The 57671-nt window shown below is 45.0% G+C and carries 55 protein-coding genes and 1 pseudogene (2 of these 56 running past the window's edge); 17 read left to right on the top strand and 39 right to left on the bottom strand.

Features of this window, described 5'->3' with window-relative positions; translation table 11 throughout:
* The 4 genes from TCA2_RS04290 to TCA2_RS04305 all read right to left on the bottom strand — a co-directional run.
* Nucleotides 1-37: the 5' end (the start) of a hypothetical protein gene (locus TCA2_RS04290; RefSeq protein WP_047910347.1), read on the bottom strand. The gene continues 149 nt to the left of window position 1, outside the view; the window shows 37 of its 186 coding nt (coding positions 1-37); its start codon is at nt 35-37; its stop codon lies off the left edge, out of view.
* Nucleotides 38-221: 184 nt separating this feature from the next.
* Nucleotides 222-722, bottom strand: coding sequence for a CYTH domain-containing protein (locus TCA2_RS04295; RefSeq protein ID WP_047910348.1), 501 nt, complete (start codon nt 720-722; stop codon nt 222-224).
* Nucleotides 723-803: 81 nt separating this feature from the next.
* A complete protein-coding gene (locus TCA2_RS04300; RefSeq protein ID WP_047910349.1) occupies nt 804-1469 on the bottom strand; it encodes an HD domain-containing protein in 666 nt (221 codons plus the stop codon).
* A gap of 47 nt (nt 1470-1516) precedes the next feature.
* On the bottom strand, nt 1517-3130 hold the full coding sequence (locus tag TCA2_RS04305; protein WP_047910350.1) for a DUF4153 domain-containing protein: 1614 nt from the start codon (nt 3128-3130) through the stop codon (nt 1517-1519).
* A gap of 116 nt (nt 3131-3246) precedes the next feature.
* Between TCA2_RS04305 and TCA2_RS04310 the strand changes: the two genes are divergently transcribed.
* Entirely contained in the window at nt 3247-4965 is a 1719-nt protein-coding gene (locus TCA2_RS04310; RefSeq protein ID WP_047910351.1) for an ABC transporter substrate-binding protein, read from the top strand.
* Nucleotides 4966-5028: 63 nt separating this feature from the next.
* Here TCA2_RS04310 and TCA2_RS27815 read toward each other — a convergent pair whose 3' ends face one another.
* The gene (locus TCA2_RS27815; protein WP_274358760.1) at nt 5029-5163 is read right to left on the bottom strand and encodes a hypothetical protein; all 135 of its coding nucleotides are present in this window, start codon (nt 5161-5163) and stop codon (nt 5029-5031) included.
* A gap of 176 nt (nt 5164-5339) precedes the next feature.
* Nucleotides 5340-6248: a DMT family transporter gene (locus TCA2_RS04320; protein ID WP_047910353.1), complete on the bottom strand. Its 909-nt coding sequence runs from the start codon at nt 6246-6248 to the stop codon at nt 5340-5342.
* 148 nt (nt 6249-6396) lie between these two features.
* Here TCA2_RS04320 and TCA2_RS04325 point away from each other — a divergent pair, with 148 nt between their 5' ends.
* Nucleotides 6397-7290, top strand: coding sequence for a helix-turn-helix domain-containing protein (locus tag TCA2_RS04325; protein ID WP_047910354.1), 894 nt, complete (start codon nt 6397-6399; stop codon nt 7288-7290).
* A gap of 254 nt (nt 7291-7544) precedes the next feature.
* Here the strand turns inward: TCA2_RS04325 and TCA2_RS04330 are convergent, their stop codons facing one another.
* Complete coding sequence (locus TCA2_RS04330) at nt 7545-8393, bottom strand: helix-turn-helix domain-containing protein (protein WP_047910355.1); 849 nt, start codon at nt 8391-8393, stop codon at nt 7545-7547.
* A gap of 127 nt (nt 8394-8520) precedes the next feature.
* Between TCA2_RS04330 and TCA2_RS04335 the strand changes: the two genes are divergently transcribed.
* From TCA2_RS04335 to TCA2_RS04345, 3 genes are all read left to right on the top strand, one after another.
* The gene (locus tag TCA2_RS04335; RefSeq protein WP_047910356.1) at nt 8521-9519 is read left to right on the top strand and encodes a Gfo/Idh/MocA family protein; all 999 of its coding nucleotides are present in this window, start codon (nt 8521-8523) and stop codon (nt 9517-9519) included.
* 49 nt (nt 9520-9568) lie between these two features.
* The gene (locus TCA2_RS04340) at nt 9569-10513 is read left to right on the top strand and encodes an aldo/keto reductase (RefSeq protein WP_047910357.1); all 945 of its coding nucleotides are present in this window, start codon (nt 9569-9571) and stop codon (nt 10511-10513) included.
* 128 nt (nt 10514-10641) lie between these two features.
* A complete protein-coding gene (locus TCA2_RS04345; protein WP_047910358.1) occupies nt 10642-11205 on the top strand; it encodes a sugar O-acetyltransferase in 564 nt (187 codons plus the stop codon).
* A 28-nt stretch (nt 11206-11233) separates the two neighbouring features.
* Here the strand turns inward: TCA2_RS04345 and TCA2_RS04350 are convergent, their stop codons facing one another.
* The gene (locus tag TCA2_RS04350) at nt 11234-11752 is read right to left on the bottom strand and encodes a hypothetical protein (RefSeq protein WP_052511732.1); all 519 of its coding nucleotides are present in this window, start codon (nt 11750-11752) and stop codon (nt 11234-11236) included.
* 20 nt (nt 11753-11772) lie between these two features.
* Nucleotides 11773-12900: a glycosyltransferase family 2 protein gene (locus tag TCA2_RS04355; protein ID WP_052511734.1), complete on the bottom strand. Its 1128-nt coding sequence runs from the start codon at nt 12898-12900 to the stop codon at nt 11773-11775.
* 171 nt (nt 12901-13071) lie between these two features.
* Between TCA2_RS04355 and TCA2_RS04360 the strand changes: the two genes are divergently transcribed.
* Nucleotides 13072-14592, top strand: coding sequence for an NAD(P)/FAD-dependent oxidoreductase (locus tag TCA2_RS04360; protein WP_047910359.1), 1521 nt, complete (start codon nt 13072-13074; stop codon nt 14590-14592).
* A gap of 141 nt (nt 14593-14733) precedes the next feature.
* On the opposite strand, the gene TCA2_RS04365 is transcribed toward TCA2_RS04360, so the two are convergent.
* The 6 genes from TCA2_RS04365 to TCA2_RS04390 all read right to left on the bottom strand — a co-directional run bounded on the left by TCA2_RS04365 (nt 14734) and on the right by TCA2_RS04390 (nt 22378).
* On the bottom strand, nt 14734-16242 hold the full coding sequence (locus TCA2_RS04365; RefSeq protein ID WP_047910709.1) for a glycoside hydrolase family 43 protein: 1509 nt from the start codon (nt 16240-16242) through the stop codon (nt 14734-14736).
* A 114-nt stretch (nt 16243-16356) separates the two neighbouring features.
* The gene (locus TCA2_RS04370) at nt 16357-17256 is read right to left on the bottom strand and encodes a S9 family peptidase (protein WP_047910360.1); all 900 of its coding nucleotides are present in this window, start codon (nt 17254-17256) and stop codon (nt 16357-16359) included.
* The gene (locus tag TCA2_RS04375; protein WP_047910361.1) at nt 17253-18611 is read right to left on the bottom strand and encodes a glycoside hydrolase family 28 protein; all 1359 of its coding nucleotides are present in this window, start codon (nt 18609-18611) and stop codon (nt 17253-17255) included. Before TCA2_RS04375 ends, TCA2_RS04370 begins: the two co-directional genes overlap by 4 nt.
* Nucleotides 18608-19774: a glycoside hydrolase family 105 protein gene (locus tag TCA2_RS04380; protein ID WP_047910362.1), complete on the bottom strand. Its 1167-nt coding sequence runs from the start codon at nt 19772-19774 to the stop codon at nt 18608-18610. Before TCA2_RS04380 ends, TCA2_RS04375 begins: the two co-directional genes overlap by 4 nt.
* A gap of 148 nt (nt 19775-19922) precedes the next feature.
* Nucleotides 19923-21437, bottom strand: coding sequence for an extracellular solute-binding protein (locus TCA2_RS04385; protein ID WP_047910363.1), 1515 nt, complete (start codon nt 21435-21437; stop codon nt 19923-19925).
* Nucleotides 21438-21472: 35 nt separating this feature from the next.
* Nucleotides 21473-22378 (bottom strand): sugar ABC transporter permease, encoded by a 906-nt coding sequence (locus tag TCA2_RS04390; protein ID WP_081872274.1) that lies wholly within the window; start codon nt 22376-22378, stop codon nt 21473-21475.
* A gap of 374 nt (nt 22379-22752) precedes the next feature.
* Here TCA2_RS04390 and TCA2_RS04395 point away from each other — a divergent pair, with 374 nt between their 5' ends.
* Nucleotides 22753-23649 carry a carbohydrate ABC transporter permease gene (locus TCA2_RS04395; protein WP_047910364.1) on the top strand — a complete coding sequence of 299 codons (897 nt, stop codon included), beginning with the start codon at nt 22753-22755 and terminating at the stop codon, nt 23647-23649.
* A gap of 101 nt (nt 23650-23750) precedes the next feature.
* On the opposite strand, the gene TCA2_RS04400 is transcribed toward TCA2_RS04395, so the two are convergent.
* Complete coding sequence (locus TCA2_RS04400) at nt 23751-25994, bottom strand: AraC family transcriptional regulator (RefSeq protein WP_047910365.1); 2244 nt, start codon at nt 25992-25994, stop codon at nt 23751-23753.
* A gap of 213 nt (nt 25995-26207) precedes the next feature.
* On the opposite strand from TCA2_RS04400, the gene TCA2_RS04405 reads away from it, so the two are divergent.
* Together TCA2_RS04405 and TCA2_RS04410 are read left to right on the top strand one after the other, a co-directional pair.
* Nucleotides 26208-26951 carry a cupin domain-containing protein gene (locus TCA2_RS04405; protein ID WP_081872227.1) on the top strand — a complete coding sequence of 248 codons (744 nt, stop codon included), beginning with the start codon at nt 26208-26210 and terminating at the stop codon, nt 26949-26951.
* Nucleotides 26952-27146: 195 nt separating this feature from the next.
* Nucleotides 27147-27884, top strand: a complete 738-nt coding sequence (locus tag TCA2_RS04410; protein WP_047910366.1) for a bifunctional 2-polyprenyl-6-hydroxyphenol methylase/3-demethylubiquinol 3-O-methyltransferase UbiG — start codon at nt 27147-27149, stop codon at nt 27882-27884.
* Between the two features lie 59 nt (nt 27885-27943).
* On the opposite strand, the gene TCA2_RS04415 is transcribed toward TCA2_RS04410, so the two are convergent.
* From TCA2_RS04415 to TCA2_RS04450, 8 genes are all read right to left on the bottom strand, one after another.
* Nucleotides 27944-28453, bottom strand: a complete 510-nt coding sequence (locus tag TCA2_RS04415; RefSeq protein ID WP_047910367.1) for a PTS glucose transporter subunit IIA — start codon at nt 28451-28453, stop codon at nt 27944-27946.
* Nucleotides 28454-28661: 208 nt separating this feature from the next.
* On the bottom strand, nt 28662-29726 hold the full coding sequence (locus TCA2_RS04420; RefSeq protein ID WP_238546284.1) for a copper amine oxidase N-terminal domain-containing protein: 1065 nt from the start codon (nt 29724-29726) through the stop codon (nt 28662-28664).
* A gap of 406 nt (nt 29727-30132) precedes the next feature.
* A complete protein-coding gene (locus TCA2_RS04425; protein ID WP_047910369.1) occupies nt 30133-30363 on the bottom strand; it encodes a helix-turn-helix transcriptional regulator in 231 nt (76 codons plus the stop codon).
* A gap of 11 nt (nt 30364-30374) precedes the next feature.
* Nucleotides 30375-30851, bottom strand: a complete 477-nt coding sequence (locus TCA2_RS04430; protein WP_047910370.1) for a DUF2975 domain-containing protein — start codon at nt 30849-30851, stop codon at nt 30375-30377.
* A gap of 396 nt (nt 30852-31247) precedes the next feature.
* Nucleotides 31248-31790, bottom strand: a complete 543-nt coding sequence (locus TCA2_RS04435; protein WP_047910371.1) for a hypothetical protein — start codon at nt 31788-31790, stop codon at nt 31248-31250.
* A gap of 77 nt (nt 31791-31867) precedes the next feature.
* Nucleotides 31868-32464 (bottom strand): hypothetical protein, encoded by a 597-nt coding sequence (locus tag TCA2_RS04440; protein ID WP_047910372.1) that lies wholly within the window; start codon nt 32462-32464, stop codon nt 31868-31870.
* Nucleotides 32464-33297, bottom strand: a complete 834-nt coding sequence (locus tag TCA2_RS04445) for a hypothetical protein (protein WP_047910373.1) — start codon at nt 33295-33297, stop codon at nt 32464-32466. The genes TCA2_RS04440 and TCA2_RS04445 overlap by 1 nt, the downstream gene beginning before the upstream one ends.
* A gap of 213 nt (nt 33298-33510) precedes the next feature.
* On the bottom strand, nt 33511-34983 hold the full coding sequence (locus TCA2_RS04450; protein ID WP_047910374.1) for an MDR family MFS transporter: 1473 nt from the start codon (nt 34981-34983) through the stop codon (nt 33511-33513).
* A gap of 400 nt (nt 34984-35383) precedes the next feature.
* Here TCA2_RS04450 and TCA2_RS04455 point away from each other — a divergent pair, with 400 nt between their 5' ends.
* Both TCA2_RS04455 and nrdG read left to right on the top strand, forming a co-directional pair.
* Nucleotides 35384-37294, top strand: a complete 1911-nt coding sequence (locus TCA2_RS04455) for an anaerobic ribonucleoside triphosphate reductase (protein ID WP_370510319.1) — start codon at nt 35384-35386, stop codon at nt 37292-37294.
* Nucleotides 37291-37803 carry an anaerobic ribonucleoside-triphosphate reductase activating protein gene (nrdG, locus tag TCA2_RS04460; protein WP_047910375.1) on the top strand — a complete coding sequence of 171 codons (513 nt, stop codon included), beginning with the start codon at nt 37291-37293 and terminating at the stop codon, nt 37801-37803. The genes TCA2_RS04455 and nrdG overlap by 4 nt, the downstream gene beginning before the upstream one ends.
* Here the strand turns inward: nrdG and TCA2_RS04465 are convergent.
* Together TCA2_RS04465 and TCA2_RS04470 are read right to left on the bottom strand one after the other, a co-directional pair.
* Nucleotides 37800-38435, bottom strand: coding sequence for a DUF1796 family putative cysteine peptidase (locus TCA2_RS04465; protein WP_047910376.1), 636 nt, complete (start codon nt 38433-38435; stop codon nt 37800-37802). The genes nrdG and TCA2_RS04465 overlap by 4 nt on opposite strands.
* 184 nt (nt 38436-38619) lie before the next feature.
* A complete protein-coding gene (locus tag TCA2_RS04470) occupies nt 38620-39378 on the bottom strand; it encodes an SDR family oxidoreductase (protein ID WP_047910377.1) in 759 nt (252 codons plus the stop codon).
* A gap of 320 nt (nt 39379-39698) precedes the next feature.
* On the opposite strand from TCA2_RS04470, the gene TCA2_RS04475 reads away from it, so the two are divergent.
* Both TCA2_RS04475 and TCA2_RS27095 read left to right on the top strand, forming a co-directional pair.
* The gene (locus TCA2_RS04475; protein WP_238546285.1) at nt 39699-40160 is read left to right on the top strand and encodes a TetR-like C-terminal domain-containing protein; all 462 of its coding nucleotides are present in this window, start codon (nt 39699-39701) and stop codon (nt 40158-40160) included.
* A gap of 145 nt (nt 40161-40305) precedes the next feature.
* Entirely contained in the window at nt 40306-40476 is a 171-nt protein-coding gene (locus tag TCA2_RS27095) for a hypothetical protein (protein WP_193745988.1), read from the top strand.
* A gap of 131 nt (nt 40477-40607) precedes the next feature.
* On the opposite strand, the gene TCA2_RS04480 is transcribed toward TCA2_RS27095, so the two are convergent.
* Nucleotides 40608-43313, bottom strand: a complete 2706-nt coding sequence (locus tag TCA2_RS04480) for an alpha-L-rhamnosidase (RefSeq protein ID WP_047910378.1) — start codon at nt 43311-43313, stop codon at nt 40608-40610.
* A 165-nt stretch (nt 43314-43478) separates the two neighbouring features.
* Here TCA2_RS04480 and TCA2_RS04485 point away from each other — a divergent pair, with 165 nt between their 5' ends.
* Nucleotides 43479-44336 carry an AraC family transcriptional regulator gene (locus tag TCA2_RS04485; protein WP_047910379.1) on the top strand — a complete coding sequence of 286 codons (858 nt, stop codon included), beginning with the start codon at nt 43479-43481 and terminating at the stop codon, nt 44334-44336.
* Between the two features lie 131 nt (nt 44337-44467).
* Here the strand turns inward: TCA2_RS04485 and TCA2_RS04490 are convergent, their stop codons facing one another.
* From TCA2_RS04490 to TCA2_RS04510, 5 genes and pseudogenes are all read right to left on the bottom strand, one after another.
* Nucleotides 44468-45217, bottom strand: a complete 750-nt coding sequence (locus tag TCA2_RS04490; RefSeq protein WP_047910380.1) for a glycerophosphodiester phosphodiesterase — start codon at nt 45215-45217, stop codon at nt 44468-44470.
* Nucleotides 45218-45359: 142 nt separating this feature from the next.
* Nucleotides 45360-46211 carry an amidohydrolase gene (locus TCA2_RS04495; protein WP_047910381.1) on the bottom strand — a complete coding sequence of 284 codons (852 nt, stop codon included), beginning with the start codon at nt 46209-46211 and terminating at the stop codon, nt 45360-45362.
* Nucleotides 46212-46328: 117 nt separating this feature from the next.
* Nucleotides 46329-46514, bottom strand: a pseudogene (locus TCA2_RS04500) (rhamnulose-1-phosphate aldolase); the annotation flags it as partial.
* A gap of 185 nt (nt 46515-46699) precedes the next feature.
* Complete coding sequence (locus TCA2_RS04505) at nt 46700-47671, bottom strand: glycoside hydrolase family 43 protein (RefSeq protein ID WP_047910383.1); 972 nt, start codon at nt 47669-47671, stop codon at nt 46700-46702.
* A 69-nt stretch (nt 47672-47740) separates the two neighbouring features.
* Nucleotides 47741-50032 (bottom strand): beta-L-arabinofuranosidase domain-containing protein, encoded by a 2292-nt coding sequence (locus tag TCA2_RS04510; protein ID WP_047910384.1) that lies wholly within the window; start codon nt 50030-50032, stop codon nt 47741-47743.
* Nucleotides 50033-50293: 261 nt separating this feature from the next.
* Here TCA2_RS04510 and TCA2_RS04515 point away from each other — a divergent pair, with 261 nt between their 5' ends.
* The gene (locus tag TCA2_RS04515; RefSeq protein ID WP_047910385.1) at nt 50294-51142 is read left to right on the top strand and encodes an AraC family transcriptional regulator; all 849 of its coding nucleotides are present in this window, start codon (nt 50294-50296) and stop codon (nt 51140-51142) included.
* Here the strand turns inward: TCA2_RS04515 and TCA2_RS04520 are convergent.
* Nucleotides 51133-51669 (bottom strand): DinB family protein, encoded by a 537-nt coding sequence (locus TCA2_RS04520; RefSeq protein ID WP_047910386.1) that lies wholly within the window; start codon nt 51667-51669, stop codon nt 51133-51135. The genes TCA2_RS04515 and TCA2_RS04520 overlap by 10 nt on opposite strands.
* Nucleotides 51670-51699: 30 nt before the next feature.
* Here TCA2_RS04520 and TCA2_RS04525 point away from each other — a divergent pair, with 30 nt between their 5' ends.
* Both TCA2_RS04525 and TCA2_RS04530 read left to right on the top strand, forming a co-directional pair.
* Nucleotides 51700-52128, top strand: coding sequence for a hypothetical protein (locus TCA2_RS04525; RefSeq protein WP_047910387.1), 429 nt, complete (start codon nt 51700-51702; stop codon nt 52126-52128).
* A gap of 18 nt (nt 52129-52146) precedes the next feature.
* Nucleotides 52147-52326 carry a hypothetical protein gene (locus TCA2_RS04530; RefSeq protein WP_047910388.1) on the top strand — a complete coding sequence of 60 codons (180 nt, stop codon included), beginning with the start codon at nt 52147-52149 and terminating at the stop codon, nt 52324-52326.
* A gap of 474 nt (nt 52327-52800) precedes the next feature.
* On the opposite strand, the gene rbsB is transcribed toward TCA2_RS04530, so the two are convergent.
* The 6 genes in view from rbsB to TCA2_RS04565 are tightly spaced (at most 29 nt apart) and all read right to left on the bottom strand, a layout consistent with a single transcriptional unit that may run on beyond the window.
* Nucleotides 52801-53718, bottom strand: coding sequence for a ribose ABC transporter substrate-binding protein RbsB (gene rbsB, locus TCA2_RS04540; protein ID WP_047910713.1), 918 nt, complete (start codon nt 53716-53718; stop codon nt 52801-52803).
* Between the two features lie 16 nt (nt 53719-53734).
* Entirely contained in the window at nt 53735-54703 is a 969-nt protein-coding gene (gene rbsC / locus TCA2_RS04545; protein ID WP_047910390.1) for a ribose ABC transporter permease, read from the bottom strand.
* Between the two features lies 1 nt (nt 54704).
* Nucleotides 54705-56189, bottom strand: coding sequence for a sugar ABC transporter ATP-binding protein (locus TCA2_RS04550; RefSeq protein ID WP_047910391.1), 1485 nt, complete (start codon nt 56187-56189; stop codon nt 54705-54707).
* A gap of 29 nt (nt 56190-56218) precedes the next feature.
* On the bottom strand, nt 56219-56614 hold the full coding sequence (rbsD, locus tag TCA2_RS04555; RefSeq protein WP_047910392.1) for a D-ribose pyranase: 396 nt from the start codon (nt 56612-56614) through the stop codon (nt 56219-56221).
* Nucleotides 56614-57501 carry a ribokinase gene (gene rbsK, locus TCA2_RS04560; RefSeq protein ID WP_047910393.1) on the bottom strand — a complete coding sequence of 296 codons (888 nt, stop codon included), beginning with the start codon at nt 57499-57501 and terminating at the stop codon, nt 56614-56616. The genes rbsD and rbsK overlap by 1 nt, the downstream gene beginning before the upstream one ends.
* Nucleotides 57498-57671: the 3' end of a LacI family DNA-binding transcriptional regulator gene (locus TCA2_RS04565; RefSeq protein ID WP_047910394.1), read on the bottom strand. Its footprint extends 816 nt past the window's final position; the window shows 174 of its 990 coding nt (coding positions 817-990); the start codon falls outside the window, past its right edge — the gene reads right to left on this strand; the stop codon is at nt 57498-57500. The genes rbsK and TCA2_RS04565 overlap by 4 nt, the downstream gene beginning before the upstream one ends.

Raw genomic sequence — 57671 nt, forward strand, 5'->3', positions numbered from 1 at the left:
ACAAGCGCGTTATTTGATCGGGCATTAACTCTCTCATGACTCTCATCTCCTTCTTATCTCTTGACTACAATGTAACATGAATCCTAATATCGATTTGTGATTGTTTTCACATATTGACCAATCTCTTCATTTACTTTATATTTTTCTTCCATTATGCAAAAGAAGCCGGCTCGAGCCAGCTTCCACTACATCTATACCAATATCCACATACTCTTACTCTATTACTCGCCCCGGTTCTGCAGATCACTCCATACTTTCTTATTACTGTACTCCTTGCTCGTACTAATATCCCGGCCGAACCATTCGGGTGCGATGAAGTTCTCTGCTTCCTCCAGACTCAGGAATTCCACCTCCAGCACCGCCAGCTGGATCTGGTCATATTCATCGATCTCGATTACTCTGTTATTCCACGCAGCGGTAGTTCGCTTCTTCGTCAGCGGAATGGTCCCGTGAGCCTCCATAATCTGATTGTACAGCCCTTCCGAGATATGGTATTCGACTTCCTCTCGTGCCAAGCCCCACCCCTTCTTGAAGGTATGGGTATATTCTACTTCGTTTGTGCTCAGATCTGTTATCTTCCGGGCTCTCAGCTCCTGATCCCCGTCCAGCGCAAGATACGTCTGTTCTATAAACTGCTCTTTCATCATGACAATATCTCCAGCTTGTATTAAAGCTATTGGATAGGCTGTAAGCATGAATTTGCGTTCGATCTCTACTCCCATTGTGATGTAGCTCCTCTGTCTTTTAATCTATTTGCAACTATTATACACTACCTATATCAATTTCATATGTCCTTTAACTGCTTACACCACTTCACCTTCCCATTCGTTAAAAAATTGCTCCAAGTACTGCTCCATGAAGGCATGCCTTTGTTCTGCCAGCTTTCGTCCGTACTCGGTGTTCATTAGATCCTTTAATTTCAGAAGCTTCTCATAAAAATGATTAATTGCCGTGCTCTCTTCATTGCGATATTGATCTGTCGACATAGCTTCTCTTGGCTTAATGGATGGATCATAGATCAAATGACCTTTGGCCCCTGCATAGACAAACGCCCTGGCAATGGATATCGCACCAACCGCATCCAGCCTGTCCGCATCCTGAACCACTTGACCTTCAATCGTGCGCATTGGCGGGTTATGACCGCCGTTGTAGGACATGGTAGAGATAATCTCCAGAATATGCTTCCGATCTTTAACGGTTACCGAGTGAAATTGAAGCCAGTTCTCAACCTTGGCCATCCCTGCCTCTTTGGAAGGATTCAGCTTCTCATCAGCGATATCATGAAGATAGGCAGCAAGCATACAGACGAACATGTCCGCCTGCTCTGCGGCAGCTATTTTTTCAGCTGACCTTACGACCCGGTGAATATGCCACCAGTCATGGCCTGTTTTCTCCTGCCCCAATTCATGCTTCACATATACCTCAGCCGACTGCAATATGTTTTGTTCGATTTCTGACAAATTCTTCATCCGTTAATATCCCCGCGATCTATATGTTGTAAGAGAAAGATATGGCTCTACTCCTGCTCAAAATATGCCTTCAGTGCTTGATGCGCGCGATATTCTGCTACGTTGAAGGAAGGCCAAGCTTGTTCTCTCTCATTCAGTCTATTATAGTCTGCCTTAAGATCATTTTGAATCTCGGGATACTCCCTGCTGAACTCAATGAGCACAGGCACAGCATCCATAGACAATGAGCTAAGGAAATAAGGATCCATCTTTTGGTGGATGTGATACCGCTCGATATTTTTCTCGGCAATATAGTTGTCCATCCCCGCATAATTGATCGCAACATACGCTGCAAGCCCGAAGACGATATAACACTTGGCCAGAGGAATTCGTTCAAAATGGATCCTCAGACCGGCAATAACCATAAGTATGGCGAGAAGCAGCATGAAAGCATGCACAAGAAATCGGAGATAAGTAAAGCCATAGGCTTCTTCATATAATGCCAGTCTGGAAAAGGCTGAATACAAAATGATGATCGAACAGATTACGAGAATGTAGAGCAGCACTTTTTGAATAATTTGAAGTACGCCTGAGCCATTATCGTCCGTATACAGGAGTACCCCCATCAGAATTCCGAAATTAAGCAGCGCGACAAGCATCAGCTCGGCAAAGCCCCTTCTTGCATAGTCGGCATAAGTCATGCCATCGGGCAGTGCTCCTTCAAAGGCTCCAAACAAATAAGTGAACTGCAGAATAACGAACACCAGGTAGACGACATTCACCATCGTCAGAACGGTGGAGGCAATAATCGGATCCAGTCGCAGACGAAGAGAATCAGGCCCGCTCTCTGATATTCTATCCTTAGTACCCGCTGTTTCTGCTAATGATCTCCACTCAGGTTCCCCCTTCAATAGATCTCCTTCTTGAGGAGTGGCGATGTCTGCCTCTCTCCAATGCGTCGTCTCCGGATCTGTCTTCCTCACGGACACTGGATGAATAAATCCATATACGTATCCGAAGAAGAACAACGTGAACATCAAGATCCACATGAATCGAAAAAATCCTTCACTATAGGTAATCTCATCTAACCACCTCGGAATACCGAACATCACTCTCTCGAACATACCGTCAGCAGAAGACAGCAAGGAGATCACAATAATGACAAGCGGTGCGGAGATGGCAACTCCGAATACGATTTTACGGCTGATGGCTCTTGAACCTTCATTAACCCGCTTAGAGTATGTAGAAGTGATACTGGTAAAGGCGGTAGGGATATGTCTAAGGGTCCTTGGAATTAAATGCGACAGTATATCTTTAATAATTCCAGTCTTCCACCAGACCTGAGGGTTGTAGCCCAGCAGCAATGTCACATGGTAAGCAACCAGGACGGGGAGGATCAGGATATTGAGCACATAAAATATCGGATTATCAAAGAGTAAGTAAGTTAACGACAGCATGAAAATAACTGCAAACAAAAAAATAGCAAAGGGTGATAGTCCGTGCAGTCGATCCCCGGCAAATCCCAGCACATAGCCATAGAACAGTAGGATAAATACAGGAATGGATACTCCAGGTGCATGTTCGAAGAACAAATTCTGGTGGATGATCGCAAGAATCACAGCACCTAGGAGTGTGAATAAGCTGCGCGCGGGTGATTTTATGACAGGTAAATTTAACTTCATTTGAGCGTCCCCCAAAACTTTAGGTTTATAATCCTAATTTTAGGTGATAAAATATGAAAATAAATAGAAAATATACTTATGTAAATTTCGTATTTTAGTAAGGGGCTGAATGACGAATGAAGCTTCATTCCCAATTTTTACGACTGCATGGTTACTATGGAAGCGAAGCAAGCGTACAAATTACTCTCGATGAGATGGCAGAAACGCTGGAATGCACACACCGCAATGCCCTTAATATTATTCGTAAAATGGAAGCCGAAGGCTGGATTGAGTGGCATTCACAACGGGGACGAGGTAAGCGCTCTGAGCTTAAATTTCGGGTTGATCCAGAAGAGATTGCCGCCATCTCCATGATCAAGGCGATTGACCGCCATGAGATTAAGAAAGTCATGGATGACATTAAAGAATATACCGATTCGGCTAAATTGCCCGGCCGTCTGCAAGGATGGCTTATGCGTTATTTTGGACATCACACCCAGGTGAATGAGGATAAAGAGCAGATCGATATCCTTCGCCTGCCACTACGTCAGCAAATTCACACGATGGATCCGCTGGCTATGAATCTGCTGGCAGAGTCTTTTGTCACAAGTCACATCTACGACGGACTTCTGACTCGGAACGAGACGGGAGAAGTTATTCCTCATCTTGCTCATGACTACGATGTCAGTGAGGATCGAATGACGTGGATATTTTATTTGCGCAAGGATGTTTACTTTCATCATGGAAAAACGCTCACTGCTGACGACATCGTATACACCTTTGAACGATTAAGACAGCATCGAGAGCCTTTACTTTATAATTTTGTCGTACAGTCCATCGCATCCGTTACAGCGCTCGGCAGCACCTGTGTTAGGTTTACGCTGAACGCTCCGAACGAGCACTTTTTGCCGTTCTTATGTACAAGCAGGGCAGTGATCGTTCCTTCCGGACTGGATGAAGCAGCAGAACACGATGAGATCCGATTCAGTGGAACGGGTCCCTTTAAGATAACGGAGTTTAACTCCAGCATGTGTATCCTTGAGGCGTTCTCGGCTTATTTTATCTCGCGTCCTCACCTGGATGTTGTGGAGATTATTCAGATTCCTTGGTCACTGCCCGAACAGAATGCGGAAGCCCAGGACGGAGCGGACCCGCTCTTCCATGTGCTGCTTGGCAACAGCAATATTAAGCAGAACCAGAGCCAGTATAGTTCACATACCTTGGTACGCAAGCTGCTGACCTGCAATACGAGAAAAGAAGGACCGCTGAAAGATCCCAAAGTACGCAAACATGTGTTTCAGTGTATTAAGTATGAAGAGCAGACCTTATCCGGAATCCACCCAAAAGCTCTGCTGCCAGATAGCGTAGACGGAACCTACCTTGTACTCATTACGATTCCGCAATATCGGCCGGACGCGATGAATATTAAGGAGCGCCTAGAGCGATTTGGTTACAAAGTAAGAGTAAAGGTGTTTATGCCCGAGGATTTTAAAGGTCCTATTCGGATGGAGTCTGATCTCATTCTGTTCTCTCTCCTAATGGACTGGGACGAGTCTCTCCGACGTCATGACTTGTACTTAACTTTATCCTCCCATGTAGAGTGTTCTGTTGAAGAGAACCTATTAAATGGCCTAAACCAGATATTGTTGGTACGGAGCGCAGATGAGAGATTACGTATGCTGCAGCAGATCGAAGAACAACTGATCGAACAGGATCATCTGTACGTCATGTACGACCGTCCCTTTCAGACCTCCTTCCTGCCCTCCGTCCGAGGCATCAGGCCCGGATCACAAGGATGGGTTGATTTGCGGTATCTCTGGTTCCCGCCTGACGTGGGACAGATTGAGTCGATTTAGATAAAAATAGCAGCAGTTCAAGTGATAGGTGGAACTCCCCCCTGCTTGAAATGCTGCCTTTTTTTATCTTCGTTTTATCGCTTTTACGATTAGATCAATCATGATACCGATCACAAGCCATCCGACGATATTAATCAAGTAAAGTGCTAACATGCCATTGAATTGACGTCCAATGGAGGTGTAACTCTCAATAAACATCAGATGAGGACTCGTGAAATATAGTAATAAGTTCTTGTCATCCTCACCTATAGCATTATATAAGCACACGAATAGACTGAATAATGGTAACCAAAATCCAAACTTTTTAAGCATTAAATCGACTCCACTCCTACGACAGGCTCTTCATGTTAGTTAGATCATCATTATACATCAAATCAGTTCGTACGCTGAACACTGTACTTCAACGATTTTGACCAGAAATACAAGCCCATACCCATTAGAGTCAGCATGCCGCCTATGAGCTGAAACACAGATATCATTTCCCCTAAGAAGAAATAAGCAAGAATAATGGCGAGCACCGGCTCCCCGATGATTCCTACTGAAACGGTAGTTGCCCCAATAGAATTCAACAATATATTAAAAATGTATTGGCCAAAAATAGTCGGAATAATGGCAAGGAGCAAAAAATAGATCCAGTCCGATAGGTGATATTGAACCAGTGAATAATTTTGAAACAAATTATAGATGAGCATCACTGTACCACCGATAAAAAAGACAATGATGCTGTAAACATTGGCATCGATTTTGTTGCTTACTTTTTGGCCCATGAGTAAATAAGCCGACACGAACAGGGTACCGATGAAGGACAAGCCATCTCCAAATAGAGCTTCTCTTGATATGCTGATGTCTCCCCATGCGATGAAGATGGAGCCAAAAAGAGCAATGATCATACACACAACCGTTAGCAGGCTAACACGTTCCTTGAACAAAAAATAGGAACCGAGCATTACAAATAACGGCTGCAATGACAAGATCACCATAGAGCTTGCAACAGAGGTGTAGACAAGCGATTCCATCCAAAACAAAAAGTATAACCCTAAAAATACACCAGCAAGAAGAACGATACAGCCTTCTCTTTTACTCAGTTGAATGGAAACGAGCTGCTTCCTCGGAACGAACGCGAGCATGATGATAACGGAGATGAAGAGTCTGTACATCCCAGCCACCGAAGTCGGTGTATCCGAGAACTTGATCATGATGGAAGATATCGAAACGGATAAAATACTGATAAACAACAGAACAAATGGATGTGAAATCATGGATGGTTTATTATGTTTTAACATGGCTCCTCCCAGTAATCATGATTACAAATTGATTATCTGTGCACAGATAAGCCGAAGCTGGATATAATAATATCATCACCATTTGCTATTTTGTGTAAATATATCATTGAATTATATAGAAATATCGTCAATTAAAGGAGCCTTACGATTGAAAAAACCATTGCACGAAACCATCCAATATCCTGACGAGAGATTTCCTTACATTATGTACACCCACTCCGTCCGTGAGTCGATTCCGCGAGGACGGGGATTTAATGATCTGCATTGGCATGAGGACTTACAGTTCACTTTAGTAACCAGAGGGAAATTAACGATTCAAATTAATGGAATTAATTATGATTTAGAAGAGGGACAGGCTATTTTTATTAATAAAGGGGTTCTTCATATTGTTACGCACTTAACTTCAGACGGCCAGTATGTCAGTTTTAATTTTCCTGAGAAGCTGCTCGCTTTTTACTCTAATAGTGCGATGGAGAAAACCCATGTTCTTCCCTTCACGAATTCTTCCCTGCTGTCCGTTGAGATCCCGGGGAATGAAGCGTGGCATAATGAAATCCTGCAAATCCTCTGGAAGCTGAAGAAGAAATTTGATTCACCAAAAAAGTGGGGATGGCAATATGAAATTTCCATAGATACGGTTCAGTTATGGCTCATCTTCATCTCTCATATTTCACTATCTTCAGAAGAGTCTTCTAAACATAACAAACTACAGCAGGAACGAATGCAATTGATGCTTAGCTATATTCACCAACACTACACGAGCACGATAACGTTGAAGGAAATTGCAGACGAAGCGCATTTGAGTATATCGGAGTGTACCCGCAGCTTTAAGAAAAGCATACATAGGACTCCATATACCTATCTAGTTGAGTACCGCATTAAGAGAAGCTGTGAGCTGCTAGAATCTACCCAATATACGATTACAGAGATTGCCCAGAAGGTTGGGTTCAATCAAGTGAATCACTTTATTCAGTCGTTTAAAAAACATCATCAGATGACCCCAAAAGAATATCGAAACAACAAAAACGCACTACGATATTGAAAAAAGCCGCAAAAACTGTACTGAACCTCCAGCTGTTAGAAGGTTGTCCAGCAACAGGGGTCCAGTTTAAGTCAGCGGCTCTAATGTAATTACTATTCAGTCCCTATCTCCGAATGATAATGTACACTCGGTTCGCGATCCACAGGATTAAACAAGCAGCTACGTAAAAAAACAATCCATTTAGAACATAAGAAAAAGGCATAATGCTGCTCGGATGCTCTCTTGGATCAAGCAGCCCAAGCTTGTTCTGCTATTCAATTTGTCCTGCCAAATAATCTCCGATACTCCGTGGGCGTCACTCCCTCATGCTCCAGGAACTTCCGGTTGAAGTAGCTGCTGCTAGGGTACCCCGCTTCTGAGGCGATGTCTCCTATCGTACGCTCTTCCTGTACCAGTAGCGCCTGCTTCGCATATTGGAGTCTGCACTGGGTTACGAAATCCATCGGTGTCATATTGATGGCCTTACGGAACAATTTGCAAAAATAATGAACGCTAACTCCCGCTTTATTTGCCCACAGTTCTAGCTCGAACGGCTTTACCGCCTCCTGTTGAAGCTCAGGCAGCAGATCTAGAATACGCTGAATGGATCCACCGGATCTGCTGCCATTGCCTGTACGCGGGACAGCCTGATGGACAAACTCCGTCACGACGGCAAAAGTAAGCGTAGACAGCATTGTCGGATTTAACATCTTGTTATTTTCTGCTTCAGTCAATAGCTCGAGATGAGCTTTTTCCCACTCGGCCCCATTCCGCAGGCTCCATATTCGATGATGCTGAAATCCCTGATCCAGCATATATTCTGTCATATTGCTTCCATAGAAGTGGACCCACCGAATGTCCCATGGCTCTTGCTCATTGCTGAAATATCGTTGCTCCTGCAGCGGGAAGTACAAGAAGGCATCACCCGCCCCGAGCTCCTGCAGCATGCCATCGATTTCGATGTAGCCCTTACCGGAAGCAATATAGTGAATATTAAAATTGTTTAATGCTCCCTTCTGTCTTGTCACCGTATGTTTAGGCATATCGCTGTACATTCCTACCGATTCGGGATAACAAAAAAACCGAGGATTTTGAGTTGTGACCAAGTGACTTTGCCGCTGCATCGCCTACTCCTCCAATGTAGAACAATATTGTGTTATTCGAACACAAAATCGTATTATTTTAATTTCATTCCAAATTCAATACAATGACAATATCATCATAATATTTAGTCAGGAGGATATAAAGCATATGAGTAAAAAACTTCGATGGGGTATACTCAGTACTGCCAATATAGGAAGAAAATCCGTCATTCCCGGACTGCAATACTCCCAGTTTAATGAAGTTACTGCGATCGCCAGCCGGGATCAAGCAAAAGCAGAAGAAGCCGCCAAGGAACTGAACATCAAACATGCTTATGGCAGTTATGAAGATCTGCTTGCCTCAGACGACATCGATGCTGTCTATATCCCATTGCCGAACCATCTGCATATGGAATGGACGATCAAAGCGGCCGAAGCAGGTAAGCACGTGCTGTGTGAGAAACCCATCGCGTTAACGGCTGAGGAAGCTGAGCGAATGGTAATCGCTTGTGAGCAAGCAGGCGTTCACTTGGCTGAAGCATTCATGTATCGCCATCATCCCAGATATCAAATGATCAAAGATGTAATCGCTTCCGGTGAGATCGGCACCGTACGTGGTCTTCATGCGAACTTTACATTCAACAGCGGAGACAGTACAAACAACATCCGCTTTAACAAGGAGATGGGCGGCGGGTCTATATATGATGTCGGCTGCTATCCAATCAGTGCTGCCCGCTTCTTGACCGGACTGGAGCCGGAGGCCGTAACAGCACAATCGTTCTTCTCGCCGAAGCACGGCGATGTAGACATGATGACTTCCGGATTCCTCGAATTTCCGAACGATGTCTCGCTGATCTTCGATTGTGGTATGTGGGCGTCCTTCCGGAATCGGCTTGAAGTGCTCGGTACGGAAGGAACCATTGAAGTCCCTTCTGCCTTCGTTTGCAGTCATGACAGCGAAGCAGGATTTATCGTGAATGGCAAGCTGGGCAAACGTGAGATCGAGGTGCCGGTCATTAATCAATACTCTGCTATGGTGGATCATTTTGCCGATGTCGTCTTTGAACGCAGTACACCCGCATTTACACCGTCGGATGCCGTCCGCAATATGAGAGTCGTTGAGTCTGCTCTTGTCTCGGCTACGAAGCGGGAAAGAATCACCCTCTAATTAGTCAAGAAGAACAATTCTGCACATTACTCTTAAGGAGGAAATGGATATGGAATATATTTCGATTCAAGGATCAAAGAAGCCTATTTCTCGTTTGATTAAAGGTTCCGATTATTTCATGCATGAAAATTATGATCAGGTCGTGACCAATATCGAAGCATTCTTGGCCATCGGCGGCAACACGATCGATACTGCACATATCTATACCGGAGGTCAGAGTGAAGAGGTTATCGGACGCTACCTGCAGGAGTCAGGCAATCGGGACAAGATTGCCATCTTCACAAAGGGGGCTCATCACGACAGACAAGGTCCGCGGGTGAACAAACAGGCTATTGATCACGATCTGGCTGTCAGCCTGGAGCGTCTGCAGACCGATCACATCGAGCTGTACGGCCTTCATCGGGATGATCCGTCAATTCCAGTCGAGCATATCATCGATGCACTGAATGAGCATATTGCTGCCGGCCGGATTGGAGCCGCAGGTGCATCCAATTGGAGCTGGCAGCGTCTTACCGAAGCGAATGCATATGCCGCAAGCAATGGACTTGCTGGCTTTACATTCAGCAGTCCGAATTTAAGTCTTGCCAAGGCAAATGAACCCTTCTGGCCGGGATGTGTATCCGTCGATCAAGAAACGAGCAAGTGGCATGAAGAAACCCAGCTCCCTCTGTTATCCTGGTCGTCGCAGGCCCGTGGATTTTTCACTGGCAAATTTACACCTGATAACAAGGATGATGCTGATCTTGTGCGTGTGTTCTATAATGATCAGAACTGGGAGCGACTCAGTCGAGCGAAGCAGCTTGCAGAAGATAAAGGCGTTACCGTTATTCAGATCGCACTCGCATATGTACTGAATCAGAACTACCCAACCTGTGCCTTGATCGGCGCCCGTAATCCAGCGGAGCTGGCTTCCTGCGATCAAGGGGCCAACGTTCAGCTGACACAACAGGAAGTAGAATGGCTGGACTTGACCAGTGAAGGTGTACAGTACTAACCATCCATAGGGATTACACACATCACCGCAGTTATAAGAAAAAAAGTTCACGGACTTCCTCCTTGCACGAGATCTTATATTTAGCGATAATCTTATAGTGAATGAATACGCCAGGAGGAAAACTCAACATGAGGACAGAAAAAGAAAAAATGCTTGCAGGGGTGTTATACTTGGCAGGAGATGCCGAGCTTACGAAGGACCGTGAGCACGCTAGAAGGCTGACCCGGCTCTATAATCAGTCTATTGAAAGCGACCGCGAACACCGGAGTGAGCTGCTTCGCAAATTGTTTGGAAGTGTTGGAGACAATATTTGTGTGGAATCTACCTTCCGCTGCGATTATGGTTACAACATTCATGTCGGAGACGGCTTCTACGCCAACTTTGACTGTGTAATCCTTGATGTGTGCGAGGTTAGAATCGGAAACAACTGTCTGCTCGCGCCAGGTGTACATATATACACGGCAACGCATCCACTCGACCCGCTGTCCCGCTGTGAACGGTATGAGGAATTCGGCAAACCAGTTACCATTGGAGACAACGTCTGGATTGGCGGACGCGCCATTATTAATCCTGGTGTAACTATTGGGAACAATGTCGTCGTTGCCAGTGGAGCCGTTGTTACCAAGGATATACCGGACAATGTCGTCGTTGGGGGCAACCCTGCCCGCATCATTAAATCCATTGAAGTATAAGCATCTTAATGATATCAGACCCAGGCGATCATCTTGTGCCTGGGTCTATTTGTACAACAGAATCGCTGGCGATTGGTGCAGCTCTTCGATCTAGAAGACGGAGGATCCGAGCCCGATTATACCGGAGGGCAAATATGCAAGGCAGATTGGCTGCGAGCGCATACAGGACCATCATCATCCCAACCATGGGAGGATTCCAGAGGAAGAACAAAGGCGCAGGCAGCATAGAAATGAGGTGGCACCACTCCCCACGATGAGCCTCAAGCTGGTACCGCTCCAAGTAGGCTTCACTCCTCTCTTCGATCCTTTTTTTACGAAAGCCTTGCTTCGACCAGCCTCCACCATCAGGAAGACGCTTCTTCCAAGCTTTGATCTTTAGCCCGTTCGTGTAGAATAACAGTTCCTTTTTAGAAGCCGGGTATCCAGTGACTGCAAACCAGCGATCCGGCAGCCGGGCGTGAACTGCAGTCACAAGCAGGTGAAGCAGAAGCCACGCCCCAGCATTTATTCCTATATTCCATATAACACTCAACATCTGCGAATCCATGGACATCCCTCTTCTGTTCTTTATCCTTGTTGATTCTCCTCTGGATCAAGGGCAAGCTCCCTTCCCTTCCAGCGAACCTGCCTGTTAACAAAGGTGTGCAGCATCGATACAGAGAATACACTGATAAAAGCAAGCAGCGGGATAGGGTAAAGTATGGCCGATATAGCTCCAAACTTCCCTACTTTGCGAAGGAGTCCTGCCATAAGAGCTGAATACAGTCCATAAACAGCGACAGACATCAATCCGTAGTCCCAGAATAGGAGAGTCAGAGCTGCCGTGAATGCGCCTATCAGAAATAGAACGACAGTAAAAAGCTTGGTAAATCGGGTTGCGGCTGCACCCGAAGCCATACTCTTAATCCAGCCTTGAAACAGCTCTCTAACGCCTCCCGGATACATCCGAAAATGAAGCGCTCCTCTGCCAATATAATTAACAACCGAATATCCTGCGGCTTCAAATCGAAGAGCCAGTGCATGATGATCCAATATCTCGCCCTTTACCTGCTCATGTCCGCCGACGCTATCATAAGCTTCTCTACTAGTCACTACACATGGACCGTAAGCACCTGTTCCCTTCTTGCCACTTCCGGCAGACACCGCAACTACGATATTAAATAGGCCGGACAGCTTCTCGTAAGCGGTCCAGGTGTCATGAAACGGCTGAACAGACATCAAGCCAGATTGATAGGCATGTACCAGCTGACTAAGCCCTCCCTTCTTCAGATATGTATCCGCATCGAGGAAGATCAGTATTTCTCCATTCGCAGCCGCAGCCCCTCGGAAGCAGGCATGACATTTTCCCATCCATCCCCTCGGAAGCGGACCTGCTTTAATAATCTTTGCCCCCCGCTTGTATGCGATCTCTGTAGTTCGATCTGACGATTCATCATCCACGACAATAATCTCATCCTGTGAATTCATCTGTTCTCGCAAGGACTTCAGCAGTCTGCCAATATTATTCTCTTCATTCCGTGCAGGAATGATCACACTTATGGTCAATTTCTTCGCTTCTTGTGCGGGATTACCAAGGGGCTCTTCTCGATTGTTCTTGCGCCTTGATTGCCTTACGCTAGTTCCCGGCAGCAGTTTAAGCTCTGACCATAATAAGATGCCGGAAATCAGGCCAGCCAGGATCCATATGAGTGACATCACATATATACCTCCTCTGTATATGAGCAGGAAATGGAGCGTCACCTGCTGTTTATTTCTTCGCACTTCCGGTAAGTATGGTAATTAAGCATTTTTACTTCAATTATGATCCGTATATCACCCTCTTTATACGGTGCGACGAGATCAGAGAAGGAGAAGAGGAGAATAAATATGCGCAAAAAAGTGATTGTCATCGGCGGTGGACTGGGCGGCCTGTCAGCGGCAATGAGACTCGCAGCCGATGGTCATGAAGTTACCGTTCTTGAAAAAAATGAACGTGCAGGAGGTAAGCTGAACGTTCGATCGGGTGAAGGGTATTCCTTCGATACAGGTCCGTCTATATTGACGATGCCATGGGTATTAGAGCAGCTGTTTGAGAGCACTGGACGCAAGCTGGCAGATTATATGAAGCTGGTACGGATTGAGCCGCAGTGGCGAACTTTTTTTGAAGACGGTGTAACCATTGACGTAACTAGTGACTTGCCTGAGATGCTGTCCACCATTAAGGATATTTCTTCAGAGGATGCCGCAGATTTCTTAAAATATCTTCAGTACTGTCAGAAGCAGTACGATATGAATCGACGCAGCATTTATGCCAGAAGTCTCTCGGGTCTTGATGAGCTTCGCGGGATGCATTCAATCAAAGAGCTGCTGGCAATGGACCCGCTCCGTACCATGGCGCAAAGCACCGACAAATATCTGAAGGATAAGCATTTAAGACAGCTGTTTAATTTCTTCATTATGTATATCGGCTCCTCCCCTTACCATGCTCCTGCTGTTCTGTCTCAGCTCATCTATGTGCAGCTCGGACTCGGGATCTATTATGTAGATGGAGGGATGTACAATATCGCAGAGGGAATGCTGAAGGTTCTTGATGAGCAAGGTGTAACTATACGCACCCACGCCAAGGTGACGAAGATTAATACGAAGGATAAGATCGCAACCGGCGTGACGCTGCAAGACGGAACCGTGCTGGATGCCGACCTTGTCGTCTCTAATTTGGAGGCCATTCCAACCTATCATTCATTATTGAAGGATCAGAACGGAGCTCTGAACTCAGCTAAAAAACTGAATAAATTCGCGCCAACCGTATCCGGGCTGGTTCTACTATTAGGGGTCAACAAGAAGTACGAGCAGCTGCTCCATCATAACTTCTTCTTCTCTCAGGATCCGGCGAAGGAATTTGACGACATCTTTAACAAGGGTATTCCTTCCGATGATCCTACCGTGTATATCGGGGTTTCTAGTAAATCAGATGCCACTCAAGCTCCGGAGGGAAAAGAAAATTTGTTCGTCCTCACCCACGTTCCGCCGCTTAAGCCGGGTAAGAGCTTCGAATCCAATGCAGAAGCGTATCGGGAGCTTGTCCTGAATAAGCTTGAACGAATGGGACTTACGGATATACGCCAGCACATCGAATTCGAGTATACTTTTATCCCCGACGATCTTCAGCGGTTATATGGCGCTAATGGCGGCTCCATTTATGGTGTGGTGACAGACCGAAAGATGAACGGTGGATTCAAGGTACCTAGCCGCAGTGACTTGATTGAGAATCTGTATTTTGTCGGCGGTTCTACGCATCCGGGCGGAGGTGTCCCTATGGTTACTTTATCAGGCCAGCTGACTGCTGATCTTATCAAGGAACAATACTCAAGAGCCGCCAAGTCAGGAAAAGCCAAAAAAGCAAACTAAGGCTTTTATATGAGGAATAAGATCTGATTCTGTGTCAGCTCTTGTGTATGCATCACAAAATAAGGCATGAGCCTCTTCTGTGGATGGAAGATGACTTATGCCTTATTTCCTTTTGTCCACTGTAATGTAGTTGCACTTTAACTATTTCCTGCCTGTATAACGAAAATAAGAAAAGTCCGCATAGCTGCCCATGAACTGATTCATATCATGAGCTGCAATTCCAACAAAGTTCCCCGTGAACCCTCCGGATAAAAATCCGACATGATGGGCCTCACCGAGCTCATTCCATTCGCCTTCCTCTGTCCGGTAATAGAATTGTCCATTTACGCCGGATATATCGACAGCGAGCTGTAAAGGCTTACCCTCTTCCAGCTTCACAATGACGGGCTCCAGTGTAAATTCTTCTTTTTCACAGCGCATCAGACGAAGCACTTTACCCTGTTCTTTCTCTCGAGTTACATAAGCAAACCAATAATTGTCTTCGTTTAAATACAGCATGAGTCCTGCCATTTGCAGATACATCGCTGGCTCGTAGTCCAGCTCTGTTTCAGCTCGGAAATGCGTATCCGCCTGTCGAACTGCCAAGATATGATGCTCGAACAGACTTTGGGCCGATTCTCCTGCATGAATTCTCAAATATCCGGGCCTCTCTGATAAATTGCACCATTGATCGTCTGCCACGATACGCAGTGTATTCCACTCAGGCCTCAACCCAGCTCCCGTAAAATCATCATAGAAGTCTGTGCTGCGCTTCCCTCTAACCACCGCACCCTTGGGAAGAGGAACCTCTGTCTGAGGTGAATGTCCGCCAGAAGTTAATCGGAGCCAGCCTTCCGAATCCCAGTAGACCTGCTGCAATGCGGTTTCCCTGCCAAGTATAGGGTACTTTCCTTCAACCGGCCGAGTGCATAAATGAGCCATGTACCACTCACCCTCAGGCGTTTCGACCAAGCTCCCATGCCCGGCGCACTGAAGCTCAAGCTCCGGGTTATCACTTGAAGTCAGCATCGGATATTGAGGATCCACTTCGTAAGGACCGAGCAGCTCCGTAGACCGGGCTACAGTAACCGCATGTCCGCTGCCCGTTCCACCTTCCGCTGTAATTAAGTAGTAATATCCGTTTCGTTTATAGATATGAGGAGCTTCTGTCTTCTTGAGCGGCGTACAATCAAAGAGCTTAATGGGTTCTCCAATCAATCTCTGCTGCTCCGGGTCATATTCTTGTATGACAATTCCGCTGGACTTATTCCCCTCCGTAATTCGATAATCCCACAAGCAGTTTAACAGCCATTTTCGCCCGTCGTCATCATGATACAGGGATGGATCAAAGCCGCTGCTGTTCAAATAGATGGGCTCTGACCATGGCCCTGTAATTGACTGGGATGTAATGAGGTAATTATGGGTATCTTTAAAAGGTCGTTTCGTGCTCTTCACATCGGTATACATTAAGTAATACAGACCCTCATGGTAGCTGATCTGTGGAGCCCAAATACTGCAGTTCTTGGGATTCCCCTTCAGGTTCACTTGATCTGTTAACACATCCGTGCAAAACTCCCAATCCGCCAAATTATCCGATTGATAGATTCGAACACCTGGCAGCCATTCGAAGGAAGAAACCGCAATATAATACATATCGTTCACACGGATCATACAAGGGTCAGGATTAAATCCAGGAAGTATCGGATTCTGAATGGTCTTGATATTCGTCTCTTTCGTATTGTTCGTAATCAAGCTAACGCCTCCCTTTACAAGATGAATAGTAGATTACAAATACTTGACTAAGAAATCCTTCCAGGCATAACGCATCTCTGCTGTTTCCATATGTCCCGATCCGGTCTCTATATGCTGCCAGTGCTCAGGATATCCTGCCTTCTCATATGCAGATTCAAGGCCATCAGCGAGCAGAATGACTCCTTCATAAGGACATAACCGATCATCCCGCCCGTTTAGGCTCAGTCTGGGGCGCGGGACAATCCTTTCCTGAATGGATAGGGTTGTGAAATGCTTCAGCAGTCCGGGTACATATGAATAGAACCCGTGATGATCAAGGCCTCTCTTCATAATCAAGGTGTGGGCATCGACCTGACCACAAATATCAACGACCACCTTGATTCGATCATCCAGTGCCGCAAGCCACCACGCCATAAGCGCCCCCATAGACATGCCGATCGTACCGATGCGGCTGGAATCTACATCCTCTCGCGTACAAATATAGTCAAGCAAGCATTGATTATCACGAAGCATTCTGCCCCATAATACTTCTCCCCGCCACAGCATTTCTTTGACAAGCTCGCTTTCTGTTCGGCCCGAGCGCTCGTTGAATCCACGCATATCCATACAACAAGCCGCATATCCCATGGAGGTCAGTGTCTTAGCAAAGGATGGCTGCTGCAGATAATGGCTGCTCGTTACAAATTCCTTGCGTCCTCCCGCATAATTGCCCCCATGGGAATGGTTGAATACAACGACAGGGTATGGACCTTTCTGTTCTAGCGGCAGAGCCATTGATATGGATACCTGCTCCATTCCATACAGTTCTAGCATAATCGTCTGAAGAAGATACCCCTCCTTCTCCTCCTCAGCCAGCAGTCGCGAGCTTGTTACGCCTCCTTCAGGCAGGTCTCCTAATAGGTGCCACAGTGGATCCGCGGATGATGGCTTCATACCGGATTCTCCTGAGAAGGCTTTACCGTAACTTCGTGAATAAGCTCTTCTGCACGGTCTGTGTTTCTCGACTCACAGCCCTCAAATTTAACGGTGTCACCATTCTCCACATAAAAGGCAGGACCCTGATGATTCTCGATCGTCACATTCCGGAACCTTACATCCCTTACATTCCCAAGGAAGAATCCGCGATTGCTCATCTCTTCAATTCCTGCCATCATGGCAGGAACTGCAGGTGTCGCATCCTCAGCCATGGAAATATCAACCTGATCAAATGTAATTTCAGAGACATACTGCTCTGCCAGACCATATATAAAGCCTGCTGCTGCATGAACGTTACGGGCCGTAATCCCTGAGAAATGAATCCGTCGAAATCGTGGAGTTTCAATCGTTACAGGATACGGATTTTTGTCCCACACATATTTATCTGTACCGCGAGGACCACAGAAGTAATACAGATTTAATATAAATGGACAGATGACATCCTCCATCACGATATTGCTTACGCGAATATCTTCAACCGTGCCGCCCCGTCCCCGTCTTGACTTAAGACGAATGCCCCGGTCCGTATGCTTGAACACGCAGTTTGATATCACTACATTACGTACATCGCCGCTCATCTCGCTGCCAATAACGACAGCTCCATGCCCGTGCACCATTGTACAGTTCGTTATTGTGATGTTCTCGCACGAAACTCGGTGAGCTGTATCCTCCGTACCTGCTTTGATCGCGATACAGTCATCTCCTACATCGATATGACAATTGCTGATTCTAACGTTCGAACAGGATTCGGGATTAATGCCGTCCGTATTCGGTGAATCGGCGGGGTTCAGAATTGAGAGATTATCGATAGTGACGTCATGGCATAGAATCGGATTCACTGTCCAGCTCGGCGAGTTAAACAGCTGTACATCCTTGATCGTCACTCGGCGGCAGCTGTCGAAGCTGATCAGCTTCGGTCTAGGATACGTAAGCTCCTCCGGATGATTCCTCTGCTTATCCCACCACAATGCACCATTGCCTTCAATCCGGCCAGTCCCTGAGATCATTACGTTCTCCAGCTGTTCACCATAGATACAGGAAGCGTGAACCTCCCGTCTTACTCCTTCCCAGCGAGAGGTGACTACAGGATAATCCTCTGGCTTGTCACTGAAGGACAATGTAGCTCCCGGACTTAAATATAGGTGGATGTTGCTCCTCAGTATAACTGCTCCTGTAGTATAAGTACCCGCAGGGATCACTACTGTTCCTCCCCCTGCTGCTTCAGCAGCAGTGATAGCCGCTGTAATGGCTTTGGTGGACAGCTGACCGCTGTTTTTATGTGCACCGTAGTCATCAATGTTATAGATGGTCATTGCTGAGCTCCTTCCGTTACAGGCAGGCTTAGCTCACCTGTCTGGATCAGTTCCTCGTATTCAGCACAAGCCAAAAGGAAAGCACCGAGCCCCTTCTGATCATTCGTAATAATCGGTTCGCTGATGTAATACGCATAGGTGCCATCACGACGATCTGCCCCTCCAAGTCCAGCCACTTGACAAGTCTTGTTGAGGTTAAGCCACCCTTCTTTGGTTTCTAATATAAATTCAGCAATAAGTCCCTGGAATGCCCGCTGTAATGGATTGTTCCATTCAGAACCGAGAAGTCCCAGCCGAATTCCCTTCGCCATCGCATAGGTGAACATGCTGGAAGCCGAGGCTTCCAAATAGTTACCTTTGCGTCCAGCCTCATTCACAACCTGATACCATACTCCGGACTCCGCATCCTGAAAGTCTGCAACTGCCGTCAGCGTATCCTTGAATATTCGTTCGAGCTCGTTATAGTCCGCATGCTCCTTAGGCAGGAGTTCAAGAACGTCAGTGATGGCCATGAGGAACCAGCCCAGTGATCTGCCCCAGAAATTCGGTGACAGTCCGGTACTCTTGTCGCACCACGGCTGTACACGTTTCTCATCCCAAGCGTGGAATAATAACCCGGTTCTGTCGTCTCTCGTATGCTTCTCACATAGAATGAACTGCTTCGTTACATCACCAAGATCCCCCTCGGACTCGAACGTAAGCAAATACTCCAGGTAGAACGGAGAGCCCATATATAAGCCATCCAGCCAGATCTGATAAGGATATATTTCTTTATGCCAAAAAGCCCCCTCGGAAGTCCGGGGATGCGTCAGGAGCTGCTTCCGTAAAGTAGAGGCGGCCAGTTTATATTTGTCTTCACCCGTTTCCTTATACAGGACATATAGAAGCTTGCCATTATTCAAGTGATCAATGTTATGCTCGTCCTGCCTATAGCCTCGAATCGATCCATCCTCCTGAATGAAGTGATCCATATTGCTCTTGATATAATCGAAGTATTGCTGATCGCCTGTGATGCGCCATAAACGCTCAAATCCTTTGAGGATAACCCCGTAATCATAGGACCACTTCTCGTTATACCCTTTAGCTTCATACAGCCTTGGTGTCCGCTCCATAATGGAATGTGCCATTCTTTGTGCCCAGCTGGTCTGGTTTGTCTGATTCATCTCCCTGTCATCCTCCTTCTAAATAGATAAGCCGCTCCGCTTTCAATAAGTCCTGCTAAAAGAACGGAGCGGCAATACATTTTAACGACTATGAATCTAGTTGAAATACATCCGCAGTGATCAAGAAGAATATGTCATAAGGATCGGGTTATTGACCATGCACAGCCTGGTAAGCAGCTTCGTATTCTGTGATAATTTGATCACCACCTGCTTTTCTCCAGCTGCTCACCGCTTCATTAAATTGATCGAGGTTGATTTTGCCCAGAATATATTTGTAGGTTGCATCAACGATCGTTTTTTGCAGCTCAGATCCTTGAGATGAGAAGGTAGCGGATTCGAGCGAATACAGAGGGTTCAGCACGGCAAACGTTGAATTCTCCTCGATCAAACGATCAGATTCCTTCTTTAGTGGATCGTTGTCATGAATCTCGTAACCGGTTTCGTTAGGTCTGGAGGATGCAAATGGCTGAACCTCTTGCTGCCACAATTCTGTGTTCGTAATTGTTACTGCTTTTTCCTCATTTACCGTGTAATGTGTTCCTTCAATACCGTAGGTCATCAGTGTGTAGACTTCCTCGGACATGAGATCGTCCATGAATTGCAGAAGGCGTTTGAGCTCAGCTTCGTCCTTGACTTCCGATTTAGGGAATGCCAGCAATCCGCCAACCCCATTGGAGATCGACCAGATTGCGCGATCCGCTTCATTGCCCGTCGATGTAATGTCGTTGACAAGCGTAAGCTCCATATCGTCCTGAACCCCCTTGGCCATGTTAAGCAGGTTCTTGCTGTCGAATAGAGCACCTACATAAATACCGGCTTTACCTTGAGCAAAATTCTGCTGCTGATCTGTCTTCGCTGTAACAGCAAAGTCCTGGTTAATGTATCCGTTCTCATAAAGCTCTTTCATATAATCCATCGTTTTAACATAGCCTTCTGTCTCAAATTCAGGCGTTACCTTGCCATCCTCTCCTACACTCCATACACTTGGTGTGCCAAAATAGGAGCTTAAGGTCTTGAATGCGCCATAGATCAGGTCACTGCGGTCCATGAAACCTGTCGTATCCTTCGCACCATTTCCGTCAGGATCCTGCTCTGTGAAGGCTTTGGCAACCTCCATTAATTCGTCTGTCGTCTTCGGCACTTCAAGTCCTAATTTGTCCAGCCAGTCCTTCCGAATGACGACACCATTTCTCGCCACTTGCTTCTGCATCGGAATTCCGTAGAGCTTGCCCTCAATGGATGCGGAATTACGCATGTCTTCTGAAATCGTCGCTAGGTTCGGAAATTCATCGAGGTAAGGACCGACCTCCCAGAATACACCTGCTTTTAGCGCGTTACGGACTGAAGAGTTCTCCATCAATGTGATCGTTACAATGTCAGCCAGGGAATCCGACGCAAGTGATGTATTCAGACGCTCTTCCTTCGATGCATCCGGAATCCATGAGAACTCAATGTTCGCATTTGTGGCCTCTTCAATCTTGTTCAGCACTGTTTCTGTTGGAGGTGATGCCGTATGCAGAATGTTCAGCCAAGTAATATTGGCTTTGCCATCCGCATCAACGGAAGGCTCAGAAGATCCTGACGTATCTCCTCCACAAGCACTAAGCACAAGTCCACCTGCAAGAGTAAGCGCTAACAATTTAGATAATTGCTTTTGTTTCATGTACATATCCCCTTTTTATATATGATAAAAAAAGATTAATACACACCGTCTTCTCCAAACTTCTTGGCCAGCTTATTGGCAATCATGACGAGAATGAGTCCTACCAGTCCTTTAAACAAGCCTACTGTGGTACTGAAGCTGAGCTGTCCATTCTTCAGACCCGCAGTATATACATAAGTATCAAAGATTTCCCCAACCTCCCGATTGAGTGAGTTCAGGAGCAGGAACATATGCTCAAATCCCAGTTCAAGCGTGTTGCCGATCTTGAGTATGAGCAGTGTAATGATCACGGGACGAATGGCCGGCAAAGTGACATGCCAAATCTTACGGAGCCTGCTGGCACCGTCCATTTCAGCGGCTTCATAGAGCTGAGTATCTACCACTGTAATCGCTGCGAGATAGATAATGGTAGACCAGCCGACTTCTTTCCAGATAATTTGACCGATGTACATCGGACGCAGCCACTCCGGTGAAGTTAAGAAGCTGATCTTCTGACCACCTAATGCAGCAATGATCTCATTTACAACACCGCCATCCACATTCAGAAATACATATGTAATGGAGACGATGATAACCCATGACATGAAATGTGGAATGTAAATGATCGTTTGAATCGAGCTCTTGAACAGCTTGTGTCTGACTTCGTTCAGCATGAGTGCAAGTATAATAGGTAATGGGAAGAAGACGACAAGCTCAAGTGCAAATAAGATTAAGGTGTTGCTGAGGAGCATGGCGAATGTCGGTTCAGTGAACAACCTGATGAAATGCTTGAACCCGACCCAAGGACTCCCTTGAATACCAAGATAGGGCTGATAATCCTGAAAGGAAATAATGAGTCCGCCCATTGGCAAGTACTTAAATACAACAAAGAATAGAAATCCGGGTAAAATCATTAAATAGAGCAGCTTGTATTTCTTCAAAAAATGAAAGGGTTGAAACATCTCTTTTTTCTTACGTGTGCCCACCTGATATGAAACGGCCGGGGTATCTGCTTCCTTCAATCGCTGTCGACCTCCTTGAAAAATACTTCTTCAACATGCAATGATGCTGAGTCGGTTGTTCGAAGCCAAGCATACCCTCTGATGGTCCGTTACGTATATAATCATCAGCTATATTCGCTGCTGGAATGCGTGTTTAACAGGGATCAATGTAGCTCATGATCATTATTTAATATCAGGATTATCAGTGTAAGAAGCCGCTTTTTCACATGAAATGAAAGCCGTAGGACATGATTATATACGGAATTTGGTCCCCTTGATAAGGTGTATATATCTCAATAATACTTACATCCGAAATAGAAGGAGGTCCTCATCCTATGGCTGCAACCGCCAAGAAACCCACCTATAAAAAAGAGTCCCTTGGAAGCCGTATATTTAATATCGTCAATTATACGCTTCTTGCTCTGATCGCACTGGCTTGTCTGCTTCCCTTCATTAATGTACTCGCAAGCTCATTTGCATCTACACAGGAGCTGGTTGAGAAGAAGTTCGTGTTATTCCCTACGACCTTCTCCCTGGATGCATACAAGTACATCTTCTCGACCTCGACGATCTTCCAAGGTCTAGCGGTATCGATTGGTACGACGATCGTGGGAACGGCCGTAAGCATGCTCCTGACTGCGCTGATGGCTTATGGCTTGTCCCGCAAATATTTATATGGAAGAAGCTTCATTAATTTCATTGTTGTATTCTCCATGCTGTTCAGCGGTGGTATGATTCCTACCTTTCTGATTGTCAAAGCCGTCGGGTTGATTGATTCATATTGGTCCTTGATCCTCCCCGTTGCTATCAATGCATTTAACCTCATTATTATGAGAAACTTCTTCCAAGCACTGCCGGATAGCCTTGAGGAATCTGCCAAGATCGACGGAGCGAATGATTTCCGAATTCTAGGGAGCATTATGCTGCCGCTCGCCCTTCCGTCGATTGCTACGCTGTCCTTGTTCTATGGGGTTACCTACTGGAATACCTACACGAATGCGATTCTGTACCTGACGGATTCGGACAAATGGCCTTTGCAGGTCCTTCTAAGACAAATTGTTATCGTCTCCAGCGGTATGGAAGGCGACAGCTCTGCGGTAGATATTATCCCGCCGGCGCAGACCATCAAGATGGCCGTCATCGTTGTGGCTACACTTCCAATGCTGATTGCTTATCCGTTCGTACAGAAGCATTTTACCAAAGGCGCACTGCTTGGTGCTGTAAAAGGATAGCTACATTAAGAACAAAGAAGTTCGGCTACGCGCATGTCATTATGCTCCGCGTGCTCCGAACTTCTTTTGTTTGACACATGCCTGAACTTCAAGCTTAATGATCATGCTTGCAGCTTCATTTTTCGATATGCTCCGGGTGTCACATGCTCTTTCTTTCGGAAGGATCTAATAAAATTCTGAGGATTCTGATATTGTAATCGCTCTGCAATGTCTTTAATGGTCATATCCGTATCCACCAGCCATTTTCTTGCGATATCTAGTCGATAATTCATCAGGAATTCTGTGAACGTCATGCCATATTCCTTCTTAAAGATGCTGCTCAGATAATTGGGACTATAGTGCAGTCTTTCACTGATGGATTCTAGTGACAACTCCTGATCGTATTCCGCTCGGATGATGGATGCAATGCGGTCGGCGATCGACCTGAATTGGTGATTGGTCTTCTCCTTCATGCATTTGACCATGGGCAGTATCACTTCATCGACCAGAATACGTTCAATCTCCTCCGGGTTGCGAATATTCAATAAGCGGTGGTACAAATTAGCGTTATCCGGAGTTAAGAGTACTTCAGCACCAATGTGCTGTTCTAGTTGAATCAAATTATTAACGAAGCGCATCAGTGTCACTTCCAGATTCATCGGGTTCTTGCTGTGCTTCATCATGTCAGCCAGCAATGGGTACAGCGAGCGAAGAACAGCACTCTCATCACCCAGCCGGATTGCATCAAACAGCTGTGTCTCAAGCTCTGCTGGATAATGAAGAACCATCGGTCCTGAGATGACCGTCGAGATATCATCAAAGAAGATGATCGACTCTTTTCCTAAATTAAGTCTGTGATGAAGGGCCTCAATGCTCATCTCGCCAGCTTCACGGCTCTTAAGCAAATCGGTATAACACTGACTTACCCCAATACTGACAGGCAGTCTTAAATATTCTCGTGAGGATCGGATGATCTGTTTGGCGTAGGTGATAATCTTCTTACGGATCTCCTGCTCGCTGTCTCCGTCGAACATAAGGATCGTAGCCTGCGTACGCTCATTCATAACAACCGGGAGCAGTCTTCCTTCCTGGGGAACGATGTCCTGTACGAGATTGTTTACCGCAAGCAGTAAAACATCCTTATCTGACAATTGTTTATCATGATAGCGGTCCAATTGTACAAGCATGGTCACATACACCTTGTCCTCTTGTACTCGATATCCGAAGCGTGACATACTGCGCCAAGCCTCTTCAGGTGTTAATCGGTTATGCAGCAGATTAAGTACAAACTGTGTTTCGAGCTTCGGCTTCTCCGCCTCCATCAAATGCTCCAGACTTTCCTTCTCTGATACGATCGAGTCAATAGATCTGATGATCCAGTCTACCTCGTCCTTCATCATCGGTTCGGAGCTGTTCGCTAAGCTGCGCTGGATCTTACGAATCGGCTTAGACAGATACACCGACAAGAAGTAAGCGATGATAAAAATTAATATCATGATGATTAAGCCCATGACAACGATACCGATGCGTGTAGCAGACATCGCTTCACTAACCGCTTTATCATCCAGCAACGTCACAAACGTCCAGTTATTATACGAGGATTTGGCATAAATGACATTCACTTCTGCCTGCGTATCGCCCGGGATCGCCAGCTTTCCTGTTTGCGGCCGACTGGAGACTGCATCCATGATTTGTTTGATCTGAACATCAGTCAGCTGAGGATGTTCCGTGTCCGCCGAGTACAGGAGCTCACCTTGCTTGTTCAAAATATAAACCGGTGTATCCGGCTGTGACTGCAGTGTGTTATTGAGCGTCTTTAACGATATAGAAGACAGCGCAATGGCTTGCTTATTGTTCGAGAATACGGGCAGGGTATGTACAAATTGAATTCCGTCCGCTGTCTTTACCCAGAATAGATCCTCGCTCTTTTCGCTTATATATTTATTGTACAATTCACTTTTCTCTTCCTCTGTCAGCCTGGATAAGGAGCCATTGGCAATGCTCCAGTCTTGCTTCAGACTAATGAGAGAATACTGAACTCCATCCAGCCCAAGTGAAGCAATATAATTCAGCTGGGAATTCACCTCCTGATAGGTTTGAAATTCCTGCTCTGTGAGTGGGTTATTGATTACATCAGTGAAGGATTTGGTTGTACTGTAGGTGTTAAAGGCATATTCAATCGTCTGAATCTTCTGCTCCAGTGTGTTTCGAATCTGGGAGATCAGACTTTGCTGACTGTCGCTAATCCGATCAACGACAGAGTTAGTAGTCGACACATAAATATAACTTCCAAAGGATATAACGAGTCCCAAGCTCAGGATGAGAACAGGAATGAATATATTATAGAATGTCTTGCTCTTTCTCATTATTTCCGCTCCCTTAACCCCATGTTATGAATTCGGATGTTCTTTTTACATTAATTTCAATTATAGCGCTTTCATATCAATTTCGACAAACCTTTTTCCTAAAACGATTAAAAATTATCGCACCCAGGAGCAAATCAAATGATCTAGGCATATGCTGAAAAAAACTTGCTCACGTACAGAATGTGGTGTACAGAATGGGAGGAACAGCAGCTCATGAAGACCAATCCAGTCTTACAATCTCCATCCCTCAATCTTAGCGGGGATTCCAATGCAGTCACTACTTATAAGAGAGATGCGCATAATTACATTACACAAATGTTTGCAGAGCAAATGCCTGCGATCGAAACCGGTTTTTTCAGTGCACATATGAGCAAGAATATCATCGTTCAGCCTCACTGGCACACGAACGTTAATGAGCTGGTGTATGTCATTAGCGGAGAAGTCGTAACCTCCGTGTTTGATCCTTTTACACAAAAGCTGATGTCCTATCGGCTGAGGTCCGGTCAGGTCTCCATGTTTCCTAAAGGTTGGTTCCACTGGATCGTGTCCATGAAGGACAATACACATTTCCTTACGATCTTTGATGAACCGACACCTGACATTGTGTACGGCTCTGACTTCCTTCGGTTCACACCGAAAGAAATTATGAATCTTGCTTACTGTGTAGATGAACAAAAATATGCGGAAGCGGCCCTACCTATTCAAGAATCTGTTATCCTTGGTCCACCGCCTGGCTGTAAAAAAGCAAAGAGCAGCTCGCAAGAAAAGAACAGCACGCATCGGACTATAAATCACACACCAGAATCGGTTGCACAAGGGAATAACATCCCTGCTCAAGGTGTTTTTCATCAATCAAGTTATGCTCCGCATGGATATTCGGACGATGATTACGAATGGGTCAAGGCCAGTCCGTATAATTATTATTATCCTCACAGCTCTTCACACTATCAGCCGTAGTAATGCATACAATTACAATAGACATTAAACCGCACTTTCATTACCCGTCATACGGGGTGAAGCTGCGGTTTTTCATATTGGATTGACTGCTCCTCAAGGTAATAATTGATTATAATGAGTCTATAGTCTAGATTCTTTTACCACGATTCCGTAGAGTCTTGAATGTGGATATGACTAGAGAAGGAGCCTGCCGTAATGAAGCAAAATAAATATGATGAATCGTCCTTTTTCAACGAATACAGCCGCATGCCCCGCTCGACCGGTGGATTGGAGGCCGCTGGGGAATGGCCCGAGCTGAGACGAATGCTCCCAGATCTTAAGGACAAATCCGTCCTTGATTTAGGCTGTGGTTACGGCTGGCATTGTCGCTATGCTGAAGAACAAGGAGCTACCTATGTACTTGGAATTGATATATCGGAGAAAATGCTGGAACGTGCAAGACTTCTGACTGATCACCAGCATATTGAATATAGAAGAGCTGCCATTGAAGATCTGAGTGTGGATGACGACTCATTTGAGGTGGTACTCAGCTCGCTGGCAATCCACTATATTGAAGACTTTGAGCACTTGTGTCATAAAGTACATCAGTTACTGACGCCTGGTGGTCATTTTGTTTTCTCCGTGGAGCATCCGATGTTTACAGCACTGGAAGCCCAAGATTTCTATTATGATAACTCCGGCACTAAATTACACTGGCCTGTTGACAACTACCACCTGGAGGGAATTCGGGAAGCTAATTTTCTAGGTCATACGGTAATGAAATATCATCGTACCGTTGCCAGCTACGTAAATGGGCTCTTGTCTGCAGGCTTTCAGCTGACTCGTTTATCCGAGCTGAAGCCGACATCCGAGATGCTAAGCTCCAACTCAGCATACGAAGAAGAGCTGAGGAGACCTATGTTTATGCTTATATCTGCGGTTAAGGAACGCTGAGCCTGCATAAAAAAGACCTCATTTCTTAAATTCATGTAAGAAATGAGGTCCCACTCAACCTAATTTAGATGAACTATAATGACACTGCCGGACTGCGCACTTACGCTTCCAGCGGATTCGTTCGGCTCCACACTTTTCACTGCATCAATGCCAGCTGGGATCAATACAGGAGTAATCACCGGATAGCCTGCTGCCTGAATTGCTGCCATGTCAAACTCGATCAGAAGCTGACCTGCTTTTACCTCATCCCCTGTGCTGACATGAGCCTTGAAGCCCTCACCCTTCATAGAAACGGTGTTAACACCGATGTGAATTAGTACTTGCACTCCTGTTGCATGCTCAAGAATAACAGCGTGCTTGCTCTTCTCAATCAAATGAGCGACTTTACCATCAAAAGGGGCTACAACCTTGCCTTCTGTCGGCTCAATCGCTACTCCTTCACCCATGGCCTTCGAAGCGAAGGCTTCGTCCGGAACATTCGCGAGTGGAACTACATTTCCTGTCAGCGGGGCTGCAATATCAAGAACATCCATTTTTTCAGCAGATTTGCCTTTTAACCATTTAAACATCGAATCTCCTCCAATAATAAAACAATCATTTGTATTTATTTATATTTAGATAAAAATCTCTCCGTCATTCATCATAACATAATTCCGAAAAACGTTCGAAAACAAATCCTGTCTTTATCATGAATTTTTCACATATCAATTGTAATAATTTCCATATCATATTAAAAAGTCGATACCAGATGTGCTATATACACATGTCGTGATGGCTTTATTTCTGATGAGGAATATAGCTCACTTTGTCTGCTAGGAAACGACCTTCCTCATATTTGTAATCAATGATTACATCTCCTGAGAAAGTAACTGTGCTTGCCGATGCCCCAAGACGAGCAGTAAGCTTTCCATTATCAATGAAATAATAGACGACTGCGCCGAAGCCAAGCTCTGAATAGAAATGTTCCGGAGGAGGTCCTATATATTCATCAAGTACATGCTTGATTTCCTCTTCCCCTTTTATTTTCACAGACGCAGTGACCTTCCCATCCTGCGTTGTAATAGAAGAATCAATCCATTCTTTAGTAATATCCTCGAAGAATTCAATCGGAAATTCCTTGTGATTTTGCAAATTTACAATGTGAACTTCCTTCTGCATCAGTCCTGTTCCATATCCGAGTGTATTGATGACTGCAAATTCTTCTCGTCCATCATTCGTAAGATCTTGCACATGAATTACAGGCTTGTAGCTCCAGTCCCACATGCCTTCCCAACTCGTAAAAGGATGAGAATCTCCATTAACGATAAGGTTCATGCCTTCTACATAATCATACTGATTCACCTGTGCTGCTTGTAATTGAATTTCTTCATGCTTGGGAACAGTCATTGTGTAGTAGCGATCGGTGATTAGATATAAGATTCGATCCATTTTATCAAATCGCATATCTGTGTCTGAGATTTCGCTGAGGAATGCAGCAGGCACCATGACACGATGATTAATTAATTGAACCGTTTCTTTTAAATTGTACACCTTACCTGCATATGAAACTTTTGCTGCACCGGGTTTAAGAGCAAAGGATTGTCCATTCATTCGCACAGTAGCGGTTTTGTCAGCATTATTCCAATTGATCTGGGCTTCCGACAACTTGTGAAGCATCGTGATTGGAACCATTACCGTACCCTGCTTAAGATAAGAGGAAGCTGCCAGAGTTACTTGCTCTTCGTCAATATTCACTTGAATCTTTTTGTTCACTGCTGCTGATGCCTCGTGGTGGGGAAATCCGTGGACAGTCGATAATAACGTCGTAATCACACCCGTTAGGGCGATCCGTTTCCAGTTCATCAGTCCGCCTTCTTTCATTTCAGAGGTATGAGGCTCAATATGGAGAATTTTCTCTTCTTGGTAGGTTGTATCTTTCTTTTAAGTATTAATTGAATCAATTTCACTCTTGATTGAAGCAGCAGAAGGTATTAAGAAATTGATTAAGTTACAACTTAATTAACCATTTTAAGAAATGCTATTCTGTTGGTCAACGATGAATGTAGAATTATAAATAACATTGGATCTACTTTCGAACAAGTTTAGGCTCCACCTTACTTTATAATCATACATATTAGATATTATGTAAACTGATTACAGCTTCTAGCCATGACAAAAATCAGCCGATCTAGTCAACGCTGTACCCTTCCGTAAGTCTTCTTACTTCAAGGGGTTCGTCAACGGATCGGCTGAACGGATGTGATAATAATCAAAGCTCTGCTTCTGCTGAATCATCGTCCATTCGATATTCCAAAATATCTCCTGGTTGGCAATCTAATGCTATACATATCGCCTCCAGCGTTGATAACCGAATGGCTTTGGCCTTTCCATTCTTCAGTATTGAAAGATTCGCCATCGTGATCCCGATTCGCTCGGAGAGCTCAGTCACACTCATTTTTCTCTTCGCCAGCATGACATCAATATTTATAATTATGGCCATATTATTCCACCTCAGATGATTAGGTCATTTTCTGATTTAATCTCGATCGCTTCTTGCATAAGCTTCTGGAGAACGGCGGCGAATACGGCTACCACCAGGGGAGCAAAGATCAGAACCATGCCTATAATGATTAGACCCGGTGCGTCGTCTTTCTCTGCCAATAGAAAAATGAACGGCAGCATGATGACATACAGGATGCTTATCGAGAATGCACAGATCTTAATCATTTTTAAAGCTTTAACTGAGATTATCGAGAACGCCTTATTCTTGTCAATGTAGCTCAGCAGTCGGATCGCTTGGAAGAGCCCCATACAGAATGGGATTACCGACACATACAGAATTGTTACAATCGGATAAAGCATATGCGCAAATTCTGGATTCACTGGGTTATTCAATAACCAAGGCAGACCAACAACACATAATACAAGCACCGGAATTCCGATAAGAAAAACAGCTGCTTTTAGAAACAATGTTGAACCTCGTTTCATACAAACACCTCACCAAAATAAATTTCATATTGAATTTAGCACATTATTTATCGTTTTACAATAAATTTTTACTCTTATTTATTATATAATTATTGTTAAAGGATTATTCCGCTTTGAATTTACTTCTCTTTGTCTCTATTTCTGATATAAGTACAACTACAAGATTGCGTAAGTTGGTATGAGCCAGAGAAAATAATTATTATCTTATTATGAAATTTTCAGGTGTTGAAATTATTTTATGTTAATACTTATACCATAGATTCTATGTGAACATTGTAATTATCGAAGTCATTATTACTATTATGAATTTTTCAGGTGTTGAGTAAATAGGTTGTTGGTTGTCGATAACAATAAAAAAACCGCTCCTTTATTCAAGGAAGCGGTTTGGTGTAACCGTTATTTGTTCTCATCTCGACCCGTGATGATCTCAAAACGATGCCCATACTTCATTAGGCTCGGATGAAGCTCTCTCGGCGTATCATTTATAATTAATCGGATCTTCTTGATCCATTCTTCAAAGAAGGAGTAAGAAGCGAACAAGTTCGCATACAAGGGAGAGATATATACGAAATGAGGTGCTGGATAGTACTCTGTCAAATGCCGTAGTGCAGCCTCCATCGGTGTATATTTCTTCCGCTTGCCCTCCCAGCCTTCAACCATAATGAGCCTCTCATTGGACTGCTCACGCTTCCAATCATGCAGCCGATCCTCTCTCTTATAGAAGGGCTGCGTATTGTGCTTCAGCATGCGCTTAATGGTAGCATCGTGAAGGGGATAGAGAACCAGCTTCTTGAATTGCTTGGATTCCGTTATTTTTAATGCGCTTGCCAGCTCCCTGTCCTCCACTCCGTCAAAGTCATCATAGTAAATCAGGGTTCCCTTGGTCGCGTCCTCCTTGGGTTCATACCCATAGGGAACGGAATAGACTTCCCTTGCCATGGCTTCCCTTCCCTTCTACAGTTATACCGTTATTTTAAACCAATACCTGTGTATTCAGTCATGAATCAATAAACAGTCTATACGCTGACAGATCCTTTCCACTTCTCAATGACTTTGGCCATCCGGAACAGCAGTGCAATGAACAGAAGATAGAATAGAAGCTGGATTATTGTGAAAATGAATATGGTCGATAATATCGTATCGTTCATATTAAATGCCAAGGGATACATGATCATGAGAAGGACATGTAGACCAAGTAATCCATTTTTTCTGAGACTGATCACTTCCTGAATCTTCACATTATGAAACACACCGGATTCTCCGATTACTGTGAGTCCTCTAAATATAAAGACAAGCAGGAACAGCGTAAGCAGACTAAGTAATTCCGCAAATATATGAACATACAGAGGAATAGAAGCAAAGCTGTTATAATCGACTGGCGGAACAAATATACCGGCTATGGACATGAATAATAAAATAAGGCTGAATCCTTTAGCTCGGCTAAAATCTTTGAAACGCTCACCGAGCCGGCTTAAGCCGAAGTATATCAAGATAAAACCTACAAAATCAGGCAGGATATCAATAGGACCCAAGTTTAAATCAATGAGTACAAATAGAAATCCCCATGCCATTCTGCGAAGGGGTGCCGCTGTGCTTTGTATGGATGGAGACATTAGTTCACCTCCTGTACAATGGACCGGATCTGTTCTTCGGAATAACTTAGATTATTGCTCATAAAGCTGAAATCTACAATTTCTTTGCCATCCGGTGTATTAAAATGCATTAACGCCAACGCTTCGTAGATCATGAACTCACTAGGATCCTCAGGAAGCTTCCACTGATATCTTAAGGTGATCCGATCGTCAGGGACCACTTCCTTCGGATAAGTGACCTGATCTGCCGGCTTACCGTACAGTGTAAAATCAATGAGTGAAGAGAGCTCTTCCGAATGGGTCATCTCTATCTTCGTTAGCCAGGCTTTAACCGCTACTCTCGGGTAATCATGACCGCTTCCATCTGAGGATGCTCCACTTGAACTCATATCCGTGACATATCCTTTATCAGGATAAGGCCGAATAACGATCTCACCAATCGGAACCGTCTCTGTAGAACCATCATCGTAATACACCTCAATCTCCCGAATGACGATGTCCTTGTCCTGTTCTGTATCTATCTTCGTATTCTCTTCCGGTCTGAGATCAATATAAAACCGTTTAAGATTCTGGTAATCATATTCTATTTGGGTTGTTGGACTTCCGATTGCGGTATGAGGCAGCTCTTTAATATGAATTTGGCTCACTTTCTTCCCCTGATCCTTATTCTCCAAAAAATAAACCTTGATCTCCGTAAGTTGATTAATGGCAGTCATATACTGCTTAGGAAATAACGGTTTATCAAGCTGCATGCTGTTGTAATAAGCCAGATTCCATACCCAGCTAAGCAGGAGCAGCAAGAAAAAGAAGGTCCATTTCCATACCGATTTCTTGTGTGATGTAAATTTAAGCAATCCTTACTTCCTTTCCATTTCAGTTTGTGTTTTTCTGCAAGACTATATATTACCATAATTATTAACTTTACAGACCCAAACTGCAGAAAAAAACCGCACATTTAATGATGCGCCGCTGCTCCTTCTTTCTAAACTCCACCAGTTTTGCAACTAAACAACTTGTTCCTTCTGTTCTGTTGCGCTGTTGCTCTGTTGTTCTGTTGCTCTGCTGCACTATTCTACGGCCGGATTCGCGGCCAGTTCCTTTACTTCTTCCTTATGTTCAGGCGTTCCGTGGGAACCTCCGCCTGTGTGAACTCTGTTCACGAACAAAGCAATTACAAAACCGGCACAGGCAAGAATGAGCCCAATCATAAATGCATCCTGCACTCCAGCTGTCATCGCGGCAGCCTGCTCTGCCTGACCTGGGTTTGCTATCCCTGCAAGTGCTTTATTCTGACCGGATTGCATGATGGATATAAACACAGCCGCTCCAAGCGCACCAGATGTCTGCTGCAATGTACTCAGCACTGCGGTTCCGTGAGGATATAGCTCAGCAGGCAAAGCATTGAGTCCGTTCGTTTGGGAAGGCATCATAATCATCGCGATTGAAATCATCAGCACGGTTTGCAGTCCCATTACGATCCATGGCGATTGAAGAAGCTCGGTTTGCATAAAGCCAATAATCGTCAAGATGAGCATGCTGATCCCTGGAATTAACAACACCCTTGGTCCATACTTGTCGAATAGGCGGCCCATCACGGGAGACATCAGTCCGTTAAGAAGACCTCCTGGCAGCATGACAAGTCCTGTTGTTAGCGTACTGTATAGAAGGACCTGCTGCAGATATATAGGTAATACCAGCATCATGGCGAACATCGTCATCGTCACAATGATGGATAACACAACCGCAATAGTGAACATGGAATGACGAAATACCCGCATATCCATGACTGGCGTCTTCAATCTTATCTGACGCAATACGAAGAGAATCAAGGAGATTGCACCTGCACCAAGCACATAGTAAACGTAACTGCTGACTGCCCCCTCACCGCCGCCTTCTCCAAGGCTTCCGAAGCCAAATACCAATCCACCAAAGCCAATGGTTGACAGTATAATCGAGATGACATCCAGTTTCGGTCTGGAAGTCCGTGTAACGTTCTTCAGTCTCCAATATCCGAATAGGATGGTCATCAATACAATCGGAGCAACCAAGAAAAACAGCCATCTCCAAGATAAAAATTGAAGTATAAAACCAGATAAGGTAGGTCCGATTGCAGGTGCAAACATAAGTACAAGCCCCACCAGTCCCATTGCAGCGCCTCTTCGTTCAATCGGTATGACAGCCAGAATAATGTTGGTCATTAAGGGAATAAGCACTGCCGTACCAATGGCCTGCACAACGCGTCCTGATATCAATATTGCGAAGTTTGCGCTGAAGCCGGCGATTAATGTACCTGTTAAGAAAAGAATCATAGCGGATAAATACAGCTGTCTCGTCGTAAAACGTTGAACCAGGTAAGCAGACACCGGAATCAATACGCCGATCACGAGCATGTAGCTAGTTGACAACCACTGCGCCAAATGCGGCTCAATGCTGAGATCTCCCATAATTTGAACCAGCGCAACGTTCAGCAGTGTCTCATTAAGTATGGCGACAAATACCCCTGACAGCAGGACGGCAAGTAATTGGCCGACCTTCGGTATCTTTTATCCTCTCCGCTCGCTGATATTCCTGCCTGCATATTTGCTTCCACTCCCATCCTCCTCCATCTTTGTTTTCATCGTTACTCGTGTATTTTTCATAAATTCCAAGAAAAAATGCAATCCAAACATAGCATGGTTCCAGAGCTTTGTATCGGTGGTTTATGTCTTAAATCATTTTCTACCACCCTGCTTTAAGGCAGGTGTATGTCATAAACAGCAGCAAGCCACTGTGATATTTGTCATACCCATTTCTATATATAGTAATTATCATAAATATAAACATCTACATATTGTATGTATGTCTACATCATTTCATATATTCAAAATTCAAAGGAGGAGCAAAATGGCACAAATGGAAGCTGCGATGACAATGAAGAAGAAATCAGGTGACCTCCCCGATATGATCAAACGGATTATTGACTCAAAGGAACAGGATGTGCTTCGGGAAAATGCGAACTTGAACGGAGACTCTTTCAGTGGGAAGATGAGCAAGATTGGTTCTGAAGCATCCAAGGAATACGCATTAAAACATATTCTCCCCCCTTATGTCGCACGAGCTGTTGAACAAGGATATATTTATGTTCACGATCTGGACCAATATGCACTGGGCACCACAAATTGTATATTTATTCCGTTTGACCGCCTGCTAGAACGAGGATTCAACACGGGGAATGGCTCGGTCAGAACACCAAGATCGATTATGTCAGCCATGGCACTCGTGGCCATTATTTTTCAATCTCAGCAGAATAGTCAGTTCGGTGGTGTATCCGCCAGCAAGATCGATTGGGACCTGGCTCCTTATGTGAATCGCTCCTTCATCAAACATTACCGCAAAGGACAGCGATTGTTTGAAGAAATTAGAGCAATCGAAGATACAGACATCCACTTTGCAAGCGAGAAGGCACGGTCCCTCTCACCCAAATCCTTCACATTTGCTCATGAAGAAACGATCCTAGAAACAAGACAAGCTGCCGAATCGCTGATACATAATTTGAATACCATGAGCAGCCGCGCTGGCGGTCAGATTCCTTTCACATCATTGAATTACGGAATGTGCACCTCACCAGAGGGGCGACTCGTGTCCCACTCTCTTCTCGATGCGGCGATCTCAGGCTTGGGTCATGGGGAAACGCCTGTGTTTCCGCAGCATATTTTCCAGTGCAAGCAAGGTGTTAATCAGCAGGAAGGCGATCCAAATTATGATCTGTTCTTAAAGGCAGTAGACTGCACCAGCCGCAGGCTGTACCCCAATTTTGTAAATGTCGATGCTTCATTTAACCTCCCTTACTATCGGGAAGGAGAACCAGATACGATCATTGCGACGATGGGCTGCAGAACGAGAACGATTGCAGATCGTTTTGGCAGAAACAGGCTGTCTGGGAAGGGCAATCTCTCTTTTAATACGGTCAATTTGGTCAAACTCGGCATTGAGCACGGCATCATTCTTCATCAACGGCGCTCGGCTAATCTGGACGGTTTTTATAAAAATCTGCATTATTCCATGGAGACTGCCCTCTCGGGTCTACTCCATCGATACTCACTCCAATCCATTCAGCCTGCCAAAGCTTCTGATTTCATGATGAGAGAAGGTGTCTGGGAAGGCGGAGAACAGCTACATCCTGACGAACCGGTTGGCGAGCTCCTGAAGCATGGGACACTCTCTATCGGATTCATTGGACTGGCTGAATGCCTCAAGGCCCTTCTTGGACAGCATCATGGGGAAAGTGAGCTTGCCTATAAGGAAGGAGTCAAAATTGTTGAAACGATGCGGGCATTCTGTGATCGCAAAAGTGAGGAGTATAACCTTAATATTACGCTCTTTGCCACTCCGGCAGAGGGGTTATCCGGCAAATTTACGCAGATGGATAGAGAACAATATGGACAGGTACCTGAAGTCACGGATCGGGAATATTACACGAATTCCTTTCATATTCCTGTCTATTACTCCATGAGCTGTGCCCGAAAAATAGAGCTTGAGTCTCCTTTTCACGAATTGTGCAATGCTGGTGCAATCTCCTATGTAGAGCTGGATGGAAATGTTCGCCATAATCAAATGGCTTTGCGCAAGATCATTCAGTATGCGCTCGCACAAAATATGGGTTATTTCTCTGTTAATCACCCGATTGACCGATGTCCTGATTGCGGATATGAAGGGGTTATCGGTACATCATGTCCCTCTTGTGGTGTGACTGAAGAACAAGTCCATTTTAGCCGGCTGCGCAGAGTTACAGGATACTTGACCGGAGATTACACAATCCGATTTAACGAGGCCAAGCAAGCTGAGGTACGTGATCGGGTGAAGCATCAATGAATATATGCGGGTATATCCCTGAATCCGTTAATGAAGGGGCAGGACTGCGAGCCGTCGTGTTTATCAGTGGGTGCCGGCATGCCTGCCCTGGCTGTTTTAACAAGGATTCATGGGATTTTGAGGCAGGCACACCATTTACAGAAGTAGAACAGATGCGCATCATTCGAGATATTAAACATAACCCTCTTGTGGATGGTTTGACTTTATGCGGCGGAGATCCATTTTTCTCGGCAGAGGAATGCATTCAATTTATCGAGCATTTCAAAGAGCATTGTCCTGACAAAACGATCTGGGCCTATTCCGGCTTTACCTTTGAAGCACTGCTTGCCAACAGGAAACGCAAACAACTTCTGCTTCTGTGTGACATGCTTATTGATGGGAGGTTTATAGAGGAGAAGAAGGACGTAAGTCTACTCTATCGGGGAAGTCGTAATCAGAGAATTATTGATGTAAAATGCAGCTTGAGGAGCAACAGAATCGTGCTATATAACGAGGGAATAAGTTATTAATATTGCGTCGCATATATATCCTGAAGAATGTACCGCCAGATGCCATGATTGTCTTCAAACATATTATCGACTTGAGGGATCAGCAGGGTGCAAACGTTGGGGAGCTCCCAATCCATTTCTACCACATTTTGAACCGAAGCATGGTTAACTACCAAGAGCCTGAATTCACCTGCTGTGATCTGTTGCAATACATCAATCAGCTCAGACGTTTCATGCCGTGTAGCCTCTGTACGTAAAAACAAAGTTCTCTTGTTAAGGTTCATTCTATTCAAGAATCGTGCGGATCTACGCTCTATTTTATCTTGTAATATGGAATAGCTGGCTAAATGATGAGGGGTGTTCAGTACCAGTGGAAAATCATGATGTGAGTATATATCATATGCAGCATCTCTCACAATATAGCACTCTGCCAGTGGATTAACCCCGATTACAGCCATATTCTCAGGCTGCATCATATATTTGAAGCGATTACGAAGCAGCTCCGTTACACCTGACAGCTGAGGTGTAATCATCCAGTCGATGACACCTGCCATTGTACGAATTCGGCTGTGATTCAACTGACTTGCAGCCAGACAATTGTGACCAAGACTATAAGCAACGTCATAGTGCCCTTTAATATCTGCCCACTTCACCAGATAGGATCCTCCTTTATAATTCACGTCTCCATATAGTAGATTACGTTAGTGCCATGGCTGCTTGTATTCCAATCTATTTATTGTTAAATTGATGCATTTGATATAATACCTTCACCCATAATTAAAAAAAAGCCCGCTGTCAAACAGCGGGCCTTATCTATTCTATTTAAACACAACAATCTTAGTATGCCATCCATCCGGCATCTGCGCTAATTACCGTGCCGTTCACGAAGCTGGCTTCGTCGGATGCGAGGAACAAGGCAACCTGAGCAATCTCAGCTGGTTTACCGATACGTGGATTGATAGCCAGTCCTGCTTGGGAGCGGCCCATGCCATACTGACTCACTCCAGTCATGGATGCGCTGATGTTAGTCTCTACTCCACCTGGAGCAATAGCCACACATCTGATTCCTTCTTTAGCGTACATGAAGCCTGTATTTTTGGTGAAGCCAACAACAGCATGCTTGGATGCTGTATAAGAAGCACCTGCACGAGCACCTTGAAGTCCACCAGCGGATGCAATGTTGATAATAACGCCGCTTTGCTTCTCCATGAAGATCGGAAGCACTTTACGTGTAGCACGCATTACGCTCGTCGTATTGATAGCGAAAATACGCTCCCATTTCTCATCTTCAACCTCACCAGCCGGTTCAAAGTTGTCCATAATTCCGGCATTGTTCACTAGAACATCCACCGTACCGTATTTCTCCACTGTTGTATCAATCAGCGTATTAATATCTTCCAGAGAAGCGACGTTGGTCTTAATTGCAAAAGCCTCTCCGCCCGCTGCTTTAATCGTTTCAACCGTTGCGTTTGCACCTTCTAGATTTAGATCGGACACGACAACCTTTGCCCCTTCTTGAGCATATAGGATCGCTGTTTCTTTACCCATACCGGAAGCAGCACCTGTAATAATAGCTACTTTGTTTTGAAGTCTCATTTTGTATAACCTCCTATATTATCGTATGCGTTTACATTGATAAAATAACGAACAATTGTTCATTAACTGTTCACTTTTATATTATAATGAATGTGCAAACAATTATTCAATCAGCAAAAAAGCAGCGATTTGTATGCTAACATACAATTACACAGTTAAATGTCTATTAACACATTTTCTATCTCAATAGGAGGTCTTCGAGAATGACGGATACGCATGATTCCATCGATCGTAGGATCGTTAAATCGAAGCAGGCACTGAAGGATGCACTCATCCAACTGATGTAAAAAAAAGAATTCAAAGAGATATCGATCACTGACTTGGTTCAGGTAGCTAATCTTAACCGCGGCACCTTCTACAAGCATTATCAGTATAAAGAAGATATATTAGAGGAAGTCTTAGATGATGTGATTTCCGATCTGATTGAATCCTATCGTGATCCTTATATGCATGTCGAGGTGCTGGATATCAGCAAATTGACCTCTGCTGCTGTAAAGGTATTTGATCATGTATATAAATTCGCTGATTTCTATATTCTGATCGTTAAATCAGACAAGTTATCCGGTTTCCAGAATCGTATCTGCAACGTACTGAAGGATCTGTCTCTCGAGAGCATATCAGAGCACGGACCACATACGAAGATCAATCCTGACATCCAAGCCAGCTACATTGCTTATGCTATCTTCGGCATTATTATTGAATGGATTAATGGCGGCCTTACCTTTAGCCCAGAATATATGTCTGAACAGCTGCTTGAGATTGTAAGTCAGAATAAAGAATGAATAAGAAGGTTATGTGAATTCCCATTGAAAATGGTGTCCAGCTGTCATTCCCTGAATGTTTCATTGATCCGAAACAGAGGTAATGACGTACATATTTACGCTGACCAGCGTGCATACTAAGTCAAGAATGGAAAGGGTGATTCTAGTGACTCACGATAAAACCGATCGCGGAGCTGGCGTGGAACCGATTCCTGAATCAGACAAGAACCATAAGCCTTTTGACGTACTTGATCAATCCGGTTCTATAACGAAAGCCAACTTGACCGAAGATATACTGGAGGCGCCGGATGAGGAACAGAAAACAAAAAAGCGATAAGCAGGAAGCGCGGGGTATTTGGCTCTCATCCGCATATCGTCGCAGCTATTCCGCGCTTCATCATTCTCATAAGACGTATAAGCCTACTGACGAATAGTAGGCTTATACGTTCTTTCGTAATATTCAGTAAATCATGAATATTTATAGCTGAACACATACTCGCCTGAGCCTGCTTTAAGCTCTACCGCTTCAGCTGTACTGGATATTTCTATTATTCCTTTCACATCCTCTACGGGATGACCGCTTTCCAATAAATGAGCGAGATCCGCTCCCTCCAGAATAATCTTAGCTTCTGCATTTACTGGAATCTGAATTCGTACCGTTCTAAGTCCCTTATCTTCTTGCCATGACGATTCAATCCGTCCGTAAGGGGAATCCAGCTTAGCCGAAGCATGCTTAAGCTGTCCAGCTGCAAATCTTGGATGTATGCGTATCTTTTTATAAGCAATATCCGAATCCTCCATATCAAGACCTGCAAGATACCGATACATCCAGTCGCCAATTGCACCATAGGCATAATGGTTATAGGAGTTCATATCATCACTCCAGAAAGAGCCATCAGGCTTGATGCCATCCCAATGCTCCCATATCGTTGTGGCCCCTTGCGTAACCGAATACAGCCATGATGGATAACTATCCTGCAGCAGTAATTTAACGGCGGTCTCATGATAGCCATTTTCAGACAAGACGATGCACAAATAAGGCGTACCTACAAAACCGGTCGTTAAATGATAGCCGTTCTGCACAACCATACGGTTAAGTTCACTTGCTGTTCTTCTTCTGGTGTCTCCATCAACGAGGCCAAACATTAGTGCAAGTACATGAGCAGTCTGCATAGGAGCAGCCAGACGACCGGCAGGGGTGACAAATTCATTCAGATAAGCTCTTCGCACCTGATACAGCAAATCACTGTATTCCTTTACGTCTTCGGATCTGCCCAGAACGACAGCCGCATTTCTTACGAGATCAACAGAATACGCATAGAACGATGTAGCAATCAGATCGAGTGGTGTCGCCCCCACATAGCTGTTCTCCTTCGCATCTAGAGCAAGCCAGTCTCCGAAATGATGACCTGTATTCCATAAATATTCGTATTCACCTTCACCTCGAATATAGTTCACCCAGGCTTTCATACTGTCATACTGCTCGGACAAGAGCCTGATGTCTCCGTAGCATTGGTACTGTGTCCAAGGACAGATGACCGCCGCATCGCCCCAAGCTGCCGAAGTATCTTTATTCCATTTCAAAATGTTCGGAATCGTGAAGGGTACACTTCCATCTTCTCTCTGATCAGCCGCCAGATCCCGCAGCCATTTGGCGAAGAAGGGCGCCACCTGATAATTAAATGCGGCTGTACGTATAAATACCTGAGCATCGCCCGTCCACCCGAGACGTTCATCCCGCTGCGGACAATCGGTTGGAATATCTACAAAGTTGCCGCGTTGTCCCCAAACGATGTTTTGCTGAAGCCGATTCACCCGTTCGTCTGAGCAATCGAATTGTCCTGTCTGAACCATATCAGAATGCATGACTTCCCCTGTGAAGCCCTTTAGGAGTACCGAATCATCAAGCTCCTCAAGCCCTACAATACGAACATACCTGAATCCCATGAAGGTAAATGCCGGTGCATAGTTGTCTTCACCATTCCCCCGCGCTGTATATACGACTAACTGCTTCGCACTTCGCAGATTGCCGGTGTAAAGATTCCCTTCCCGATCCAGTACTTCCGCATGATCTAGCGTAATCTTCGTCCCTGCATCCAGATTCATGTTCATCCGGATACGTCCAACCATGTTCTGCCCCATATCGAGCACCGTTTCACCACGAGGAGTATGCAGTACCGACACCGGATGAATCGTTTCCGTTACCTTCACTGGCCAGTTCTCTTGTGCGATCAGCGGATGATACGGCAAATCCGATCGCGAGACGTCCTCCCAGCCGCTGTCATCATAATCGTATTTACTCCATCCTGCCTGCTCAAATCTCGCATCATAGATTTCACCATCATAGATACTGGTGTAACGAATAGGTCCTTCTGATGATTTCCATGTCGTATCTGTTACTACAACCTCTTCACTGCCATCTGCATATTCCACATGCAGCTCCAGCAGCACGGCACGATGCTCTCCATAAGCGCTGCGATATCCCTTCTCCCAGGAGATGCGCCCTGAATACCAGCCATCTGCTGCTTGAATGCCGATACCATTACCGCCTGCTTGCAGATAACGAGTTACATCGTACGTTTGGTATTGATGCCGGTAATGATAGCTGGTCCATCCTGGGGCAAGCAGTTCCTCGCCGACGCGTTCCCCATTTAAATGCAAGTCGTACAAGCCTGCTGCCGTAGCATACACTCGGGCAGATACGATATTGTCCTTCAGCTGGAACGTTGTTCGGAGCAGTGAAACAGGTGGAGAATCAGGCCATTCCTGAGCCTGCTGCACAGCGGGCAGCTGCTTCGGCATAATCCATTTTGCCTGCCATTCACCAGAGTCAAGAAATGCGGTCTCCCACCATCCTGTACTGCTCCACTCGGAACAATTGCCCTGCTGATCCCACACTTTAACTCGGTAATAGTAGCGTGTTCTGGACTGTAGAGCGGGACCGGTATATTCAATATGAATGGATTGATCTGATTCAATCCTTCCGGTATCCCATAGATACAGGCTGAAGTCAGGCAGATCTGAGACAACAAGCTGATACGCCTGCTGCTTGATTCCTCTTTCCTTCGAATTCAATTTCCATCCAAATCGGGGGACGAACTGATCGCTCCCGAGTAATTCCTCACGATATTCACAGGTGACTTGGCTCACTGAAAGTGCTGCTTGTGGATTCATCAACCTCTCCTGCCTTCCTTTGTCGAATGTCGAATATCTTCCCTTGTGTTTTTCCCTCTTTCATTTTACGATGAATGATAGCGCTTTATATGGTGTAATCAGAAAAAACATACAGACTAATCAGACATTATTTAAGAAGAGACAATACATGAGGAGGCAGGCGATATGATCAGTGCCAAACGGAGAATCGATATGATCAGAGGCGAATCCTTTTTTTCACAGGGTTTACCGTTATATCTCAATCGCAGTGTGGAATCATATGAGCTATCCGAGCATCAGCATGACTTCTTTGAGATCAGCTATGTTGCTGAAGGCAGCGGCACACATATCCTGAGCAGTACGAGCCTGCCGGTTAAGCAAGGGGATCTCTTTTTACTGCCCCAAGGTACGTCTCATGTCTTCAGACCTCACGGCATAACCAGCGGACAGCCGCTTATTGTCTACAATTGTATATTAGCACTTGAAGAATTTAGACAGTCCGTGGCTCCCATTCCTGGCAGCGATGTGCTGAACACCCTGCTGACAATGCATGAATATCGCCAATACAGTGATAAATATGGAAAACTACTTACTATATTCCAGAAATTACACCAAGAGTACCAAGCTCAGAAGATTGGAAGAGAGCTCGCATTGTATAGTGGTATCTTACAGCTGCTCCTGCTCATTAACCGAATGGAAACGGCAGAGGATCCTAGAGAAAGTGAGAATTCCATTCATCTGGAAGCGGTACTAAGTGAGCTGCATGAAAGATATGGCTATCGAATCACCGTACAGGAGATGGCGCATAAAATGGGGCTCAGTGAGCGGCAATTCCATCGAGTTTTTAAACGCCATATGGGGATGAACATGACCGATTATCTGCAAAATGTAAGAATCCATGCGGCAGGACGTCTGCTTCGTACGACCTCGCAAAAAGTCAGTAACATCGCATCCGCTGTAGGGTATCAGGATGTGTCCTATTTCAATGCTCTATTCAAACAGAAGACAGGCTGCACGCCAATTGAGTATCGACGGATGATTTGAATTTCTAGTTGAATCCGCAAAAAAACAGTGCCCGTATAGACAAGAGTCATGTCTGCATCCGAGCACTGTTTTATCGTATCTATATGGGCCAGCAACAAGTACAGGTCTGATTCATTATGCTTCTAAGCTGACTACTTCAGACTCGCTTGAAGCTCAGCCAACACTTGCTGTAATTTCTCCGGGTAATCTGTAATGATTCCACTTACTCGAAGCTCTACCATACGTTTCATATCCTCTGTTTCATTTACCGTCCACGGATATACCTCAAGTCCTTTATCCAGAGCCACGGCTAACTGGTTGTCTGTGAGCTGCTTATAGTAAGGATGAAGGGAATACGTATTCACTCCTACTGCATCTGGCAGCAATTCAGGATGCTGAAAATCCTGATGGTACAGAAGTCCGAGCTTAATCGTAGCATCGAGAGCTTGAAGCTTCTGTAATGCTCCAAAGTGGAAGGAAGAAACGACAACCTGTTCTGTCCGGTCATATTCTCGCAGGAGGTTTACCAGCTTCTGTTCGATTCCTGCTTCCAGTCCACCTTTAATTTCTACGTTAATCATCAGATCCTTAGGTGCTAATTCGAAAACTTCCCTCAGCGTAGGGATCTTCTGCCCTTGATACTGCGCATCGTACCAGCTCCCGGCATCATAGCTTCTCAGTTCATCCAGGGTCATATCCTGAACCGCTCCCGTACCATCTGTTGTACGGTCAATCGTGTAATCATGAATGACCATGATCTCCTCATCCTTGGAGAGATGAATGTCCAGTTCAAATGCATGACAGCCTTGCGTAAGAGCAAGCTCGAAAGAAGCCAGTGTATTTTCGGGTGCTACTCCCGCTGCTCCCCTGTGTGCGATTATGATAGGCATCGTCGAATTCATTGGTCACACTCCCTGATCGTCATTGGATTTATTGCTTCGCTTACGACCTGTACGGACATGTCGTTCATGTTAAGTATATGAAGTTCAGGAGATGAGTTCTACCTTTTTGTGTTAAAAGATGCAAACAGCTTCGGACCAGGCTTTACATTTCATCAATGTTATAGAATCGTGCACAATTCCCTCCCAGAATACGGGCTTGGATCTCAGATGGAAGCGGATGAATATAAGCAGTAACTACACCCATCACTGCTCTGTAATCCCGGCTCACCGTGCAAACAGGCCAATCAGAGCCAATCATCAATCGTTCCGGACCAAAGGCTTCAAAGACGGTATCCAAATAAGGGACAAAATCCTCCGCCCTCCAATGTGCCCAGTCTGCTTCGGTTACCATTCCAGACAGTTTACAATACACATTAGGTGACTTGGCGAGCTCCTGTATACCACTTCTCCATGAGTCCAGTTGCCCCTTCCCCTCCATAATCCTAGGTTTGGCTAAATGATCCAAGACAAACTTCTGCTCCGGGAACATTTGTGTTAAGGCTGCCGCATTCGGAAGATGCCGCTCATGTATAAGCAGATCATACGTTAATCCATACTTGCTCAAGAGACGGAGTCCGCGAAGAAAATCATCCCGCAGCATAAAGTGATCATCAGGCTCATCCTGAATTAGATGTCTGATTCCCTTCAGCTTAGGATGAGCACTGAATCTCTCCAATTGCGCTGACACCGCCGGTGAACATAGATCGACCCAGCCGACCACACCGTAAATAAATTCAAATTCATCCGCAAGCGAGAGGAGCCATTCAGTTTCGTGGAGTGATGGTCTAGCTTGAACGGCGATCGAACCATCAAATGACAAGGAATCCAGAAGAGGCTTTAGGTCTGCTGGCATAAAGGGCCTTTTTAAAGCTTCATGACGATCATCAATCCAAGGATAATCACCGGATGCATAATCAATAAAATGCTGATGGGCATCGATACGAACTGTGCTCATTACATCCCTGCTTTCTATGAATCTATTCTTTCATCTCCTTCTCATTTCTTTCGATTTCTTGATCTAGAATCCCTTTACGCGGATTGACTTTAAATGCTTTGGCAAGCGCAGCTAAAGAACCATCCAGGGAATGATGCCTACTCCTTCTGGAAACACAACGATGCATTCTGTACACATTTCCCATAAGGACTGCGTGAAGTGACGATCCTCCAATTCATGAATAAATGTCATCGCAATGACATGCGCCGGATGTGTATGAATTATGGTGCGATGCGTTGGATCTATTTTCAAAAATTCAAGATACAGCTTTAAATCCTGCATATCAGTACGAAACAACACAAACAAATAATATATTCCTGTTACAAAAAAATAAACGTAAGACAGACTCTAGTAACCATGCAGTCCGTCTTACGTTATCTATCATTTAAACCAGCTGTATTTTTTCAATCACGAATGATCTGATCATTCAACTTCTACTTCAACTTCAACTATCGTATTTCCGCTTCTTGCTTCGTCAGACGATCCTGTGCAAAATTCCAATTCTTAATGCGCTCATACTCCTCCAAGGTAATCGGCAGCACGGTTCCGTGCTTGAAACCATATGGGAAGCTGAAGCTCTCGTCAGAACGAATAAACCTTCCACTGTCGATATCATCTGCCAAAAATGGTACATAGCCCTGTCCTTCACCTTCCACACCGAAAAAGTCGAGCAGCAGACACCACCTGCCATCCTTGACCTTAAATGCCGTTGGCGCTTCATAAGCATGATGTCCCAGCTTCGCCATCTCTTCATCAAACGCTTCAATCCGGGTATGCTCACCAGTAAGAGTATTGCCCTTTTGGAGAATGATCCCCTCTGGATCCTTCTCGCTTTTTAGAAAACGATAGAAGATTCCGTTCTCCTCATAAATGGCCGAGTCAATAATTCCACTCCCGTCTTTGCGGCACAGCATCTGCGGCTTCGAGAAATGAACGAAATCCTTCGTGCGGGAGTAATAGATCGCCTTATGTCCATAATTGTTGGAGGCATGAGCAGAAGACCAGTGCAGAACATAGTCCTCATTCTTGCTGTCATAAATGACATCGGGTGCCCACAGACAGCCAAAGTCCTCATCTCCAAGCTCAATCATTCTCTGCTCAGACCAATTCACCAGATCCTCCGACTCCCACAAAGACAAGCACTTGCTTCCTTCTCTTGAAATACGGGACCAGCTGCTCTTATACTTCGTATTGAATCCATTTGCCAAACTCAAATCCGTTGCAATAATGAAGAACTTTCCTTCTTTCGTCCGGACGATGGTATGGTCTCTAACTCCTCGATCACCCTGTTTACTCCACAGCACAGGATTTCCATCATTGACTTGCTCCCAGTTCAGACCATCCGTACTCAGACCAAAATAAACCTGTTCACCGTCCGGTGTTTTCTTCTCTTTGAAATGCACAAATAGATAAGCGTCCATTACTAAATTCCTCCTTCTGAGATTTAAGGGAATGATCTAGTGTTATTTTTAAACCAAGGTGACTCATGCTTAAATGTTAAGCGGCCGCATCGTTCGCAGCACACCATAAATTCCATTCAAATCTGCTTCTGGCATGAACTTAACGACAATTTGACTGCTCTGATGGATTAAGGCTTGCGGAATCGGATACTCCTTGGTTACAAATTCTCTTCTACGTTCATACCCGGTCTCCTCTCGCGCGAGAAGCTGATCATTCACATAAATGTTCATGGCACGATTATGATTGATGAGGAAGTACGTCACCTGAAGCACATTCTCATCATCTGGATCGACAGCCAGCGTATAGCTGAACCAGCCTTCCTCATTGGCAAGCCTGCCATTCTGGCCATCCCAAGCTCCGCTGAATGTATTCTCTCCTTTGATCCCATGCTGGAGCTCATACTGATCATTGCCTACCTGAATACTGTCAATCGTTGCTTGCTTCGTGAGGGCCTCAAGCCTGCCAAGCTCCAAATGACGCTCCAACTCCTTCGAGTTGGATTCAACTATGTTCCAGTAGATACCGTATCTTTCTGTATGCTGCTTATAGTGCGGTGTAAAAATCAACCGGTCATCCTCATCGGTATTCCTTAATCGAAATTCCATTCGATCCTCTTCTTTGACCATATGCTCTTCTATGGACAGAATCCATTCTTTAGGACTCATTCCGTTTGGAATGATAAAGTCCTTCACTAGCATTCGCTTTGTTGGCACTTGTACCATGATGCCTGTGCTGGACAGTGACATATCTTCATTCCCTAGAGCTGCGCTGAGTACAATTGGACCATACTGGAAGCCAACCGCCGCGGGATTGTCAGGGAGCCTGCAGGCAAGCACCTTCATCGGCAGAACGATATGCAACACATCACCGTTGTGCCAGGTGCGGTCTACCTCCAGATATTCATTTTTGATCTCAGGTTCAAACCGCTTGCCATTTAATAGAACTGTTATTTCACCCTTAACCCAATAAGGCACTCTAATATAGAGCTTCATCGCCTTGTCTCGGCCATCTGCCGTTTCCATCGTAAACTGGACATCATCACGATCCGGTATACAGGCGGTTTGCGTAATTGTTATATCCTCCTGTGCAAAATCCAGCCTGGAGCTAATAAATTGATTCACGTACAGCTCGTTGTCATTGTAAAAATATATGCTGTCATTCAGCTTCGTAAAGCTCTCCATTCCCGTACCTGTACAGCACCAGAAGTGCTCAAATGGAGAGCTATATATTTTGAAATAACCAGTAGCCATTGGCTGGAAATACATGGTCATTCCCGTTTCGGGATTTTGCGAGGATAGAATTGCATTCATGTAGCTCGTTTCATAATAATCGGCATACTTCTTGTCCCGGGTTAGTTTGAACAGCTCACGAGTCAGCTTCAGCATGTTATAGCTGTTACAAGTCTCGCAGGTGATATCGGACCGCCTTGCATCCAGAACATCCGGATCTCCAAAATGCTCGGATTCACTGTTGCCTCCTGTCATATACGTGTGATGATAAACAACAATATCCCAGAATTTCTTGGCTGCCTCCAAATAAAATTTCTCACTGTCACCAAGTGTTAGATAACGGTTAAGCGCTCCCAGAAATTTAGGAATCGTTGTGTTCGCATGCTTGCCTTTTAATATATCTGCACCCTGAGCAATTGCTTTGAACAAGGGAATCTCATCGAATTTGTGAGCTGCTTCCAAGTGCTTCGGATCGGATGATATCTTATATAGATCATACATGCAGTCATTCATACCACCGTATTCTACAGACAGCACGATTGTTTGCAGCTCTTGAGACCAGCGGGATGTGCGTAAGGCAACCCAGTCTCCTAATTTACAGACCAGGCTCTTGGCATCAGCCACATTCGCTCTCTGGTAAACAGCGATGAGTCCGGCGATCAGTTTATGTATGGTGTACCAGGGAACCCAGGCGGGTTGTCTCTTCTCCACATTATCGATCAAGCTCTCGGGAAATGCCGACAAATAACCGCTTTCAAACTGACATTCGGTAAGCTCGGTTATGATATAGTCCAATTTGTTAAGCAGATCCGGATCTCTCGTCTGCTCATAAGCTTGAGCACATGCAGTCATGAAATGCCCGAGCGTATGTCCCCGAATCTCGGTATCCTCCCATCCAGGATATTTCTCTGCCTTAGGAGGAAGGCCTCGGTTCTCCCGAAATCCAGCGAGCAGACGATCCAGGTCATAGCTATGTAAATAGTGGAGCTCTTTCTCAAATGCGTTAATATGAAACTCTCCAGTCAAGTGTACCTGGTTGATAGCAAAATCCTGCAGTACATTACTTTTTACTGCTTCTTCCTTTGCAGACATCTTTCTTCCACCTTCCGAAACTCTTCTATACAGTTTAGGCTTGCTATTTCAGAATAACGATTTCATATCTAGGAGTGAAGTGGAGAAACGTTCGAATTCGTGTAAAAAAGTCAGATGATTGATTATTGAGATATACGAACATAGAATTTAAAAATCATAGATGAGAGCAACCAGTGGTGCCTTTTCATCCCTATCCATTATAATAAGATACAGCAAGCTGAAGGTGTGAAAAAGACAGATACATACGGAGGATATACATCGATGGATGGATACACATTTAATATAGAGAAGCCCCTGCTATTACAAATGACAGGAAAGTTCGCATCACCTGCTCCGGACTGGGTACATATGAACAGAATTCTGATGGATTACGAGCTGTTCGTACAGACCAAGGGCAGACTGTATATCGCAGATGATCGAGAAGAGCATGTACTTGAAGAAGGAGATTTTCTGCTGATGCCTCCTAGAACGAAGCAATTCGGTTATAAGGAGTCCGATTGCAGCTTTTATTGGCTTCATTTTACATCTGAAGAACCATCCTGTATGATTCCTATCCGTGATTATCAGCCTGTTCAGCACCATATCTTCATTCCGCATAAAGGCCGCCTTCGAGGCATGGACAAGATTGTCATCATGATGAAACAGCTGCAGGACTCCCTGCGCAGTTATCAGGATTCGACACTCGGTAATTACATGGCGACTACCATTCTGTGCGAGCTGTATCATCAGTCCTATGCTGCTGACAATGTATCCGGCAAGAAGCTGAAGCAGCTTCAGCTCTATAATGATATTGTGGATTATATCAACTGGAATCGGTTTGAAGCAGTCAAGGTATCGGAAATTGCTGATTATTTCGGATATAATTCGAAGTATCTGTCGCACTTGTTCGCATCGGTTTCAGGCGTCACCCTTAAACAGTATATTGTACAGCAGAAGATGGAAGCGGCTGCTTTTCTCTTGACAGACACTAATCAAACCGTCCAGGAGATTGCCATGCAGCTCGGATACCATGACAGCCAGCATTTTATGAAGTCCTTCAAACAGATCACACATCTCACCCCAACGGACTTCCGAAACGCCGCTGCTAATAGACTGCTGTATTACAAGTGATTCACTTGGACCTTGTTTCGATACCATTTTCGAAGCTGGTTAATATGAGCCTGATGATAACGGTTATGGTCTGCCATGTGCCATATCCCCCAGCGAATCGTTGCTTCCTTCTCATTCTCATGTCCGAACCTGACGACTTGTTCCAGATCTTCATCTGTCAGCTTTCTGCATGTATCTCTTAACATTACTAATACTTCTGTATAATCTGACATAAATGTGTCTATTGAAACTCCAGTAATCCTGGGAAGTCTGCCATCTTGATCAATCATGGGGCCATATTTATCCCTATAAGTTGAAGGCAAGGGTTGTCCATTAATTCTATACACCCAGTTCAAATCGACATATATAAGATGTTTAATCAGCTGGGCAGCGCTATTATGGCGATCGTCAGGCCCTCTATAATCCAGCTCAACTTGCGTCATACCCTGTGTAATCTGCCGAAGGCGCTCGCAATTTTGTTCCACAGCCGAATACAACATAGCTACGATTGAAGACATTTCAGAGTCACTTTTTAGATCATATAACATTGAATGATTCCTCCTAGGAGATGATAAATAATGGATTATAGGACAGCACAGAAAAATGCTGCAGTCGTTAAACAAATCGTTGATGTATATAGGCTCTCTAGAAATGATGTAACATCTGACGAAATTTCAGATCTCGAGAAGCAAAATCTATGGGACAGCCAGCAGTCAGTGCTCGAACAAATATTAGATAATTGCTCCTTGATCGATTTAAAGGTTATCTATGCAATTGCATCCATTGGATATCATGAGAGAGGTGTGCGACACCGTTATTTAAACAACGGCAATGAATCCGTTGAAATTATAGAAATGGGAATTACAGAAAACGAAGAAGAACTGCTGAGCAAGCATAGCAAGTATATCGCTTTCCTCTCTGAGCAAGAATTGAGAGAACAATTGCTAGCTCGTATTGACATGTCTCAAGATTTGATAGAGGGCATGAAGATTATAAAATTAAGCTGAGGGCTAAGGAGGTTCCAGATGATCATTGCCATTCTCGATGAACATAATACTGCCGCCTACTATAACGTAATTGATGAAGTCGGGCGCAATTTACAAGCATTGCAATATGAATTTGATCGTTTTCTGAGCAGCCTGGAGGGGAATCATCCCTTCCGATCGTATACTGAGATTGTTCAGAGTAATGGGGAAGTCATATAATTCTATTGATTATGATTATTTGCTCGCTTTTTTCTGATTCCTTGGACAATCCAACCCAATCCAATACAGAATAAGACAATGCTGATGGGATCAATGGCCTGATTTGATATTAAATCTTTAATTACAACAAACATTTGACATACCAATATGATGCCAGCATATACAAAAATCATATTCGTTTTGTCCTTAAAAAATCTCCTGCCAATGAAATTAACAATAAGTATGATAGCAAGCGCATAAAAGATTATGATTCCCATGATCATTAGAGTCATCATTGAAACACTCACAATTAGCACCTCACTATAATAAATTCCGGATATTATATTTGGTAGATCCTTACAGTATTATTTTTTTCATAATAACACATTTATGCTTGTTTCAACGTTCCAACCAAAATAAAACACCTCCAAGTTCATCTCCGACCTCAGAAAGTCGTGAATGTTCTTGAAGGTGTTTTAATTTTAAGCAAATCTACTATTCTTTCGTCGTCAACTTCAGTGGTGCTGCAATCATTTCTTCTACTTCATTGCCTTGAAGCACATCCGCTGCGGCTTGGACAGCGAGTTCACCGATTAGTGCCGGCTGCTGTGCTACTGAAGCGGTCAGCCCCCCAGCATTAATGGACTTAATCGCGTCCTCATTACCATCAAAACCAACAACAATTACATCTCTGCCAGAGCTTTGAATGGCCTCAAGTGCTCCTAGCGCCATCTCATCATTGTGGGCAAATACGGCCTTCGCATCCGGATTACCTTGAAGCAGGTTCTCCATAACATTTAAGCCTTTGGTCCGATCAAAATCGGCTGGCTGCTTAGCCACGACATCAAGCTTCTCATCGGCAATATTGTGGAAGCCCTGACCACGTTCCCGTGTCGCGGACGCACCTGCCACCCCTTCCAGCTCAATGACTTTTGCTCCTTCGCCAAGCTGTTCTATGATGTACTGAGCTGCCATTTCTCCGCCCTTCACGTTATCTGACGCCACCAATGCTTCTACTTCACCTTGGTCTGCAGAACGGTCCAGCGTAATAACAGGAATACCGAGCGAATTAGCTGTTTGTACTACGTTTGAAATTGCCGCCGAATCCGTCGGGTTAATGAGCAGTGCATTAACGCCTTGCTGAATCAGATCATCTACGTCATTGGATTGCTTCGCGGAATCATCCTGTGCATCCACAATTACAACCTCGATACCTTGCTTCTCTGCTTCAGCAACAACGCCGTCTTTTAGGGCAACGAAGAATGGATTATTCAGTGTGGATATGGATAGTCCGATTTTTATTTCATCTGTGTTACCGTTGTTGTTCGGTTTAGCCCACTCTGGCGGCTGCATAGAACAGCCCGTCATAATGATCATGAGCACTGCGGTAAACAGTAAGGTTAATTTTTTCATCATGTCTCTACTCCTCTTATGCAGATTTCTTACGGTCAATCAGTACCGCAATAACGATCACGACACCCTTAACGACCATTTGATAGAATGATGATACGCCGAGCAGGTTCAAACCGTTGTTAAGAACTCCGATAATCAGTGCCCCGATTAAGGTCCCTACAATAAGGCCGCGGCCTCCTGTCAAGCTTGTACCCCCTAATACGACAGCAGCGATCGCATCAAGCTCATAAGATTCACCGGCTGTCGGCTGTGCAGAGTTAAGACGGGAAGTCAGAATAGCACCCGCTAGTGCTGCCATCATACCTGCAAGAGAATAAATCATAATTTTGACACGATCGACCTTGATACCTGATACTCTCGCCGCCTTCTCATTACCTCCGATGGCATACGTTTTGCGTCCAAACGAAGTTTTATGCAAAATGACCCACAGAATAGCAAATGTAATCATCATCGTAATGGCCGGCACCGGAATGCCGAGGAAATATCCACGTCCGAACAGCTGGAATGCCATACTGTCTCCAAGACCCGTAATCGGATTCCCGTTCGTGTAGACCAGGGTTAATCCCCGGAAGATCGTCATACTGGCAAGTGTTGCAATGAAAGGTGCCATCTTACCTTTGGTAATCATGAGTCCGTTCATCATCCCCATAATTCCGCCCAGCAGTACCCCGACAATGATGGCAAGAATCGGATCCAGACCGGACAGCATTAGGTTAGCGACAATGGCACTGGACAGTGCCAGAATCGAACCGACCGACAGATCAATACCGCCAGTCAGAATGACAAAGGTCATACCAAATGCAAGAAGTGCGTTAATCGATACCTGTCTTAGCAAATTCAATATGTTAAGCGGTTCCAAAAATCCCGGGTTCATAATCGTTACAATGACGATGAGCAAGATGAGTCCGAGCAGTGGTCCAAGCTTCCCTGCAAGCTGCGACAACTGAAGTCCTTTTTTATTACTTGTTTCCTTTACACTGGTCATGTTATTGCCCTCCTGTTGCTAGCGTCATAATTTTCTCTTGTGTGGCTTCATCGCGGCTGAGCTCTCCACTGATCTGTCCCTCATGGACAACGATAATCCGATCACTCATACCGAGCACCTCCGGCAGTTCTGAAGATACCATGATAATGGCAACACCGCGGTCTGTCAGCTCATTCATCAGCTGGTAGATTTCCCGCTTGGCACCTACGTCAACGCCTCGTGTCGGTTCATCAAGGATCAGCACACTTGGTCCTATACCTACCCATTTAGCAATAACAACCTTCTGCTGATTCCCACCTGATAGATTTCTCGCTGCCGTTTCTGACGATTCCGTCTTGATCAGAAGCCGTTTGATCAGTGTGTCCACAAAGTCCTTCTCTTTCTTACTGGAGATTAGACCTGCTTTGCCGCTGAAGCTGAACAGATTAGGGAGTGCCATATTTTCACGGATTGAAAAATCAAGCACCAGACCTTCATCCTTACGATCTTCCGTTATAAAGCCAATACCGTGCTTCACTGCATCATCGGGCTTGCGGATATTGACCTTCTTACCCCGTACCCACATCTCTCCACTATGAAGGGAATCAAGTCCGAACAGGGCACGCATGATTTCAGTTCTTCCTGCACCCATAAGTCCGGAGAAGCCCACAATTTCACCAGATCTGACGCTGAAGCTTACATTGTCAAAAGCATCCTTGCGCCCGATATTCTTGACTTCCAGCACGACCTCACCCGGCTTCGGATTTCTAGCAGGATAACGTTCTGTTAATTCTCGGCCAACCATCTTCCGAACGACTTCTTCAAAGCTTGTTTCTGGAATCGGCTTGGTATCCACCGTCTTCCCGTCACGCATTACCGTAATCCGATCGCAGATCGTAAAGATCTCCTCCATCCGGTGCGAGATATATACGATGGATACACCCTGCATGCGCAGCGAATTAATGACCGCAAACAGCTTCTCGATCTCACGTTCTGTCAGAGCGGCTGTCGGCTCATCCATTACGATTACTTTGGCATTCGTCATGAGCGCTTTGGCAATCTCAATCATTTGCTGCTGCCCTACCGAGCATTCTCCGGCTTCCTGATCCAGCGGAATGCTGACGGCCAGCTTCTCAAACTGTGATTTTGCCAACGCTTTCATTTGTTTCGTATTTAAAAACCCTGCTTTGCTGGTCAGTTCCTTGCCGATAAACAAATTCTCCAACACTGTCATATCCGGCCAAATGTTCAGCTCCTGATGGATAAAAGCGATACCGAACTGCTCTGCTTCTCTGGGATTAGAAAAATAGGTCTCTTTCCCGTCAATCAGAATCGTTCCCTCGTTCCGCGGATGCAGTCCGATTAGAATATTCATCAGTGTTGATTTGCCGGCTCCATTTTCGCCCATGAGTGCATGAACTTCACCTTCAACCAGATCAAAATCCACACCTGTCAGCACTTGATTCGTTCCAAATGCCTTATGAATTCCTTTCATTTGAATATGCATATTTGATTTCCCTCCTCGATGACAATCTGTCAGAAGTACACACCGGACTGTAAGATGCAATTGGCATAAGGCTTTGCTTCACCTGTGCGAATAATAACCTTAGCGTCCTGCGTCAGCTTCTTGAATTGCTCATGCGAATGATATTCCACCGACTGATTTATAAACTTCTCTTCAATAAAATGGAGCGCTTCTACATTCTCCGATTTAATCTCTTCCGCCAGAATGATCTTCTCAATCTCCATATCTTCAGCAATCGCCTCAACCACTTCTATAAAGCTGGGGGTACCTAGCTTTATAGAAAGGTCAATCTTATGAACACCTTCAGGCACCGGAAGTCCGATATCCGCAATCACAATTTGATCCGTGTGCCCCAGATCTGCAAGCACCTTTGAGATATGACTGTTTATTATCCCTTGCTTCTTCATTACAGATTCGCCTCCACTTCTTCACGTGTCGGCATTCCCCCTTGTGCGCCGAACTTCATGACAGACAGCGATGCCGCACGGTTAGCGAACTTGATGCTATCCTGCAGGGACTTGCCTTCTGCTAGAGCAACGGCAAAAGCAGCATTGAAGGTATCACCTGCACCGGTGGTATCGACAGCTTCCACAGCATAACTGGGAACCAGAATTTCTTCCGCTCCATCGTAGAAGCGAACTCCGTTCTTCCCTTCCGTAATAAACAGCTTGTTCGGATACTTGCGGAGCGAATTCTCTACGCTTGCTCCGTCAAAGATGATCTTGGCTTCATGCTCATTCGGTGTAATATAGGCAGCTTTCTCAATTACTTCATCGCTCACTGGGCGCGCAGGCGCCGGATTTAACATGAGCGGCACGCCTAGTTCACTGCACAGTGCTGCAACATGTTCCACCGTTTCTTCCGGAATCTCCTGTTGAATCAGCACAATATCCGAGTTCTTAATCACTTCCATGATCTGATCAACGTAGGCCGGTGTCACCTCATCATTGGCTGCTTTTACAACGACAATGCTGTTATCGCCTTCAGCAAGGATAATATGGGCCGTACCGCTCTCCATATCTGTAACCGGTTCCACATAGTCGACATTAACTCCATTTTGCTTGAAATTGTTCAGGATAATTTCGCCGTAATGGTCATCACCCACACGTCCGATCATGGTAACCTCAGCACCGAGTCTGGCAGCAGCGACTGCCTGGTTAGCACCTTTGCCTCCCGGAACCGTCTTGAAGGATTCTCCAAGCACCGTTTCTCCTGCACCAGGGCGTTTATTAGACGTCACGACAAGGTCCATGGAGGAGCTGCCAATGACCGTTACTTTCGCTTTTTCACTCATTTATTTTGCGCCACCTTTCGGGTTGTATTCCGTTCAATATATTCAACTGGAAACTGAATGTAGGTCTCCATATTATGTTTGTTATCAATTAGTTGTATCAGCAGCCGGGCAGCGGCTCTTCCCATCTCATATGCAGGCTGTCTAATGGTTGACAATGCCGGTGATAACAA

This window comes from Paenibacillus sp. TCA20 (assembly GCF_000732325.1).
GTDB lineage: Bacteria > Bacillota > Bacilli > Paenibacillales > Paenibacillaceae > Paenibacillus > Paenibacillus urinalis.

Excerpts from the sequence above, each read along its gene's own strand:
- TCA2_RS04395 (WP_047910364.1), top strand. The coding sequence starts at position 22,753 with ATGGCTGCAACCGCCAAGAAACCCACCTATAAAAAAGAGTCCCTTGGA.
- TCA2_RS04370 (WP_047910360.1), bottom strand. The coding sequence starts at position 17,256 with ATGAAGCCATCATCCGCGGATCCACTGTGGCACCTATTAGGAGACCTG.
- TCA2_RS04530 (WP_047910388.1), top strand. The coding sequence starts at position 52,147 with ATGATCATTGCCATTCTCGATGAACATAATACTGCCGCCTACTATAAC.
- TCA2_RS04415 (WP_047910367.1), bottom strand. The coding sequence starts at position 28,453 with ATGTTTAAATGGTTAAAAGGCAAATCTGCTGAAAAAATGGATGTTCTT.
- TCA2_RS04320 (WP_047910353.1), bottom strand. The coding sequence starts at position 6,248 with ATGTTAAAACATAATAAACCATCCATGATTTCACATCCATTTGTTCTG.
- TCA2_RS04400 (WP_047910365.1), bottom strand. The coding sequence starts at position 25,994 with ATGAGAAAGAGCAAGACATTCTATAATATATTCATTCCTGTTCTCATC.
- TCA2_RS04300 (WP_047910349.1), bottom strand. The coding sequence starts at position 1,469 with ATGAAGAATTTGTCAGAAATCGAACAAAACATATTGCAGTCGGCTGAG.
- rbsB (WP_047910713.1), bottom strand. The coding sequence starts at position 53,718 with ATGAAAAAATTAACCTTACTGTTTACCGCAGTGCTCATGATCATTATG.
- TCA2_RS04375 (WP_047910361.1), bottom strand. The coding sequence starts at position 18,611 with ATGACCATCTATAACATTGATGACTACGGTGCACATAAAAACAGCGGT.
- TCA2_RS04305 (WP_047910350.1), bottom strand. The coding sequence starts at position 3,130 with ATGAAGTTAAATTTACCTGTCATAAAATCACCCGCGCGCAGCTTATTC.
- TCA2_RS04520 (WP_047910386.1), bottom strand. The coding sequence starts at position 51,669 with ATGTTATATGATCTAAAAAGTGACTCTGAAATGTCTTCAATCGTAGCT.
- TCA2_RS04550 (WP_047910391.1), bottom strand. The coding sequence starts at position 56,189 with ATGCATATTCAAATGAAAGGAATTCATAAGGCATTTGGAACGAATCAA.
- rbsC (WP_047910390.1), bottom strand. The coding sequence starts at position 54,703 with ATGACCAGTGTAAAGGAAACAAGTAATAAAAAAGGACTTCAGTTGTCG.
- TCA2_RS04485 (WP_047910379.1), top strand. The coding sequence starts at position 43,479 with ATGATCAGTGCCAAACGGAGAATCGATATGATCAGAGGCGAATCCTTT.
- TCA2_RS04495 (WP_047910381.1), bottom strand. The coding sequence starts at position 46,211 with ATGAGCACAGTTCGTATCGATGCCCATCAGCATTTTATTGATTATGCA.
- TCA2_RS04510 (WP_047910384.1), bottom strand. The coding sequence starts at position 50,032 with ATGTCTGCAAAGGAAGAAGCAGTAAAAAGTAATGTACTGCAGGATTTT.
- TCA2_RS04505 (WP_047910383.1), bottom strand. The coding sequence starts at position 47,671 with ATGGACGCTTATCTATTTGTGCATTTCAAAGAGAAGAAAACACCGGAC.
- rbsK (WP_047910393.1), bottom strand. The coding sequence starts at position 57,501 with ATGAGTGAAAAAGCGAAAGTAACGGTCATTGGCAGCTCCTCCATGGAC.
- TCA2_RS04360 (WP_047910359.1), top strand. The coding sequence starts at position 13,072 with ATGCGCAAAAAAGTGATTGTCATCGGCGGTGGACTGGGCGGCCTGTCA.
- TCA2_RS04425 (WP_047910369.1), bottom strand. The coding sequence starts at position 30,363 with ATGGCCATAATTATAAATATTGATGTCATGCTGGCGAAGAGAAAAATG.
- TCA2_RS04350 (WP_052511732.1), bottom strand. The coding sequence starts at position 11,752 with ATGGATTCGCAGATGTTGAGTGTTATATGGAATATAGGAATAAATGCT.
- TCA2_RS04480 (WP_047910378.1), bottom strand. The coding sequence starts at position 43,313 with ATGAATCCACAAGCAGCACTTTCAGTGAGCCAAGTCACCTGTGAATAT.
- TCA2_RS04470 (WP_047910377.1), bottom strand. The coding sequence starts at position 39,378 with ATGAGACTTCAAAACAAAGTAGCTATTATTACAGGTGCTGCTTCCGGT.
- TCA2_RS04365 (WP_047910709.1), bottom strand. The coding sequence starts at position 16,242 with ATGATCCGTGTGAACGATATGTATTATATTGCGGTTTCTTCCTTCGAA.
- TCA2_RS04455 (WP_370510319.1), top strand. The coding sequence starts at position 35,384 with ATGATCAAACGGATTATTGACTCAAAGGAACAGGATGTGCTTCGGGAA.
- TCA2_RS04345 (WP_047910358.1), top strand. The coding sequence starts at position 10,642 with ATGAGGACAGAAAAAGAAAAAATGCTTGCAGGGGTGTTATACTTGGCA.
- TCA2_RS04335 (WP_047910356.1), top strand. The coding sequence starts at position 8,521 with ATGAGTAAAAAACTTCGATGGGGTATACTCAGTACTGCCAATATAGGA.
- TCA2_RS04330 (WP_047910355.1), bottom strand. The coding sequence starts at position 8,393 with ATGCAGCGGCAAAGTCACTTGGTCACAACTCAAAATCCTCGGTTTTTT.
- TCA2_RS04515 (WP_047910385.1), top strand. The coding sequence starts at position 50,294 with ATGGATGGATACACATTTAATATAGAGAAGCCCCTGCTATTACAAATG.
- TCA2_RS04380 (WP_047910362.1), bottom strand. The coding sequence starts at position 19,774 with ATGAATCAGACAAACCAGACCAGCTGGGCACAAAGAATGGCACATTCC.
- TCA2_RS04490 (WP_047910380.1), bottom strand. The coding sequence starts at position 45,217 with ATGAATTCGACGATGCCTATCATAATCGCACACAGGGGAGCAGCGGGA.
- TCA2_RS04340 (WP_047910357.1), top strand. The coding sequence starts at position 9,569 with ATGGAATATATTTCGATTCAAGGATCAAAGAAGCCTATTTCTCGTTTG.
- TCA2_RS04310 (WP_047910351.1), top strand. The coding sequence starts at position 3,247 with ATGAAGCTTCATTCCCAATTTTTACGACTGCATGGTTACTATGGAAGC.
- TCA2_RS04440 (WP_047910372.1), bottom strand. The coding sequence starts at position 32,464 with ATGTCTCCATCCATACAAAGCACAGCGGCACCCCTTCGCAGAATGGCA.
- TCA2_RS04295 (WP_047910348.1), bottom strand. The coding sequence starts at position 722 with ATGGGAGTAGAGATCGAACGCAAATTCATGCTTACAGCCTATCCAATA.
- TCA2_RS04385 (WP_047910363.1), bottom strand. The coding sequence starts at position 21,437 with ATGAAACAAAAGCAATTATCTAAATTGTTAGCGCTTACTCTTGCAGGT.
- TCA2_RS04525 (WP_047910387.1), top strand. The coding sequence starts at position 51,700 with ATGGATTATAGGACAGCACAGAAAAATGCTGCAGTCGTTAAACAAATC.
- TCA2_RS04405 (WP_081872227.1), top strand. The coding sequence starts at position 26,208 with ATGAAGACCAATCCAGTCTTACAATCTCCATCCCTCAATCTTAGCGGG.
- TCA2_RS04390 (WP_081872274.1), bottom strand. The coding sequence starts at position 22,378 with ATGTTTCAACCCTTTCATTTTTTGAAGAAATACAAGCTGCTCTATTTA.
- TCA2_RS27815 (WP_274358760.1), bottom strand. The coding sequence starts at position 5,163 with ATGTTTATTGAGAGTTACACCTCCATTGGACGTCAATTCAATGGCATG.
- TCA2_RS04420 (WP_238546284.1), bottom strand. The coding sequence starts at position 29,726 with ATGAACTGGAAACGGATCGCCCTAACGGGTGTGATTACGACGTTATTA.
- TCA2_RS04410 (WP_047910366.1), top strand. The coding sequence starts at position 27,147 with ATGAAGCAAAATAAATATGATGAATCGTCCTTTTTCAACGAATACAGC.
- TCA2_RS04430 (WP_047910370.1), bottom strand. The coding sequence starts at position 30,851 with ATGAAACGAGGTTCAACATTGTTTCTAAAAGCAGCTGTTTTTCTTATC.
- rbsD (WP_047910392.1), bottom strand. The coding sequence starts at position 56,614 with ATGAAGAAGCAAGGGATAATAAACAGTCATATCTCAAAGGTGCTTGCA.
- nrdG (WP_047910375.1), top strand. The coding sequence starts at position 37,291 with ATGAATATATGCGGGTATATCCCTGAATCCGTTAATGAAGGGGCAGGA.
- TCA2_RS04355 (WP_052511734.1), bottom strand. The coding sequence starts at position 12,900 with ATGTCACTCATATGGATCCTGGCTGGCCTGATTTCCGGCATCTTATTA.
- TCA2_RS04435 (WP_047910371.1), bottom strand. The coding sequence starts at position 31,790 with ATGGCAAGGGAAGTCTATTCCGTTCCCTATGGGTATGAACCCAAGGAG.